The 57,671-nt window shown below is 41.1% G+C and carries 49 protein-coding genes and 6 tRNA genes (1 of these 55 running past the window's edge); 27 read left to right on the plus strand and 28 right to left on the minus strand.

The genetic code is table 11. The annotated features are described in order from the left end of the window. Together D0T50_RS11425 and D0T50_RS13810 are read left to right on the plus strand one after the other, a co-directional pair. The coding region (locus D0T50_RS11425; protein WP_203558235.1) for a hypothetical protein at positions 1–302 on the plus strand (302 nt) is incomplete at its 5' end. Between the two features lie 32 nt (positions 303–334). Beyond that, positions 335–940, plus strand: a complete 606-nt coding sequence (locus D0T50_RS13810) for an integrase core domain-containing protein (protein WP_239058259.1) — start codon at positions 335–337, stop codon at positions 938–940. A gap of 818 nt (positions 941–1,758) precedes the next feature. Here the strand turns inward: D0T50_RS13810 and D0T50_RS11435 are convergent. After that, positions 1,759–3,474, minus strand: a complete 1,716-nt coding sequence (locus D0T50_RS11435; RefSeq protein WP_163223667.1) for a T9SS type A sorting domain-containing protein — start codon at positions 3,472–3,474, stop codon at positions 1,759–1,761. Positions 3,475–3,980: 506 nt separating this feature from the next. Here D0T50_RS11435 and D0T50_RS11440 point away from each other — a divergent pair. Then, positions 3,981–4,856, plus strand: a complete 876-nt coding sequence (locus tag D0T50_RS11440) for an ATP-binding protein (protein WP_163223668.1) — start codon at positions 3,981–3,983, stop codon at positions 4,854–4,856. A gap of 60 nt (positions 4,857–4,916) precedes the next feature. On the opposite strand, the gene D0T50_RS11445 is transcribed toward D0T50_RS11440, so the two are convergent. Next, positions 4,917–5,687 (minus strand): EFR1 family ferrodoxin, encoded by a 771-nt coding sequence (locus tag D0T50_RS11445; RefSeq protein ID WP_163223669.1) that lies wholly within the window; start codon positions 5,685–5,687, stop codon positions 4,917–4,919. 173 nt (positions 5,688–5,860) lie between these two features. On the opposite strand from D0T50_RS11445, the gene D0T50_RS11450 reads away from it, so the two are divergent. Together D0T50_RS11450 and D0T50_RS11455 are read left to right on the plus strand one after the other, a co-directional pair. Next, positions 5,861–7,054 (plus strand): M48 family metallopeptidase, encoded by a 1,194-nt coding sequence (locus D0T50_RS11450; protein WP_163223670.1) that lies wholly within the window; start codon positions 5,861–5,863, stop codon positions 7,052–7,054. Between the two features lie 616 nt (positions 7,055–7,670). Further along, positions 7,671–8,567: a hypothetical protein gene (locus D0T50_RS11455; protein WP_163223671.1), complete on the plus strand. Its 897-nt coding sequence runs from the start codon at positions 7,671–7,673 to the stop codon at positions 8,565–8,567. A gap of 251 nt (positions 8,568–8,818) precedes the next feature. On the opposite strand, the gene D0T50_RS11460 is transcribed toward D0T50_RS11455, so the two are convergent. Beyond that, positions 8,819–9,109, minus strand: a complete 291-nt coding sequence (locus D0T50_RS11460; protein WP_163223672.1) for a helix-turn-helix domain-containing protein — start codon at positions 9,107–9,109, stop codon at positions 8,819–8,821. A gap of 145 nt (positions 9,110–9,254) precedes the next feature. Between D0T50_RS11460 and D0T50_RS11465 the strand changes: the two genes are divergently transcribed. From D0T50_RS11465 to D0T50_RS11470, 3 genes are all read left to right on the plus strand, one after another. After that, entirely contained in the window at positions 9,255–9,884 is a 630-nt protein-coding gene (locus D0T50_RS11465; protein WP_163223673.1) for a recombinase family protein, read from the plus strand. Positions 9,885–10,037: 153 nt separating this feature from the next. Next, the gene (locus D0T50_RS13635) at positions 10,038–10,196 is read left to right on the plus strand and encodes a hypothetical protein (RefSeq protein ID WP_203558234.1); all 159 of its coding nucleotides are present in this window, start codon (positions 10,038–10,040) and stop codon (positions 10,194–10,196) included. A 1-nt stretch (position 10,197) separates the two neighbouring features. Next, positions 10,198–11,745 carry a recombinase family protein gene (locus D0T50_RS11470; RefSeq protein ID WP_163223674.1) on the plus strand — a complete coding sequence of 516 codons (1,548 nt, stop codon included), beginning with the start codon at positions 10,198–10,200 and terminating at the stop codon, positions 11,743–11,745. Here D0T50_RS11470 and D0T50_RS11475 read toward each other — a convergent pair. Then, positions 11,711–11,794: transfer RNA gene (locus D0T50_RS11475), tRNA-Leu, on the minus strand. The genes D0T50_RS11470 and D0T50_RS11475 overlap by 35 nt on opposite strands. A 147-nt stretch (positions 11,795–11,941) precedes the next feature. Here D0T50_RS11475 and D0T50_RS11480 point away from each other — a divergent pair. After that, a complete protein-coding gene (locus tag D0T50_RS11480) occupies positions 11,942–13,024 on the plus strand; it encodes a mannose-1-phosphate guanylyltransferase (protein WP_163223675.1) in 1,083 nt (360 codons plus the stop codon). A gap of 72 nt (positions 13,025–13,096) precedes the next feature. Here D0T50_RS11480 and rpoC read toward each other — a convergent pair whose 3' ends face one another. The 17 genes from rpoC to rpsU all read right to left on the minus strand — a co-directional run bounded on the left by rpoC (position 13,097) and on the right by rpsU (position 27,583). Continuing rightward, complete coding sequence (gene rpoC / locus D0T50_RS11485) at positions 13,097–17,374, minus strand: DNA-directed RNA polymerase subunit beta' (RefSeq protein WP_163223676.1); 4,278 nt, start codon at positions 17,372–17,374, stop codon at positions 13,097–13,099. A 64-nt stretch (positions 17,375–17,438) separates the two neighbouring features. Then, positions 17,439–21,251: a DNA-directed RNA polymerase subunit beta gene (gene rpoB / locus D0T50_RS11490; RefSeq protein ID WP_163223677.1), complete on the minus strand. Its 3,813-nt coding sequence runs from the start codon at positions 21,249–21,251 to the stop codon at positions 17,439–17,441. Between the two features lie 104 nt (positions 21,252–21,355). Continuing rightward, positions 21,356–21,733, minus strand: a complete 378-nt coding sequence (gene rplL / locus D0T50_RS11495) for a 50S ribosomal protein L7/L12 (RefSeq protein WP_163223678.1) — start codon at positions 21,731–21,733, stop codon at positions 21,356–21,358. A gap of 40 nt (positions 21,734–21,773) precedes the next feature. Beyond that, positions 21,774–22,286 (minus strand): 50S ribosomal protein L10, encoded by a 513-nt coding sequence (gene rplJ / locus D0T50_RS11500; RefSeq protein ID WP_163223679.1) that lies wholly within the window; start codon positions 22,284–22,286, stop codon positions 21,774–21,776. Between the two features lie 14 nt (positions 22,287–22,300). Beyond that, positions 22,301–22,999 carry a 50S ribosomal protein L1 gene (gene rplA / locus D0T50_RS11505; RefSeq protein ID WP_163223680.1) on the minus strand — a complete coding sequence of 233 codons (699 nt, stop codon included), beginning with the start codon at positions 22,997–22,999 and terminating at the stop codon, positions 22,301–22,303. Positions 23,000–23,016: 17 nt separating this feature from the next. After that, positions 23,017–23,460, minus strand: a complete 444-nt coding sequence (gene rplK, locus D0T50_RS11510) for a 50S ribosomal protein L11 (protein WP_163223681.1) — start codon at positions 23,458–23,460, stop codon at positions 23,017–23,019. A gap of 56 nt (positions 23,461–23,516) precedes the next feature. Next, positions 23,517–24,059 (minus strand): transcription termination/antitermination protein NusG, encoded by a 543-nt coding sequence (gene nusG, locus D0T50_RS11515; protein ID WP_163223682.1) that lies wholly within the window; start codon positions 24,057–24,059, stop codon positions 23,517–23,519. 4 nt (positions 24,060–24,063) lie between these two features. Next, the gene (gene secE / locus D0T50_RS14000; RefSeq protein WP_163223683.1) at positions 24,064–24,255 is read right to left on the minus strand and encodes a preprotein translocase subunit SecE; all 192 of its coding nucleotides are present in this window, start codon (positions 24,253–24,255) and stop codon (positions 24,064–24,066) included. A gap of 14 nt (positions 24,256–24,269) precedes the next feature. Continuing rightward, positions 24,270–24,342 (minus strand) — tRNA-Trp (locus D0T50_RS11525). Positions 24,343–24,392: 50 nt separating this feature from the next. Beyond that, a complete protein-coding gene (gene tuf / locus D0T50_RS11530; protein WP_163223684.1) occupies positions 24,393–25,577 on the minus strand; it encodes an elongation factor Tu in 1,185 nt (394 codons plus the stop codon). Positions 25,578–25,630: 53 nt separating this feature from the next. Next, positions 25,631–25,702 (minus strand) — tRNA-Thr (locus tag D0T50_RS11535). A 7-nt stretch (positions 25,703–25,709) separates the two neighbouring features. Next, a tRNA-Gly gene (locus tag D0T50_RS11540) sits at positions 25,710–25,782 on the minus strand. A gap of 73 nt (positions 25,783–25,855) precedes the next feature. Then, positions 25,856–25,938 (minus strand) — tRNA-Tyr (locus D0T50_RS11545). 18 nt (positions 25,939–25,956) lie between these two features. Then, positions 25,957–26,030, minus strand: a tRNA-Thr gene (locus D0T50_RS11550). A gap of 96 nt (positions 26,031–26,126) precedes the next feature. Beyond that, positions 26,127–26,426, minus strand: coding sequence for a ribosome hibernation-promoting factor, HPF/YfiA family (gene hpf / locus D0T50_RS11555; RefSeq protein ID WP_163223685.1), 300 nt, complete (start codon positions 26,424–26,426; stop codon positions 26,127–26,129). A gap of 15 nt (positions 26,427–26,441) precedes the next feature. After that, positions 26,442–27,323 (minus strand): tyrosine recombinase XerC, encoded by an 882-nt coding sequence (gene xerC / locus D0T50_RS11560; RefSeq protein ID WP_163223686.1) that lies wholly within the window; start codon positions 27,321–27,323, stop codon positions 26,442–26,444. A 68-nt stretch (positions 27,324–27,391) separates the two neighbouring features. Beyond that, positions 27,392–27,583, minus strand: coding sequence for a 30S ribosomal protein S21 (rpsU, locus tag D0T50_RS11565; protein WP_163223687.1), 192 nt, complete (start codon positions 27,581–27,583; stop codon positions 27,392–27,394). Between the two features lie 801 nt (positions 27,584–28,384). Between rpsU and D0T50_RS11570 the strand changes: the two genes are divergently transcribed. The 5 genes from D0T50_RS11570 to D0T50_RS11590 all read left to right on the plus strand — a co-directional run bounded on the left by D0T50_RS11570 (position 28,385) and on the right by D0T50_RS11590 (position 35,287). Continuing rightward, complete coding sequence (locus D0T50_RS11570; protein ID WP_163223688.1) at positions 28,385–30,166, plus strand: aminopeptidase P family protein; 1,782 nt, start codon at positions 28,385–28,387, stop codon at positions 30,164–30,166. 4 nt (positions 30,167–30,170) lie between these two features. Then, positions 30,171–30,692: a gamma carbonic anhydrase family protein gene (locus D0T50_RS11575; protein ID WP_163223689.1), complete on the plus strand. Its 522-nt coding sequence runs from the start codon at positions 30,171–30,173 to the stop codon at positions 30,690–30,692. Positions 30,693–30,878: 186 nt separating this feature from the next. Continuing rightward, entirely contained in the window at positions 30,879–32,576 is a 1,698-nt protein-coding gene (locus D0T50_RS11580; RefSeq protein WP_163223690.1) for a tetratricopeptide repeat protein, read from the plus strand. A gap of 107 nt (positions 32,577–32,683) precedes the next feature. Further along, positions 32,684–33,718 carry a TlpA disulfide reductase family protein gene (locus tag D0T50_RS11585; RefSeq protein ID WP_163223691.1) on the plus strand — a complete coding sequence of 345 codons (1,035 nt, stop codon included), beginning with the start codon at positions 32,684–32,686 and terminating at the stop codon, positions 33,716–33,718. Between the two features lie 30 nt (positions 33,719–33,748). After that, complete coding sequence (locus tag D0T50_RS11590) at positions 33,749–35,287, plus strand: YifB family Mg chelatase-like AAA ATPase (protein ID WP_163223692.1); 1,539 nt, start codon at positions 33,749–33,751, stop codon at positions 35,285–35,287. Positions 35,288–35,339: 52 nt separating this feature from the next. Here the strand turns inward: D0T50_RS11590 and D0T50_RS11595 are convergent, their stop codons facing one another. From D0T50_RS11595 to D0T50_RS11610, 4 genes are read right to left on the minus strand one after another with little or no spacing between them, the layout of a single operon-like run. Next, the gene (locus D0T50_RS11595) at positions 35,340–37,400 is read right to left on the minus strand and encodes an acetate--CoA ligase family protein (protein ID WP_163223693.1); all 2,061 of its coding nucleotides are present in this window, start codon (positions 37,398–37,400) and stop codon (positions 35,340–35,342) included. A 29-nt stretch (positions 37,401–37,429) separates the two neighbouring features. Further along, entirely contained in the window at positions 37,430–38,518 is a 1,089-nt protein-coding gene (locus D0T50_RS11600; RefSeq protein WP_163223694.1) for an endonuclease/exonuclease/phosphatase family protein, read from the minus strand. Next, positions 38,515–39,423 (minus strand): rhomboid family intramembrane serine protease, encoded by a 909-nt coding sequence (locus tag D0T50_RS11605; protein ID WP_163223695.1) that lies wholly within the window; start codon positions 39,421–39,423, stop codon positions 38,515–38,517. The genes D0T50_RS11600 and D0T50_RS11605 overlap by 4 nt, the downstream gene beginning before the upstream one ends. Beyond that, the gene (locus D0T50_RS11610; protein ID WP_163223696.1) at positions 39,404–40,087 is read right to left on the minus strand and encodes a rhomboid family intramembrane serine protease; all 684 of its coding nucleotides are present in this window, start codon (positions 40,085–40,087) and stop codon (positions 39,404–39,406) included. The genes D0T50_RS11605 and D0T50_RS11610 overlap by 20 nt, the downstream gene beginning before the upstream one ends. Before the next feature lie 215 nt (positions 40,088–40,302). Between D0T50_RS11610 and D0T50_RS11615 the strand changes: the two genes are divergently transcribed. Further along, the gene (locus D0T50_RS11615) at positions 40,303–40,575 is read left to right on the plus strand and encodes an HU family DNA-binding protein (RefSeq protein WP_163223697.1); all 273 of its coding nucleotides are present in this window, start codon (positions 40,303–40,305) and stop codon (positions 40,573–40,575) included. Positions 40,576–40,685: 110 nt separating this feature from the next. Beyond that, positions 40,686–42,479 carry an arginine--tRNA ligase gene (argS, locus tag D0T50_RS11620; protein WP_163223698.1) on the plus strand — a complete coding sequence of 598 codons (1,794 nt, stop codon included), beginning with the start codon at positions 40,686–40,688 and terminating at the stop codon, positions 42,477–42,479. 86 nt (positions 42,480–42,565) lie between these two features. Here the strand turns inward: argS and nadB are convergent, their stop codons facing one another. Further along, positions 42,566–44,134 (minus strand): L-aspartate oxidase, encoded by a 1,569-nt coding sequence (gene nadB / locus D0T50_RS11625; protein ID WP_163223699.1) that lies wholly within the window; start codon positions 44,132–44,134, stop codon positions 42,566–42,568. Positions 44,135–44,241: 107 nt separating this feature from the next. Here nadB and D0T50_RS11630 point away from each other — a divergent pair, with 107 nt between their 5' ends. From D0T50_RS11630 to dacB, 3 genes are read left to right on the plus strand one after another with little or no spacing between them, the layout of a single operon-like run. Continuing rightward, entirely contained in the window at positions 44,242–44,643 is a 402-nt protein-coding gene (locus D0T50_RS11630) for a PH domain-containing protein (protein WP_163223700.1), read from the plus strand. Between the two features lie 11 nt (positions 44,644–44,654). Then, positions 44,655–45,998, plus strand: coding sequence for a dihydrolipoyl dehydrogenase (gene lpdA, locus D0T50_RS11635; RefSeq protein WP_163223701.1), 1,344 nt, complete (start codon positions 44,655–44,657; stop codon positions 45,996–45,998). Beyond that, positions 45,995–47,404: a D-alanyl-D-alanine carboxypeptidase/D-alanyl-D-alanine-endopeptidase gene (dacB, locus tag D0T50_RS11640; RefSeq protein ID WP_163223702.1), complete on the plus strand. Its 1,410-nt coding sequence runs from the start codon at positions 45,995–45,997 to the stop codon at positions 47,402–47,404. The genes lpdA and dacB overlap by 4 nt, the downstream gene beginning before the upstream one ends. A 5-nt stretch (positions 47,405–47,409) precedes the next feature. Here the strand turns inward: dacB and D0T50_RS11645 are convergent, their stop codons facing one another. Continuing rightward, on the minus strand, positions 47,410–48,906 hold the full coding sequence (locus D0T50_RS11645) for an acetyl-CoA hydrolase/transferase family protein (protein ID WP_163223703.1): 1,497 nt from the start codon (positions 48,904–48,906) through the stop codon (positions 47,410–47,412). A 32-nt stretch (positions 48,907–48,938) separates the two neighbouring features. Beyond that, positions 48,939–49,298 carry an MscL family protein gene (locus D0T50_RS11650; protein ID WP_163223704.1) on the minus strand — a complete coding sequence of 120 codons (360 nt, stop codon included), beginning with the start codon at positions 49,296–49,298 and terminating at the stop codon, positions 48,939–48,941. A gap of 342 nt (positions 49,299–49,640) precedes the next feature. Between D0T50_RS11650 and miaB the strand changes: the two genes are divergently transcribed. The 8 genes from miaB to D0T50_RS11690 form a co-directional block, all read left to right on the plus strand. Continuing rightward, positions 49,641–51,008 (plus strand): tRNA (N6-isopentenyl adenosine(37)-C2)-methylthiotransferase MiaB, encoded by a 1,368-nt coding sequence (gene miaB / locus D0T50_RS11655; RefSeq protein ID WP_163223705.1) that lies wholly within the window; start codon positions 49,641–49,643, stop codon positions 51,006–51,008. A 284-nt stretch (positions 51,009–51,292) separates the two neighbouring features. Next, complete coding sequence (locus tag D0T50_RS11660; RefSeq protein WP_163223706.1) at positions 51,293–53,530, plus strand: hypothetical protein; 2,238 nt, start codon at positions 51,293–51,295, stop codon at positions 53,528–53,530. Between the two features lie 38 nt (positions 53,531–53,568). Continuing rightward, positions 53,569–53,766: a hypothetical protein gene (locus D0T50_RS11665; RefSeq protein WP_163223707.1), complete on the plus strand. Its 198-nt coding sequence runs from the start codon at positions 53,569–53,571 to the stop codon at positions 53,764–53,766. A gap of 11 nt (positions 53,767–53,777) precedes the next feature. Beyond that, positions 53,778–53,978: a hypothetical protein gene (locus D0T50_RS11670; RefSeq protein WP_163223708.1), complete on the plus strand. Its 201-nt coding sequence runs from the start codon at positions 53,778–53,780 to the stop codon at positions 53,976–53,978. Next, positions 53,975–55,636, plus strand: a complete 1,662-nt coding sequence (locus tag D0T50_RS11675; RefSeq protein ID WP_163223709.1) for a hypothetical protein — start codon at positions 53,975–53,977, stop codon at positions 55,634–55,636. The genes D0T50_RS11670 and D0T50_RS11675 overlap by 4 nt, the downstream gene beginning before the upstream one ends. Before the next feature lie 257 nt (positions 55,637–55,893). Beyond that, positions 55,894–56,709: a DUF6261 family protein gene (locus D0T50_RS11680; RefSeq protein WP_163223710.1), complete on the plus strand. Its 816-nt coding sequence runs from the start codon at positions 55,894–55,896 to the stop codon at positions 56,707–56,709. Positions 56,710–56,795: 86 nt separating this feature from the next. After that, positions 56,796–56,999, plus strand: coding sequence for a hypothetical protein (locus D0T50_RS11685; protein ID WP_163223711.1), 204 nt, complete (start codon positions 56,796–56,798; stop codon positions 56,997–56,999). A 14-nt stretch (positions 57,000–57,013) separates the two neighbouring features. Continuing rightward, on the plus strand, positions 57,014–57,671 hold the 5' portion of the coding sequence (locus tag D0T50_RS11690; protein ID WP_163223712.1) for a fimbrillin family protein. It continues 1,253 nt past the right edge of the window; the window shows 658 of its 1,911 coding nt (coding positions 1–658); its start codon is at positions 57,014–57,016; its stop codon lies off the right edge, out of view.

Below are 57,671 nucleotides of genomic sequence, written 5' to 3' on the forward strand. Positions count from 1 at the left end.
GTATGTCTTTACGTTTTACCGTCCACAAATGGGGTTTGAGTTGTAGCAAGCTCTTACTTTCCTGGATGGATCGCTACCCCGTTGATTCTGAATCTCTATCTTTGGATATTGAAACCATATCTCGTTGCCAGATGAAGAATCGTAAGAAAACAAAAGAAGAAGTTCTTCGTGATCAGGTTCTTGGTTTGAAGAAAGCATTAGAAATGGAAAAACTCCGTTCTCGTGCCTTTGAGGAATTAATTAAGATCACTGAAAAAGAAGAAGGGATCTCCATCTTAAAAAAAGGTGGTGCCAAGCAGTAATCAGCCTCCGTGATGAGTATACGGATATAAATTTGGATACTCTTTGCGGTCTGTTTGGCAAGACTCGCCAGGCTTATTATAAAAAGAAAAAGAATTTAGTAACCAGATCTCAATTGAGAAACGTTTTATTGGAGGCTATATCTTATTACCGTTCTCAAGCCCCCGGAATGGGTGGTTTGAAGTTGTATGTTGAACTTTCAAGTCTTTACGGTCATCAAGTGATAGGTGGCAGGGATGCCTTTCTAAATTTTCTTCGTGCAGAAAAACTCATGTTAGCTGCACGCAAACCACGTCATACCACCAAATCCAATCATTTGTATATGAAATACCCTAATCTGATTAAAGGGGTGAGTGCCAATTATCCTAATCATATTTGGGTGAGTGATATCAGTATGACAGAAGATTACAAACCCACCGACAATGCAGTAGCAGAAAGAATGAATGGCATACTCAAAACAGAGTGGATATACGCAAAATCACTTTTCAAATCAGAAGAGCAAGCCAGAAAAGAAATCGGGCAAATGATACAATTCTATAATTATCAAAGGCCACACATGAGCATAGGAATGAAAAAGCCAATGGAAGTATACCAAGGTGAGGTACCAGGAGAAAACTTATGGAAAAAGGAGAAGAAATGAAGAAGAAAATAAACTATATTTGTAAAACCGAGAAACAAGGTGACGAAGGTTTATGCCATTGTTACCAAAAAGTTGACTGGCTATCGAACCCAGTCAACTTTTACCGAGAAAGCAAGGGTGACTCGGAATGTCCATTATTTTATAATAGTCAACCTTTTTAGAAAGAATAAAGTATGAATGACAACCTTTTTAGAATAGAAAGAGATATTTTGACAACGTTTCTAGTAACAAGCAGAAAAAACTGACAACCAATTTCAGTATAAGTCATAATACATACTAAACAAATTCTCACCTTGTTGAGAATAAACACTCACCTTGTTGAGAACAAATACTCGCCATGTTGAGAATTTATTCTCAACATAGTAATAACAAATGAGAAAAATAGTTTGTCTTGTGAAGACACACTTAAATTAGTCGTGTTTTTGGTTGGGAAACAAAACCATAGCGGAATTAATTCCGCCATAGCCTGACCGGTCACGAACCATAAGCTGACGACCCATCCGCCTATGGCTGACGGAGCATGAGGTATAGGCTGACGGGAGCTGAAACTATGGCTGACAAAACACACCTTTAAGCAATCTCTTTTTGCGACTATTTTTCACCTCACTTCTGACTGCTTTTCGACCTGTTTCTCAGTGTTTTCTTGGTACAAAAACAGTCAGAAAATTGCTTGTGAAGACCCTGTGAAGGATAAAAGAGGGGGTCTTCACACATAACTAACTCACCATCATAAACTTACAGCGTTTTGTGAAGGTGAAGACCTATTTTGTAAAAGTGCGTTTGGAGAGCGTATTTAATTCGCTCTACACAAATGTTTCTTACTTAAAGAATTTCAGATTCTTTGTTAGCTTATTGGCAAAGCGCAACTCTACAACATAGAAACCGGAACTCAGCCCTGAAACATCTACCGACGAAGCGCCGTTGACTTCTGTTGCTACCAACTGACCCGAAAGAGTGTAAACATAGGCTTGTACCGGTGGCTGAGGAGAGAGTACTTTAAGAGAATCATGCACTACCCTGACGGAAACTTCAACATCTTTTTCTACATGATTGATAGATGTTGGCGCGAACTCCAAATCTATCTTTTCGCCACACAGGCTATTCAGGTAAACCTCCAAAGCTGTATAGCCACTCACTGTTACCCGGTTTCTATCCTCGGCATCATTGGGATTTAATCCATTGAGTGTTTCCCACTCATCGGGCATACCATCTTTGTCGGTGTCGGTAAGAATGTTGTAAGTATTCAACTGCGGATACCCGCCTGAGTCTGCCGGTCGGTCAACAATACCTGTTACTTTATACCCACTGAAACTGGACGATGCAGTAGCTGTTCCTGTATTTGTTTCATGAAGCACACGGGTATCCACCGCATCGCGTGGAAAGGCACCTACCTTAGCCAAGACACTCACCAATGCTTCGGCTGCCGTTTCGGTCTTCACGGGGTAAGGGACTTCAAACATTTTATCACTCTTGATCTCGGTAAGTGTAAAGTCGAGATAGGTTTCTTGAAACTTCTCTAGCTTTAATCCTTCGTAGTTGTTGGCGTTTATCTTAGGATGCAGGCTGTGTGTGCCCTCTATGTAATTGCCCGACATGTGCCAAAAGGCTTGGTCTCTGCCCTGAACCGGTTCGCTGGTCCAGATACTGGCATCGGCAAGATAAGATTTGCTTGTGCCCGGATATGCCGGACCCGGTCTGTAGTAATTGTTGACTACATTAATGAGAAACAAGCCATCGGTTCCTTGTCGGTTATCACCTCCATAAATAGCATTAGACTTGCCCCAGTTGTAATGAACATTATTCACATAATCGAGTAACATGTGTTTGTCGTTTTTGGTCGTTGCACCATAACGTGGCGAACGGCTCACCGAGTGTGCTATCAGGTTGTGATGATAGGTTGCGGTTTTTCCACCTATAACGGCACCATAGCCACGATTGCCTTTACCATGTCCGGCATTGTAAAGCCCCTCGGCAATAAGGCACCATTGCAGGGTGGTATTATCGTTGTCGTAGAAGTTGATATTTTCTTCGGCAGACCAAGAGAAAGAGCAGTGGTCGATAATCCACTCGCCACCATTTTCGATATTGAGACTTGCGCCGGCTACGAATGAATCTTCGGGTCCCATACCTATTCTAAACCGCACGTGACGGATAATCACATTGCGACTTTTTCCTAAATTTACGCATCCGCCACGAATACAGATTCCATCGCCCGGAGCTGTTTGTCCGGCAATAGTCAGATTGTTTCGTTGCTTCTTTAGATTATTCCCCTTTAAGTCAATAGTACCCGACACATTGAATACAATTGTAAGTGGATGCCCCGAGTGCTGATTTAAAGCCCAACGCAGACTACCTTCCACGGGAGTTGTGGCATTATCTTCTAAGTTAGTAACGGCAACTACCTTACCGCCTCTACCGCCTGTTACCCATATACCATAACCCTCGGCTGTTGGGAAAGCAGGAATTTTTGTTTGAGCACTTAAGGCTCCCAGATGTAGCAGAAATGCTAACACAAACAGAAAACTCTTCTTCATAAATAATTGTTTTGGTAAATAGACTTTCGTCCGATTCATTAGAAACTGTTTAAGTTTTGCTCGTTCTTTTATTTGGTGCTATTTTTAGGCTGTTTGTTTTCTTTTTAAAGCGATAATAGCGGGCTATTTGAGCTGCAAAAAAGAGAAGAAACAGACAAAAAGAGTGCTAAAGAAAAAACGAAAGCATCCTATGTTAATCATTCTGTGGAAAACTTAAACAGTTTCTATTATTTGTAAAGAGTTAGCGACTTAAATAGATCAGATTACAAGAGCTTGCATAGCCATCGTACAGACAAACATAAAGGAAATAACCATCTGATGCAGGATAAAAAAAACCGCAAATAGAGGATTATTCATCAAAGAACAATTTTTCCTGATGTTATGGCAGGATTTTATGAAGAAAGCACCGTGCATGTTGCAGGTAAATAATCTATTGAGCAATAGACTATATGTTTAGACTTCGAAATGCTCAACACGGAAAAAGAAATTAGCACAAAACGAAATTATTGCAAGAATTGCTAATTTTGCTCTCGAGCGAATTAGCAACTCTGCTTAGTGGAAGATATATTGAAATTTCAATTTTGCCTTTTTCATTTTTCGAGTACTTGGAAATCAGAGGTATTGATACAAACAATAAGTATTTGAATTATGAAGCGTTGTTTTACGATTATGTAAATGAGACCTCATTACCCAAAGGTGTTGAGCTGCGAGAAGAAGGTTTTGATAAGATTTACGAATACCTTGAAGCATTATATGCCACAATCATTGAGAAAGACATAACACAACGCTATAAAATTTACGATAAACGAGCTTTTGAAAATGTCGCTAAATTTGTAGCAGCAAACATTGGCAGTCCAATTTCACCGAATGGTATTTCAAAAGCATTAAAAGCAGATAATCAAAGTGTTCATCGAGATACAGTAGAAAAATTTATCGATTATTTAGTTGAAAGTTTTGTTTTTTACAAAGTGCATCGTTTCGATATAAAAGGTAAAAAGCAATTAGCAACGCAGGAGAAATACTACCTCGTCGATGTTGGGTTGTTAAATGTTTTAGTGGGGCGAGACAGAACAGCAGACAGAGGACATATTCTTGAAAATGTAGTCTATCTCGAACTTTTGCGGAGAGGGTATAAAGTTTGGATTGGCGCACTACGCAACGGAGAAATAGATTTTGTAGTGAAAAATCGGAATGGAGAAGTAGAGTATTACCAAGTTTCGTGGAAAATATCAAATACAGAAACAGAAGAACGAGAATTCAAACCATTAGAAACAGTAAAAGACAATTATCCGAAATTTTTGCTTACAACAGAATCTTTCCCACAAAGTAGAGCAGGAATCTTACATAAAAATGTATTTGAATGGTTATTGGAATATAATTAAAAAGAGAAGCCAAAACACCCTATACATTCACTCTTGGAAATTCAAAACTGCTTCTTATGTTTAGTAAAACAGATGTGGCTCCCTACGTGCAGCGTTTGCCTGTACGAAAGAACGCCCAGCCAGTTTATATAATACCCCACCAAAGTGCCTTGCATGTTGTGGACAAATAGTGATGCATCGTCCGCAAGCTATACATTTATCGTTTAGAGTTTTGCGTGGAGTAGTTTCAGGGATTGCATTCATAGGACATTGTTTGGCACATGCACCACACGCGTTACATTTTTTGTTTGTTCGCGGATGTAGAGGAACTGCTTTAGGAGTTTTGTATGGTTTGTTACCTTCCACCTGTATATTTGTTTGTTGCATAGTTACAGGTAGATTAGCAATTATTTTTGCACTTTTGCTTCCAAACTCCTGAATGAGTTTTAGGTCAGCAGCATCTGGTCGGTTATGCCCCACCTCAGGGAAAATAGAGTGTTGCGCGATGAATGCGCCTGCAGAAACAACACGAAAACCATTAGTTTCAACAATATCTTTAAGTTCCAACAACGCATCGTCATAATCTCTATTGCCATACACACAAACTATAACGGCTGGAGTATTATGGCCTTTGAACTTAGCCAACCGCTCGGCTGCCAATGCGGGAACACGTCCGGCATAAACAGGTATCCCAACAATAAGAAGATCATCGGCAGCTAAAGAAACCTCGTTCACAAGAGGTGTAAGCGTTATATCGTGTATCACAGTTTCGCCCTGAAATTGTTCGGCAAGTAGAGTCACTATTCGCTTCGTAGTAAAAGTAGCACTAAAATAAGTGAGAGTTGGGTTCATGGGTATTGATTTATAAGTTGCACCAAAGGTAAAAAGAAAACCCTCTCACGCATCATACTTTTTCATTAAAATCCTCGAGTCCGGAGGCAACAACATGACAATTTGCTGAGAATGGTATAGACTGAATAAACATTATTTTCCTATCTTTACCCCAAAACATCAAACATCATCCCATGAAAAAAACTCTTCTACCATTGTTAGCCATCCTAGTATCTCTACCAGCGTTCTCACAAACTATTGAAGAACAGGAATTCGACCTTCGCATCATAAATCGCGGAGAAAAATGGGGCAGAAAAATGGATAAAGCATGGAAACTGCTAGAGGCTGACTCGCTCAACTTTGTAGCCGTTAGTTATATAGTAGAATATTACTCCAAAGAGTCTAAAGACTCGATACGAGTATTTTACAACTACCTAACACAAAAGCATCCAAAAAGCGCGGTTCCCTATCTTTACAGAGTAGAACTCGGCAGATATGAAAACCTCAGCCACTCTGCCCTGATAGCTTATGCCGAAAAAGGACATCGTATTGACCCCAAGAACAAAGAAATAACATATACACTAGGAAAGAATTACTACGATTCCTTCAACAAGGAGTACAACGGCGAACGCAAGAAAACAAACCTCGACCATTATGCTGAAAATGCTGTTACGTATATGGAAAAACTTTCCGAGAATAGCTGTAATAATCCTAATACATGGGCAATGTTGATTCAGCTTTACAATTACCAAGGCAAACCACACAAAGTTGCAACATTGCAAGAACAGAAATTCTGCGAGGAACTCTATTTCCCGCTACTTGCTTTCAGCACCGTTCACAACAAAGATGCTTTTAATTTTTCACCATTACCTTCTGGTTGGGAAACAAATTATTCCATAGATATATTATGGGCAACAGAGTGTTCTATATCTAGAATCGAATGGTATTCCAAACATCTCCAAGCGATGAAAGAACGCATGTTGTGTAACAACGTAGATGTAGACGTAATCCGCTTTACATGGCTTCGCACCTTTCATAACCCCATTGCAGTAAGGCTTGAAAACAACAAAGGTACAATTACAGTATATTGGAAAAAAGCAGATGGTGCAGGCGGATATGAGCCAGGAAAACTAGTCGTGAACAAAAAGAAAATAATAAGTGAAGCCGACTGGCAGAAAGTAATCCAAAAACTACAAACCAAAAAGTTCTGGCAGATGCCCGCAGTTGACAATGAGATGGGATTCGACGGCTCACAATGGATTCTGGAAGCAAATATTTCAGGGAAATATCATATTGTTGACCGATGGTGTGGGGGTGATATACAGGATTTATGTATGATGGTATTCAATCTGACAGGGCTGAAAATAAAGAAGGATGATTTGTATTGAGTTGGAAGTGCATAAATCCTAAAAAGATAGAGTTGTGTTGCTTTTGACTACCCAACAAAAGAAGAACGCCCCAAAATCAAGTGATTAAGAGGCGTTTTCTGTACCCTTAAACGTTCTATTCTCGAACCAATTTTTGCATGATTTGGATTTAATCTGGGAACTTCGCGAAGTTATTCCTGAGCCGAGCAAAACAAATTTTAATAGATAAACACATCTAACAGACAAGGAGACAGCACACCTTCTACGAGCAAACAGCCCGCACAATCACTCATAGGAGAGATATGTAGGTATCTTGTTCCGCTAATTATTTATTCTACTTAGCAGAGGTAGGATAAAACGGTTTTCCGTTTTTCCCTGAAATAAATTATTAGGAAAATATTTCCTACTATAGCTACTTTTCTTATCTAACCTAATATTTATATACAAAATAATATTACTATGAACAGACAATTTAGACAATTAGACGATGCCACTAAGTTACGCATTAGTCAAAGACTACGAGGCCGAAGTATGACAGATAGTCATAAGCAAGCTATCAGTGATAGTATGAGAGCTTATTGGGAAACCATACCTAACAAGCCTGAGAATAATAACAAGAGTATAAACCAAGACAACAATGAAACGGGTATGCAAAAGGAAAGTAATAATTGACGCACTAACAGTATGCTATGAGGTCGAAAAACCTCATCACTATGAACAACTAAGTAAGTTGAACTTCGGAGAATGCTACGACCTTAACGAGTTTAAGCTTTACCGAGTAGAAGGACGATACTATCAAAATATCTACAACATTGTAGCCTATAATGGTATCGAGGATATTGAGTTTGGCCAGTTGAAGTTTAACCTTAATCGTGGGCTTACAGAAAGTAACACTCATGACAATGGAAAGACTAAAGCCTGGATAAGTCTCAACAATCGGACGTTTTATTCGGATAACTTGCATTATCTTAGCTATATAGATGCAACGCTAGGATTAGTTGCGCACAATGTGACCAGCATCGACTTAGCCCTTGACACACCTTTCAATGTAAGTAACCAAGTAAAGAGACTCATACGAGACAAGCACGTGACAACCATGTTAAATGGAAAATTAGTAAAAGACCGAGACAAAGACAGACCTGAAATCTCTTACACGCTAAGTGGTAGTCTTAACCGCGACAAATACATGACGGTCAATATTAAGCAGAAAAAAGCAATTCGTGACAAGGCAAAAGGTACTACGATAATTAGCTATGACAAAGAGGCGGAGATACGCAATAGCTCAGGGAAAGATTATATTCTTGCCTACTATGGTAATCCAACTAAGTTATACCGCACTGAAGTACATCTCAACTACGAACAAATAAAAGAATACTTCCAATCACAGGAAAACGACTGGAAGCGTTTTTATGGATTCCTTAATGATGCCGTTCGGGAAGAACTCTTCTTCCATCACTTAAACAGTGTAATCCAATTTAGGAAGGGGAAAAAGCATATATTATGGGAGCAACTTTTAGGACGAGAATCAATTTAGCAAGGTTATAACAACCACCCCTTACAAACATAATATTCAAATCAGAATGTATTAAAAATCAAGATATTAGTGTTAATATTAAAACGTATCAATATAATCTATATTAAAGACGATATTGATACGCTTTTTTGTATTATTCTAATCTAAAAAATTATATTGATTATATCCCGCCAAAATATAGCCCACAATGTGAGCCATATTCCCATCTATTAAAAAGGGGCAGTCGAAGACCTCTCTAAGGATATTGATGGCTATCTTTTGTTTATTATGAATTCTAACTCCTCTTTGCTATTAAATTGGTATATTTTGCTACCTACTTTTATATACCCCTCCATGCTGTCTTCATTTATGGGTTCAAATAGACTTTTACACGAAACACCAAGCGCAAAAGCTGCTTTTTCAAGCGTACTTAGTTGAGGATTTCCATACATAGCCCTATTCAGAGATGGTGGGTCTATACCCATTTCAGCAGCAAGGTCTTTAAGCTGCTTCCCTTGTTCCTTGCATATTCGCTTTATGTTTTCGGCAATTATTTTTTCCATATTCTCAATTTGATTGGCAAAAATAGTCCATTTTGCTATATAAAACAAATATTTTGCATAATATTTGAATATAGGCCAATTTATACTTGATTCTTAATTATCTTTTATGTATATTTGCATCATAATAATTAGCATATAAAACAAAATGAAGAAAGTAATAATATTTGCGAGAGTATCTACGATTGCACAAGAGTATGAGAGACAAGTTAACGAACTTACAGAGTTAGCGTCAAAGAGTGGATGGAGCGTTGAGGCTATATTCACCGAGAAAGTCAGCGGAGCAAAAAGTAACAAGGAACGAATAGAACTTCTTCGGATGGTTGATTTTGCTAAAACTAATAGTATAAACAAAGTGCTTGTCACCGAGCTGTCCCGCTTAGGACGCGATACTTTGCAAGTACTAGAAGTAATAAAGTTATTAAACGACAAAGGTATTAGCCTCCACATTCAGAACTACAATATCGAAACCTTAACAGATGAAGGTAAGATAAACCCTATAAGCCAATTCCTTATTACCATTCTTGCCGAAGTCGCACGCATGGAGCGCAAAACCATTCGCGAACGAGTGGAAAGTGGTTACAAGAACTTTCGGTCCAATGGTGGAAAAGTCGGGCGTAAACAGGGTTATCAAAAGTCCGAAGAAGCTATGAAAAATCAATATGTCGAAGAATTAAAGCTTCTAAAGAAAGGTTACTCACTTAGAAACATAAGCAAAATAACAGGAACAAGTATAAACACACTTAGAAAATGTCAAAAACTAATACAGATAGAATAGTAATAATTGATTCATGATTATCCTATAAGACGGGCTTAAACACCCAAAGGCAACGGTTAGGCATCTATCACCGAAGTGATTTGCCGTTGTTGGATAACCATTAAATGCCAAGAATAAACCATTCCACATGGTAAGCGAAAAATATCTTCAAAGATGTTAACATTAGCACAATGTAAATCACTCTTAAATACAGACAAAAGAAAATATAATGATGAAGAAATAAAAAAACTAAGAGCATTCTTGTATCAAATCGCAGAGATAGAAATACAAGAAGAAGAAGAAAATAATAATAAAAAAAACAATCGAGAGTAATATGAATGTAATAATATATTGTAGAGTTAGTTCAGATGAACAAGCAGAGGGTACCAGCTTAGACTACCAAGAAAAGTCACTAAGAGCTTATTGCTATAATAATCACTACACTGTAGTAGCTTGCCGAAAAGAGGATTTTTCGGCAAAACATCACGATTTATGTCGTCCTGAAATGAAGTGGATATACGATTATTGCAAGAGAAATAAGAATAGTGTAAAGCAAATTCTTTTTCTGCGTTGGGATAGGTTTACCCGAAATGCAGAGTTTGCTTTTACGTACATTCGCAAGTTTAGTGAAATAGGCGTTTCAGTCAACTCCATAGAGAATCCTATCGATTTTAATAGTTCAGACTGGTCAACTTTAATTGGGGTTTACTGTGGTAGTGCACAAGCTGAAAACTCTAAAATAAGCAAACGAACACGGGACGGAATTCGCGAAACTCTACTCAAAGGCAAATGTGCCAACAAAGCACCGCGAGGTTACATAAATGTACGAACTGACAAGCATTCTACTCACGTTGAAATAGACGAAAGTAAAGCACTGCAGATAAGAAGTATATTCAAAGAAGTGGCTAAAGGACTTGAAACACCTTGCTGCATCCGCCGAAGAATAGCAAAAAATATCCCCGAGAGTTCATTCTTTGATATGCTGAGAAACCCGTTCTATATTGGTAAAATTAGAGTTCCAGCTTACAAAGACGAACCTATGCAAATCATAAGCGGGAAACACGAAGCATTGATTGACGAAGCTACATTTGGTAAAGTTCAAGAGATATTGGATGGCAGTAGGAAGAAACTCCCGAAACTAAGTAAAGCGATTAATCCTGATTTGTTCCTACGTAAGTTCTTAACTTGTCCCGTTTGTGGTCACAGTTTAACTGGCGCAACAAGTTCGGGTAATGGTGGCAAATATACCTACTACAACTGTAGCCACAATGCAAAACATCTACGCGTAAGGGCTGAAGAAGTAAATGAGGGGTTCGCAAAGTACGTGAGTTGCCTAAAGGCAAATAAAGCTATCATGCAGCTTTATACCGAGATATTGAAAGAGCTTCAAGATGATAGTAAAAAAGAGCTGAAAAACGAAGAGAAAAAGCTCAAAGAGGAGTTATCTAGAATTTCTCAACGAATGGATAACACTGAAGATAAGTATCTTGACGGAGAGCTTAACAAAGAACAATATAGCCGTATAATAGAGCGATACAAAAAAGAAGTCTTAACGTTAGAGCAACGCATTAAAACATTTCAGACCCCTAGCCGTTCTAGTATCGAACCAAAACTGGAGTATTCTATCTGTCTGATTAACAATATAGATAGATATCTTAGGGATGCTCCCGTTTCAGTCAAAATAAAGCTAATAGGTTCGATGTTTCCCGAAAAAGTAGAGTTTGACGGAAAAGAATATCGAACCAATTCCTACAACAAGGTACTTGACTTAATCTATCAGCAAACCAATGAGTTACGAGGGAAGAAAAAGGAAAGCGGAGAGAATTTTTCAACTCTCTCCGCTTCAGTACCCAGACCCGGGGTCGAACCGGGATGGAAGTGAATCCACTGGTGTTTGAGACCAGCGCGTCTACCGATTCCGCCATCTGGGCTTAATTGCGGTGCAAAGTTAAGTCTTTTTTGTTACTATGCAATAGTTTCTTCCATTTTTCACCTAAAAAAAGATAAAACAAGAAAGAGATAAGGAGGTATTTATAAATATTTACTACATTCGCAAATACTTTAATATAGTTAAGCTGATGATAAACAAAGACAATTATTGTGTAATTATGGGGGGAGGAATTGGCAGTCGCTTTTGGCCATTCAGCAGAAAGACTCTTCCCAAACAATTTTTGGATTTCTTCGGAACGGGTCGTTCGCTGTTGCAACAAACATTCGATCGATTCAGCAAAGTAATCCCTGCAGAAAACATTCTGATTGTGACCAACGATATGTATGCTGACCTCATAAAGGAACAGCTCCCTTTGTTGGACGAAAGCCAGATACTATTAGAGCCTACCAGACGCAATACGGCTCCTTGCATTGCTTGGGCTTCTTACCACATCAGAGCACTGAATCCCAAGGCAAACATTGTGGTAGCTCCTTCGGATCATCTTATTCTAAAAGAAGATGAATTCCTTGATGCCGTAAAAAAAGGGTTGGAATTTGTTTCCAAATCGAATAAATTACTAACCTTGGGGATAAAGCCCAATAGACCAGAAACTGGTTATGGCTACATTCAGGTTGCGGAACAAGAAGAAGAAAATTTCTATAAAGTAAAAACATTTACCGAGAAACCAGAACTTGAACTGGCTAAGGTTTTTTTGGAAAGTGGTGAGTTTTATTGGAACTCGGGTCTTTTCCTTTGGAATGTAAATAGCATTATTGAAGCCGGAGAAAAATTGCTGCCCGAGCTTAGCAACATACTTGCTTTAGGCAATGGCGTTTATGCTACTGCTAACGAAAAGGCATTTATTGATAAGAATTTCCCTGCTTGCCCAAACGTTTCAATAGACATAGGTATCATGGAGAAAGCCGACAATGTGTATGTTTCTCTAGGTGATTTTGGCTGGTCGGATTTAGGTACATGGAATTCCTTGTATGATCTCTCTCCGAAAGACACAGAGGGAAATGTAGTATTGAAAGGAGATTCGTTACTTTATAATAGCCGCAACAATATAGTTGCTTTACCCAAAGGCAAGTTGGCTGTTATAGATGGATTGGAAGGATATCTTATAGCAGAATCAGACAATGTGTTACTTATCTGCAAAAAAGAAGAAGAGCAGGTTATTAGAAAATATGTGAATGATACACAAATAAAATTGGGCGAAGATTTCGTCTAATACCACTAACTTAAATAAGGAAAGGGCGTCTCGTGAGAAACGCCCTTTTCGCTTTTATTGATATTTGAACAATTATGCTTCGTAATCAAGAACTGTTTTCTTGTTTGCTAGTATACGTTCATATTCTTCTTTAGAACCAACGATGATCTTGTCGAACTCGCGTTGTCCGGTTCCTGCAGGAATAAGGTGTCCGCAAATTACGTTTTCCTTCATACCTTCAAGTCTATCAACTTTTCCGTTAATTGCTGCTTCGTTCAGTACTTTTGTTGTTTCCTGGAATGAAGCTGCCGACATAAAGCTGGATGTTTGCAATGCAGCTCTTGTAATACCTTGCAAGATCTGAGTTGATGTAGCAGGTACTGCATCACGTACATCGACCAGCTTAAGGTCACGACGTTTCAACATACTATTTTCGTCTCTCAATTTACGAGCTGTAACAATTTGTCCTGCTTGCATAGTTTGAGAATCACCTGCATCAACAACAACTTTTTTGCCCCAGATACGATCGTTTTCTTCCATGAACTCAAGTTTGTCAACTATCTGTTGCTCCAAGAAACGAGTATCTCCCGGCTCATCAATTTCTACTTTACGCATCATCTGACGTACAATAATCTCAAAGTGCTTATCATTGATCTTCACACCTTGTAGACGATATACATCTTGTACTTCATTCACTATATATTCTTGTACCGCTGTAGGACCTTTAATTGCCAATATATCTGCAGGAGTAGTAGCACCGTCAGACAATGGAGTACCTGCACGAACATAGTCATTTTCTTGCACAAGAATTTGTTTAGATAATGCCACAAGATATTTCTTAACTTCGCCGGTCTTAGATGTAACTACAATTTCACGGTTACCACGCTTAATCTTACCCATTGTAACCTCACCATCAATTTCGGAAACGACTGCGGGGTTAGATGGATTACGCGCTTCGAACAACTCGGTTACACGTGGAAGACCTCCCGTGATATCACCCGCTTTACCTACGGCACGTGGTATTTTCACGATAACTTCTCCAGCCTTAACTTTTTGTCCATTCTCTACTGTAACGTGTCCGCCTACAGGAAGGTTGTATGTACGAATCAGTTCACCACTTTCATCAAAAATATGAGCAGAAGGTACTTTTGTCTTGTCCTTAGATTCAATAATGATAATTTCGCGTAAACCTGTAGTTTCGTCAGATTCTATCTTATAGGTAATATTTTCAATTACACCTTCGAACTCAACGCGACCCGTAGCTTCAGTTATGATTACGGCATTAAATGGATCCCATTTTGCAATCTGATCGCCTTTCTTTACCAAATCTCTATCACCAACATACAAGGTTGAGCCATATGGGATATTGTGAGTTGATAATACAATTCCGGTGTTTACATCAATGAAACGTACTTCGGCCAAACGACCAACTACTATTTTTGATGCTACACCAAGTTCATCAACTGTATCAACAGTACGCAATTCTTCAAACTCAACGCGTGAGTCATTCTTCGCTATGATCGTTGCATTAGCTGCAATATTAGAAGCAGTACCCCCAGCATGGAACGTACGAAGTGTCAGCTGTGTTCCCGGCTCACCGATTGATTGAGCTGCAATAACTCCTACGGCTTCACCTCTTTGAACCATTCTGTTTGTAGCCAGATTACGGCCATAACATTTTGCGCATACACCTTTCTTTGACTCGCAAGTAAGTACTGAACGTATTTCAACACTTTCAATTGGCGACTGAGCAATTATTTTCGCAATATCTTCTGTGATTTCCTCACCACCGGTAATAATAATTTCACCTGTTGTAGGATGAATAATATCATGAACAGAAACGCGACCTAAGATACGTTCGTACAACGTAGCAACAACTTCATCGTTGTTTTTAAGGTCTGTACAAACAAGTCCACGTAACGTACCGCAGTCTTCTTCGTTTACAATCACATCGTGCGAAACGTCTACAAGACGACGAGTCAAATAACCAGCATCCGCTGTTTTAAGTGCAGTATCCGCCAAACCTTTACGAGCACCGTGCGTAGAGATAAAGTACTCAAGCACTGAAAGCCCTTCTTTAAAGTTAGACAAAATAGGATTCTCAATAATTTGACCGCCTTCGGCACCTGCTTTTTGAGGCTTGGCCATCAAACCACGCATACCAGAAAGCTGACGAATCTGTTCTCTAGAACCACGAGCTCCTGAATCAAGCATCATAAATACAGAATTAAAACCTTGATCGTCATTAGTAATAGTCTTCATCAAGATTTCAGTCAATTCAGAGTTTATATGCGTCCAGATATCAATTACTTGATTATAGCGTTCATTATTGGTAATGAATCCCATATTATAGTTATTGATAACTTGTTCTACTTCGTCATAACCACGCTGAACAAGTGTCTCTTTCGCTTCAGGAATAATAATATCCCCCAAGTTGAATGATAGACCGCCTTGGAATGCCATACGATATCCCAAATCCTTAATTCCATCAAGGAAATCTGCTGTACGAGCAACTCCGCAAGCTTTAATTACATCACTAATAATATCACGAAGAGATTTCTTAGAGATAATTGTATTGATATAGCCTACTTCAGGTGGAACAATCTCATTAACAATAACACGACCAACAGATGTTTCGCGCATTACATCAACAATATTGCCATTATCATCCAAGTCCTTTACAATTACTTTTACCGGAGCGTGAATATCAACCTTACCTTCATTGTAAGCAATCAAAGCTTCTTCTGGTCCGTAGAAAGTTAAACCTTCACCTTTCGCTCCTTTGCGCAATTTTGTAATATAATACAGCCCAAGCACCATATCCTGAGAAGGAACGGTAATAGGAGCACCATTGGCAGGGTTAAGAATATTATGAGAAGCCAACATCAACATTTGCGCCTCCAAAACCGCTTCATTGCTCAAAGGCAAGTGAACAGCCATTTGGTCACCATCAAAGTCGGCGTTAAACGCTGTACAAGAAAGTGGGTGCAACTGAATTGCTTTACCCTCAATCATTTTAGGCTGAAACGCCTGAATACCTAGACGGTGCAAAGTTGGAGCACGGTTCAAAAGAACAGGATGCCCTTTCATTACATGTTCTAAGATATCCCAAATAACCGCTTCTTTGCGATCTACTATTTTCTTTGCAGACTTAACTGTCTTTACGATACCTCTTTCAATAAGCTTACGAATAATAAATGGCTTATATAATTCCGCTGCCATCAATTTAGGTATACCACACTCATGCATCTTAAGTTCCGGACCAACAACAATTACCGAACGAGCCGAGTAGTCAACACGCTTACCCAATAAGTTTTGGCGGAAACGTCCTTGCTTACCTTTCAAGCTATCAGAAAGAGATTTTAAAGGACGATTTGCATCGGTCTTAACTGCACTTGATTTACGAGAATTGTCAAACAATGAATCAACAGATTCTTGCAACATACGCTTCTCGTTACGCAGAATAACTTCCGGAGCTTTGATTTCAATAAGTCTCTTCAGACGATTGTTACGTATAATAACTCTTCTGTACAAGTCATTCAAGTCGGAGGTTGCAAAACGACCACCATCCAAAGGAACCAATGGGCGAAGTTCTGGTGGAATAACCGGAACAACACGTACGATCATCCACTCCGGCTTATTACGTCCACGAGAGGCACGGAATGATTCAACAACCTGCAAGCGTTTCAAGGCTTCATTCTTACGTTGTTGAGATGTATCATTGCTAGCACGGTGTCTCAAATCATACGATAATGCATCCAAGTCAAGACGAGATAGCAAATCATAGATAGCTTCAGCACCCATTTTAGCAATAAACTTATTGGGATCTGAGTCTTCGAGATATTGGTTTTCTTTTGGAAGTGTGTCCAGAATATCTAAATATTCTTCTTCAGACAACAAATCTAAAGCTACAACACCGTCCTCTTCTTTAATACCTGGTTGTATTACAACATATCGCTCGTAATAAATGATAGAATCAAGTTTTTTCGTTGGAAGTCCCAATAGATATCCAATCTTATTGGGAAGTGAACGGAAATACCAGATATGTGCAACAGGCACAACCAATTGGATATGACCTGTACGCTCACGACGAACTTTCTTTTCTGTAACCTCAACCCCACAACGGTCGCAAACAATTCCTTTATAGCGAATTCTTTTATACTTACCGCAGTGGCATTCGTAGTCTTTGATAGGACCAAAGATACGTTCACAGAACAAACCGTCGCGCTCGGGTTTATAAGTACGATAATTTATAGTTTCAGGCTTCAATACTTCACCGCTTGAATTCTCCAGAATTTCTTCAGGGGAAGACAAACCGATTGAGATCTTCGAGAAATTACTCTTTACTTTATTTTCTTTTCTAAAAGCCATATTATTATTTAATCTACAGTTTTATAATGTCTCTATTGATAACGTGTTCTCTAAAAAGTGCTTATCATTCTAGATTTACGCTTAAGCCAAGACCTCTAAGCTCGTGCAATAACACGTTTAAAGATTCAGGTATACCGGGTTGCGGCATTGATTCGCCTTTCACGATTGCTTCATAAGCTTTGGAGCGCCCAATCACATCGTCCGATTTGATAGTCAGAATCTCTTGCAAGATATGTGATGCACCAAATGCTTCAAGTGCCCAAACTTCCATTTCTCCGAAACGTTGTCCACCGAATTGTGCCTTACCACCTAATGGTTGTTGAGTAATAAGCGAATAAGGACCGATAGAACGGGCATGCATCTTGTCTTCAACCATGTGTCCAAGTTTCAGCATGTATGTAACACCAACTGTTGCAGGCTGGTCAAATTGTTCTCCAGTACCACCATCGCACAAGTATGTTTTACCATAACGAGGCAATCCAGCTTTGTCTGTCCACGATGAAAGGTCTTCAAGAGTAGCACCATCAAAAATAGGAGTTGCAAACTTGATACCAAGTTTCTTTCCGGCAGAACCCAAAACAGCTTCAAATATCTGTCCAATATTCATACGGGAAGGTACACCTAGTGGGTTTAACACAATATCAACTGGTGTTCCGTCAGCTAAGAATGGCATATCCTCTTGACGAACAACACGCGAAACAATACCTTTATTACCGTGGCGTCCTGCCATTTTATCGCCAACACCAATTTTACGTTTTTTAGCGATGTAAACCTTTGCCATTTGAATAATTCCGGCAGGAAGCTCATCACCAATAGTAATGCTAAACTTCTTGCGTTTAAGCTCTGCATCCAGTTCTTTGTATTTCTTCAAATAGTTAAGAATAAGATCGCGAATAAGCTTATTCGTATAAGCATCATCTGTCCAATCACTCAATTGGATAGAGTTAAAATCAAGTGAAGTAAAGTCAGATGCGCTAAATTTTGCATTCTTTGCAATCACATCAGCTCCTAAGTAATCTTTAACCCCTTGAGAAACCTTACCTTCGGTTAGCTTCATCAATTTTTTAACCAGTATGCCACGCAACTCTGCTACTTTAGACTCAAACTCATCATCTATCTTAGGCAATAAAGCTTTATCTGCCAATTTAGAGCTGCGGCTCTTCATTACGCGAGAGAACAATTTCTTGTCGATTACTACCCCATTTAGTGAAGGTGAGGCTTTTAAAGAAGCATCTTTTACATCACCTGCTTTGTCTCCAAAAATTGCACGAAGTAATTTTTCTTCAGGAGAAGGATCTGATTCACCTTTTGGAGTAATTTTACCAATAAGAATATCTCCCGGTTGGATACGAGCACCAATTCTAACGATTCCGTTCTCATCCAAATCCTTTGTTGCTTCTTCGCTTACATTAGGAATATCAGATGTTAACTCTTCCATTCCACGTTTTGTTTCACGCACCTCAAGCGTATATTCTTCAACATGAACAGAAGTCAAAATATCTTCACGAACTACACGTTCGTTCAATACGATCGCATCTTCATAGTTATACCCTTTCCAAGGCATATAAGCAACCAGTAAGTTCTTTCCTAACGCCAACTCACCATCTTCGGTTGAGTAACCTTCTGTTAGGATTTGACCTTTTGTAACACGATCACCCTTTTCGCAAATAGGACGAAGGTCAATAGTCATGTTTTGGTTGGTTTTTCTAAACTTCGGCAGTTTATATTCCTTTAGTGCAGGTTCAAAACTTACAAACTCTTCGTCGCTCGTACGGTCATACAATACCTTTATTGTAGCAGCATCAACATAGTCAACGACTCCTTCACCTTCAGCTACAATCTGAGTACGAGAATCCTTTACCAATTGATTTTCAATACCTGTTCCAACAATAGGCGCTTCTGTTCTTAACAAAGGCACAGCTTGGCGCATCATGTTAGAACCCATCAAAGCACGGTTGGCATCATCATGTTCAAGGAAAGGAATTAACGAAGCAGCAATAGAAGCTATTTGTTGCGGAGCAACGTCCATCAAGTCAACCTGTTCTGGTTCAACAAGTGGATAGTCCGCATCTTGACGCGCTTTTACACGGTTGCGAATAAATTTGCCTTCATTATCCAAAGGTGCGTTACCTTGGGCGATAATCTTATCTTCCTCTTCTTCGGCTGTCAAATAAATGATTCCGTTCTCTGAAATATCAACTTTCCCATTAGCTACCTTACGGTATGGAGTCTCGATAAAACCAAGATCATTAATCTTAGCATATACGCATAAAGAAGAGATCAAACCAATGTTTGGTCCTTCAGGCGTTTCAATCGGACAAAGGCGACCATAGTGTGTATAGTGAACGTCACGTACCTCAAAACCTGCTCTTTCGCGAGAAAGTCCACCAGGTCCAAGTGCAGACATACGTCTTTTATGGGTAACCTCAGCCAGTGGATTTGTTTGATCCATAAACTGAGATAATGCATTTGTACCAAAGAATGTATTGATTACAGAAGAAATCGTTTTTGCATTAATCAAATCAATTGGAGTAAAGACTTCATTATCCCTAACATTCATACGTTCGCGAATGGTACGAGACATACGAGCCAATCCAACTGCAAATTGATTGGATAGTTGTTCGCCCACAGTACGAACACGTCTATTGCTTAAGTGGTCAATGTCATCAACATCTGCTTTGGAATTAATCAATTCAATCAGATACTTAATGATCTCAATAATATCTTCTTTTGTTAGTACTTTTACATCAACATCTGTTGACAAGCCTAACTTCTTGTTTACTCTATATCGACCAACATCGCCAAGGTCATATCTCTTTTCTGAAAAGAACAAATTATTAATAACCTCGCGCGCACTTGCATCATCGGCAGGGTCAGCATTACGCAACTGACGATATATATATAAAACAGCTTCTTTCTCCGAGTTACTTGGATCCTTTTGAAGTGTATTATATATAATGGAATAATCAGACTGATTGGGTTCGTCTTTATGAAGAAGAATCGTTTGTACACCCGAATCCAGGATTTCGTCAATATGCTCTGCGGCAAGAACTGTTTCACGGTCGATAATCACTTCGTTACGCTCAATTGAAACAACTTCGCCAGTATCTTCGTCTACAAAATCTTCAATCCAAGTCTTCAAAACGCGAGCCGCAAGTTTACGACCAACAACCTTTTTAAGATTTGTCTTGTTTACTTTAATATCTTCAGCTAAATTAAATATTTCAAGAATATCTTTGTCGTTTTCAAAGCCAATAGCCCTCAACAGCGTAGTAACCGGCAATTTCTTCTTACGATCAATATATGCATACATCACATTGTTTATGTCTGTAGCAAATTCGATCCAAGAGCCTTTGAATGGTATTATACGAGCTGAATACAATTTTGTGCCATTAGCATGAATACTCTGTCCGAAGAACACTCCCGGTGAGCGATGAAGTTGTGATACAACAACACGCTCTGCTCCATTTATAACAAATGTAGCTCTTTCAGTCATATAAGGGATTGTTCCCAAAAATACATCCTGAATTACCGTATCAAAATCTTCGTGTTCTGGATCGGTACAATATAATTTCAATTTTGCTTTTAGAGGGACACTATAGGTAAGCCCACGCTCTATACAATCTTCAATAGTATAGCGCGGCGGATCAATATAGTAATCCAGAAACTCTAGAACAAAATTGTTTCTTGTATCTGCTATTGGAAAATTTTCAGCAAATACTTTGTACAGTCCTTCATTCTTACGCTTTTCTGGTGGTGTGTCCAGTTGTAAAAAGTCTTGAAATGACTTCAACTGCACATCCAGAAAATCCAAATATTCAAGTGGATTCTTTGTTGTTGCAAAATTAATTCTTTGATTTACTTTATTTGAAGACATCTGGTAATGAATTTGTAGAACTTATTTTAAATATATATACAAAAAGGCTAAGAACCCTCTTTTAAAGAGGATTCCTAACCGAATGACCTGAGAACCAGGTAGTCTTATTTAAGCTCAACTTCAGCTCCAGCTTCTTCCAATGCTTTCTTCAAGGCTTCAGCTTCATCTTTAGCTGCACCTTCTTTCACTACACTTGGAGCACCGTCTACCATGTCTTTAGCTTCTTTCAAACCAAGACCGCAAGCTTCTTTAACGGCTTTAACCACTTGCAATTTAGCTGCACCAGCACTTTTCAATACTACATCGAATGAAGTTTTTTCTTCTGCGGCAGCAGCACCACCACCAGCAGCAGGAGCAGCAACAGCAACAGCTGCAGCAGCAGGTTCAATACCATATTCTTCTTTAAGGATAGTTGCAAGTTCATTAACTTCTTTTACTGTCAAGTTAACTAATTGTTCTGCAAAAGCTTTCAAATCTGCCATTTTATTTTAAATTTTAATGTTTATACAAAAGTGTTTATAATTATCTTTCACCAAGAGTTTTCAGAACCCCGTGAATGGTGTCACCACCTGATTGAAGAGCAGAAATAACATTCTTCGCTGGAGATTGCAGTAAAGCAATAACATCAGCAATAACTTCATTTTTACTCTTGATTGAGATTAGAGCGTCTAATTGATCAGCACCAACATAGAAGCTTTCTTCAGCATAAGCTGCTTTCAGCCCAGGAATACCATCTTTAGCTACTTCCTTAATCAACTTTGCAGGCACGTTAGCTACATTGCTAAACATGATTGAAGTTGATCCTTTAAGAGTATCAAAAAGTGGAGAAAAGTCTTCTTCCAATGTTTCAAGCGCTTTTCTAAGAAGTGTATTCTTCACAACCAACAATTTGATTTCTGATTTATTACAAGCTCTTCTCAATGCACTTGTCGACGCAGCATTCATTGCTGTCATGTCAACTAAATAGAAGTGACCATATTCCTTTATTGTCGCAGCGATCTGCTCAATTATTACATTTTTATCTTCCTTCTTCATGATCTTTTAATTTATTAAATTTCTTCAACTGATTTAGGATCAATCTTAATACCTGCACTCATAGTGCTAGAAAGATAAATGCTCTTAATATATGTACCCTTGGCTGCAGTAGGTTTAAGTTTCAAAAGAGTTGCAATAAACTCTTTTGCATTTTCACGAATTTTTTCTTCGTCAAATGATACTTTACCAACAGAAGCATGAACAATACCGGCTTTGTCAACTTTAAAGTCAATTTTACCTTGTTTTACTTCTTTCACAGCTTTCGCAACATCCATTGTAACCGTACCACTTTTAGGATTTGGCATCAGTCCACGAGGACCAAGCACACGCCCTAAAGCTCCAATTTTAGCCATGATAGATGGCATAGTGATGATAACATCAATATCAGTCCATCCACCTTTGATCTTTTCAATATACTCGTCAAGACCAACATAATCAGCACCAGCTTCTTTTGCAGCAGCTTCAGCATCAGGTGTACAAAGCACCAATACACGTACATCCTTACCAGTTCCATGAGGAAGAGAAACAACCCCTCTCACCATTTGGTTAGCTTTACGTGGATCAACACCTAAACGTACATCAATATCTAAGGAAGCATCAAATTTAGTAAATGTAATTTCTTTTACTAACGATGCAGCTTCTTTCAACGAGTATGCTTTCCCTGCTTCAATTTTTCCGGCAGCCAACTTTTGATTTTTCGTAAGTTTACCCATTATAAATCGAAGTTTTATTAATTATTTGTAGGGAATTCCCCTTTTACTGCAATACCCATACTTCTAGCTGTACCAGCAACCATTCTCATCGCAGCTTCAATAGTGAAACAGTTTAAGTCCACCATTTTATCTTGAGCAATCGTACGAACTTGTTCCCAAGTCAACTCGGCAACTTTCTTACGATTTGGCTCAGCAGAACCACTCTTTACCTTAGCTACTTCAAGTAATTGAATAGCAACAGGAGGAGTCTTTATGACAAAGTCAAAAGACTTATCTGCATAATAAGTAATGATTACAGGTAATATTTTTCCTGCTCTGTCTTGGGTTCTGGCGTTGAATTGCTTGCAAAACTCCATAATATTAATCCCTTTCGAACCTAATGCAGGTCCTACTGGGGGTGATGGATTTGCCGCGCCACCTTTAATCTGTAATTTGATTAGTCCAGCAACTTCTTTAGCCATTTTGATTTGAATTATATATAAATATTAATGAGAGAACAAACAGCGTAACACCTGTATTATTCTTTCTCTACTTGCATAAAGCCCAACTCGAGCGGAGTCTTCCGGCCGAATATTTTCACCATAACCTTTAGTTTCTTCTTTTCCGTATTCACTTCTTCAATGACACCATTGAATCCGCTAAATGGCCCAAAAGTAACCTTTACTGTTTCGCCTACAACATATGGGATATTAATATCTTCACCCACATCTTGAAGCTCGTCTACTGTTCCTAGTATGCGATTAACTTCTGATTGTCTTAATGGAACCGGTTTTTCTGAACCGCCAAGAAAACCTATCACATTAGGCGTACTTCTTAATCGATGAGAAACCTCACCAACAAGAGCAGCCTCAACCAAAACGTATCCAGGCAAATAACTTTTCTCTTTCACAACTTTTTTACCATTGCGAACCTGATATACTTTTTCGGTTGGAATTAGTACCTGAGATACATATTCGCCAAGATCGCTGTTCTTAATGTCAGCCTCAAGGTATTCTCTTACCTTGGATTCTTTTCCGCTTATGGCACGTAAAACATACCATTTTTTTTCAACCTCAGACATTCTATTAATGTGGATAGATGATTTTTCCCATTAAAGCTTGAAAACCAGAGTCCATCGCAAACACCAACAATGCAATAAGTAGGGAAGCATATAAAACAACTACTGCACTATTAGTTAGTTCAGAAAACGTAGGCCACGAAACTTTATGCACAAGTTCGTTATAAGATTCTTTGATATAATTAATTATCTTTTTCATCTCAATAAAATTAGCACGGGAGGAGAGGCTCGAACTCCCGACACCTGGTTTTGGAGACCAGTGCTCTACCAACTGAGCTACTCCCGTTTATAGACAATTCAGTTCCTGCATAACACAGGAACTGAATTATATTATTATTATGCTATCTCAGTAATCTGACCAGCACCTACTGTACGACCACCTTCGCGGATAGCGAAACGAAGACCTACATTCAATGCAACCGGATAGATCAACTCTACGTTAATTGTTACGTTATCACCAGGCATTACCATTTCAGTTCCTTCAGGAAGAGTAATTTCACCTGTGATGTCCAATGTACGCAAATAGAATTGAGGACGATACTTGTTGTGGAATGGAGTGTGACGTCCACCTTCTTCTTTCTTCAAGATATACACCTCAGCTTTGAATGCACTATGAGGAGTAATTTTTCCTGGGTGACAGATAACCATACCACGTTTGATTTCGTTCTTGTCGATACCACGAAGCAACAAACCTACGTTATCACCAGCTTCACCTGAGTCAAGAATCTTACGGAACATTTCTACTCCTGTAACAACTGATTTCTTAGCTTCTGAACCAAGACCGATGATTTGAACTTCTTCACCAGATTTGATGATACCAGCTTCGATACGACCTGTAGCAACAGTACCACGACCTGTGATCGAGAATACGTCTTCAACAGGCATCAAGAATGGTTTGTCAACATCACGTGGAGGCAATGGAATCCAAGTATCAACAGCATTCATCAATTCCATAACTTGTTCTTCCCATTTAGCAACACCGTTCAATGCACCAAGAGCAGAACCACGGATAACTGGAGTATTGTCACCGTCAAAGTCATAGAATGAAAGGAGTTCTCTCATTTCCATTTCTACCAGTTCCAACATTTCTTCGTCATCAACCATATCACATTTGTTCATGAATACAACCAACTTAGGAACGTTTACCTGACGAGCCAAAAGGATGTGTTCGCGAGTTTGAGGCATAGGACCATCAGTTGCAGCAACTACAATGATAGCACCATCCATCTGAGCAGCACCAGTTACCATGTTCTTTACGTAGTCAGCGTGACCCGGACAGTCTACGTGAGCGTAGTGACGGTTAGCTGTTTCGTATTCAACGTGCGAAGTATTAATAGTAATACCTCTTTCTTTTTCTTCAGGTGCATTATCGATTGAGTCGAAAGAACGCAATTCTGAAAGACCATTTTTAGCCAATACTGTAGTAATGGCAGCTGTCAAAGTGGTTTTACCATGGTCAACGTGACCAATAGTACCGATGTTAACATGCGGTTTGGAACGATTAAATTTCTCTTTAGCCATAGCTTTACTTGTTTATTTATTATAATTAATAATCAGCATTTCATTATTTAATGAGCTGTTACCGGGATTTGAACCCGGGACCTCTTCCTTACCAAGGAAGTGCTCTACCACTGAGCTATAACAGCAAAAAAGAGCGGAAGACGGGGCTCAAACCCGCGACCCTCAGCTTGGAAGGCTAATGCTCTATCAACTGAGCTACTTCCGCAAAAGTTTTTGAGAAACGCACAATACTTATTATATAATAAGGTGTAACGTTTTCAATCAGAGCTGTAAGCTCGTGGGCAGTGATGGATTCGAACCACCGTAAGCGTAAGCTATCTGAGTTACAGTCAGACCCATTTGGCCACTCTGGTAACTGCCCTTTCAATACTTTTCCTTGAGCCTCTTGTCGGATTCGAACCAACGACCCCGAGATTACAAATCACGTGCTCTGGCCAACTGAGCTAAAGAGGCGTTTCGTAAAAAAATGCAACCGTTACACTCAAACACGAGCGAAACGGCTGCAAATTTAGTTATTTATTTCTTTCCCGCAAAGAAAACGCATTTTTTTTATTTTTTTCTTGTCTTTTCTTTATGCTTAGCAAGCTGTTTTTCCAAAGCCTCAAGGCCCTCATCAACAGCTTCCTCGAAAGTATTACACACCTTGCTGGCATAAAACTCTGCATTTGGAGCATAGATTTTAATTCCAGCTTCTTTGTTTGTAGCACTCTCGGGCTTAACTACCTTCAACGAAACCTCCACGGTTTTTATATCATCATAAAACTTTTCCAGTTTTGCGGCTTTTTTTTGAATGAATGCTTGTAATTGTTCTGAAGCATCAAAGTGAATTGATTGAATTCTTATTTCCATAACAACCTCCTTTTTTTAAGCTCTGGGATGAGCTTGTTTATAATTCTTTTTTAGTTCCTCGAACGTAGTATGCGTATAAACCTCCGTAGCCGCCAAGCTACTATGCCCCAACAAATCTTTTACTGCGCCAAGCTCGGCACCACCATTTAGCATTGCTGTTGCAAAAGTATGCCTCAATGCATGAGGAGCTCTTTTCTTCTGCGTAACTACTCCCGATAGATTCTTTTTCACTAAAACATAGACCGACTTCTTAGACAAACGCTCCCCTTTTTTATTCAGAAAGAAAGCTGCTGTTTCTCCAAAAAACTCTTCATTTCTTTTGTCGATATACCGCAGTATTAACTCTTTTAATACATCACCAAATGGAATTAACCGTTGCTTATTCCGCTTACCGGTAACTTTCAGTTGCAAAGAGAAGATATCAACATCAGCATTATTCAAATTCACCAACTCTGAAAGCCGAATCCCTGTGGAATAAAACATTTCGAGAATCAACCTATCGCGGCAGCCCCAAAAATCATCATCGTAATTCGTCACATCCAGTACTTTTTCCATGTCGGATTCTTTATAAAATACCGGAAGCGCTTTTTTCTTTTTGGGAGCCACTATTTTCAACAATGGATTTTTCGTTACTTCCCCTCTTCTCAACAAAAACCGATAAAAAGAACGCAGCGAACTCAGCTTTCTATTCACCGAACTCGCAGCATAACCAGCATTCATCAAGTAGATTACCCATTCACGAATCTGAGCCGGTTCAACTTCGGCTGGATCAAAAGAAACATTCTCTTCTTGAATATATTCCCGAAGTTGAGCAATATCCTCACCATATCCTACTATGGTATTTTCGGAGTAATTGCGCTCGTACCGAAGATAATCAAGAAAAGAATCTATCAACATACGTTACATCATTTATACTGCAACGAATGTAAGAAAAAGAATTTAATAATTCAAATAATTATGAATAATTAATCCTCTATTTGTTGAAGTTGCTGAACGTAAACTGCGCGCTCTTTCTTTAATCTATTCACAACAGAAGGTTTATCAAACTGTTGTCTACGTCTCAATTCTTTAACAACACCTGTTTTTTCGAATTTTCTCTTAAATTTTTTCAGCGCTTTTTCTATGTTCTCGCCTTCTTTAACTGGAACTACAATCATTTTTAACTATATTTTTTTAATTATTATATTTCTATGCACTTTAGCGGGGCAAAAGTACACATACTTTCTTTACCGACCAAACATAATTTTGTTTTTTTGCGTTTGCACAGTCTTATCAAACTACTAACATAGACAGATCAATACCTGTTGGTGGAATTAATTTTTAAATAGAACATTAGATTATAAGTTGTGCATACCTACATTTCACACTGACTATATTTTTGCATAGTGATATTGAAAAAGTATAAATATCACACAAACCCCTCTGCGGATAGGTTGTAGAACGTTAATTCGGATTTGGAAATGTCCCACAAAAAGGTTATCTTTAGTATAGCAAAGATATACAGATAGTATATACATAGAGAGGCGGGAAACCACGGGGTTTTTCGCCTCTATTTTTGTGCAAAATCGACTAAAAACGGTTACCATTTTTACCCGAAGTGGTAACCACCGACACCCAATATGGTAACCACTACCACTCTTAGTGGTTAACACAAAGTTTAAAATGCTGCATCGGAAAATAAAATCTTTCGTACTGCCATTTCTACGATATAACCAAAGTAAATGCCACCTATTTTACAGAAACTTAAAAGTTAATAGTCCATAAATAAATCAGACTTCAACAGGTTGCTGAATGGTTATATTATTATACATATATACTGGCTAAAGCTTAGAATATTTACTTATAACATTTGTAGCTTGGAGTGCATATCGCATTTTAGCACACCTTTTCAGCAAATTCATTTCACATTACAGCCTCTTTTTGTAGATTTGTATCTTATACATTAATTTATAGAGGCCATGAAAGAAAATATTGCCACTCGAATCTTTCTATTGAGGAAATGGATTAAAAAAAACGGCATAGATGCATTCGTTATACCAAGTTCAGACGCACACTTAAGCGAATATGTTGCCCCATACTGGAAATGCCGCGAATGGATTTCGGGGTTTACCGGATCGGCAGGGACTATCGTTATAACAGCAAAAGAAGTTGGATTGTGGACAGACTCACGTTATTTCATTCAAGCAACCGAACAATTGAATGGGACAGGAATTACACTATACAAAGAAATGCTGCCCGAAACCCCAACTATCAACCAATTTCTATGCAACACATTATCGCAAGGAAGTGTGGTAGGAATAAATGGCAGTGTTTTTTCAATCAATAGCGTAAGAAGACTTGAGGCAGAATTACTGAACAACAAACTCACATTGCGTACAAACTGTAATCCGTTTGATGAAATCTGGAATGAAAGACTACCCATTCCTCAGAATCCCGCATATATTTATGACACAAAATATTGCGGCAAATCATGCAAAGAAAAGATTGCAGATATTCGTAATGAAGTGAACCGATTAAACTGTCAAGGTATACTTTTATCTGCTCTTGACGAAATAGCCTGGACGCTAAATCTGCGTGGTAGCGATATCAATTTCAATCCAGTTGTTATCAGCTACCTATTAATAACAGAGAAAGAAAGTATATTTTTTGTGTTACCTGATAAAATCACACCCGAAGTAAGTGAATATTTAAAGGAACAAGGGGTTTCGGTAGCAGGTTACATGAATATAACCACCTCGCTCAACAATTTGGATATAAACACAATACTTATTGATGCAGAACGAACGAACTTTGCCGTCTACTCGTCCATTAACCATCAGTGCAAAATAACAGAAGCAACCTCTCCCGTGCAAATACTAAAATCCATACGAAATGAAAAAGAGATAGCCGGTGTGCACTCATGCATGAAGAAAGACGGTGTAGCTCTTGTTAAATTCCTCAAATGGCTGGAAGAAGCTGTGCAAACCGAGAAAGAAACAGAAATAAGCGTTGCAGAAAAGTTACGTGGTTTTCGCGCCCAACAAGATCTGTTTATGGGCGAAAGCTTCGAAACCATTGCCGGCTATAGCGAACATGCAGCTATTGTGCACTACACCGCCACCCCCGAAACTTGTTCAGTTCTAAAGCCCGAGGGCTTCCTTCTACTCGATTCGGGAGCGCAATATCTGGATGGTACTACAGACATAACCCGTACCATCGCGCTCGGTAGTCTTACCGAAGAAGAAAAGATTGATTACACCCTTGTTTTAAAAGGACACATTGCACTTGCCTCCGCCAAGTTCCCAGCGGGTACACGTGGCGCTCAGCTAGATGTACTGGCTCGCATGCCACTTTGGAAGAGAGGGATGAATTTTCTGCATGGCACAGGACATGGCATTGGACATTTCCTCAACGTACACGAAGGTCCTCAGAGCATCCGCATGAACGAAAACCCGATAACGCTTCAACCCGGCATGCTCACATCCAACGAACCGGGAGTATACAAAGCCGGTAGTCACGGGATACGCATTGAGAACCTTATTCTTGTAAAAAAAGAGTCAGTAGGGATGTACGGCGATTATTATCATTTTGAAACCGTAACACTCTGCCCTATTTGCAAAGAAGGAATTATCAAAAAGCTTTTAAGCAGCGAAGAGATAGAATGGCTAAACAACTATCATCTAAAAGTATATAATAATTTATCACCCAGCCTAAGCGAAGAAGAAAGAGCTTGGTTAAGAGAAAAAACAACCGAATTATAACATTATGGCATTAATCAGAAAAGTAAGAGGATTTACCCCACAAATCGGCAAAAACTGCTTCTTGGCAGAAAACGCAACTATAATAGGAGATGTAGTAATAGGTGATGATTGTAGTATTTGGTACTGTACCGTATTGCGAGGAGATGTTAATTCTATCCACATTGGCAATGGAGTAAACATACAAGATGGCAGCGTGCTGCATACACTTTACCAGAAATCAACAATAGAAATTGGAAATCATGTCTCTGTAGGGCACAATGTTACCATACATGGTGCACATATCAAAGACTATGCACTCATAGGGATGGGGTCTACATTGCTGGACGATGCTATTGTGGGAGAAGGAGCCATCGTAGCTGCCGGATCGTTGGTATTAAGTAAAACAATCATTGAACCGGGAAGCATTTGGGGTGGAGTTCCAGCTAAATTCATCAAGAAGGTAGACCCAGAGCAAGCAAAGGAGTTAAATCAGAAAATAGCCCACAACTACCTGATGTATTCAGATTGGTATAAAGAAGAAAAGTAGAAATTTACGCCCGTTCCTTGAACAGTTTTAGCCTTTCCTACGTTAAATGGATATCTAATTCCTTAAATTTATACTAATTTGCCTTAGCAATTTAACAAAATATCAAATAAATAAATATCTTTGCATAGCATGGAAAACTATCGAAATTAATAATTATAAAATTACAAACCTTTAATGAGCATTACGATGATTAAAAAAATGTATTTGCCACTATTAGCAATAGTGGTTGTTGCGCTTTCTTCATGTAGCAACAAAATGGGCGAACTGTCTGCTGACTATTTCACTTGTACCCCACAAGTATTAGAAGCAGTAGGTGGAAAAGTTCCAGTAACTATCAATGGCAAGTTCCCAGAAGCCTATTTCAACAAAAAAGCTGTTGTTGAAGTAACTCCTGTATTAAAATGGAATGGCGGAGAAGCTAAAGGACAAACTTCTGTTTTCCAAGGCGAAAAAGTTGAAGGTAACGACCAAACTATTTCTTATAAAATGGGTGGTAACTACACTATGAGAGCTAATTTTGACTATGTTCCTGAAATGGCTAAGTCTGAATTATATCTTGAGTTTAAAGCTTCAAAAGGCAATAAAGTAATCACTATTCCTGCTGTTAAAGTTGCAGATGGTGTTATCTCTACTTCCGAATTGATTGGCAATACAGTTGGTAGCGCAAACACAGCTCTTGGAGCTGACGCATTCCAACGAATCATCAAAGAAGCTCAACAAGCTAATATCATGTTCCTTATCCAACAAGCAGAACTTCGTTCTAAAGAATTAAAATCAGAAGGAATAAAATCTTTGAAAGAACAAATCTCTGCTGTTGACGCCGCTGAGAACATGAACATCAACAACATTGAAATTTCTGCATACGCTTCTCCTGACGGTGGTGTAAGCTTGAATGAAAAATTAGCTGGCAAACGTGAAGAAAACACAGAAAAATACCTTCAAAAAGAATTGAAGAAAGCTAAAGTTGACGCAACTGTTGATGCTAAATACACAGCACAAGACTGGGAAGGTTTCCAAGAATTGGTATCTAAATCAAATATCCAAGACAAAGAACTTATCTTGCGCGTTCTTTCAATGTACAAAGATCCAGAACAAAGAGAAAGAGAAATCAAAAACATCTCTTCTGTTTACAAAAACCTTGCTGACGATATCCTTCCTCAGTTGAGACGTTCTCGTTTGACTTTGAATTACGAAATCATTGGTAAATCTGACGAAGAAATTGCTAACCTAGCTGCAACAAATGCCAAAGAACTTACAGTAGAAGAACTTCTTTATGCTGCAACTTTGACTAACAGCGCTGCAACAAAAGAAAGCATTTACACAAAAGCAACTCAGTTGTTCCCTAACGACTACCGTGCTTATAACAACCTTGGTATTCTTGCTTACCAAGCTGGTGACAAAGCTAAAGCTGAATCTTTCTATAAGAAAGCTGCTTCTGTAAAAGCATCTCCTGAAGTAAACTTGAATCAAGGTCTTCTAGCTCTTGCTAAAGGCGACAAAGCTGCTGCAGAAACTGCACTTGGCAAAGCTTCGGGTACACAAGAGTTGAACGAAGCATTGGGTAACCTTTATGTAGCTCAAGGACAATACGAAAGAGCAGTAAACGCATTTGGTGACACTAAAACAAACAGTGCCGCTTTGGCTCAAATCCTTGCTAAAAATTACAATAAAGCAAACACCACATTGGCTGGTATTAAAGCTCCTGATGCATATACAGACTACTTGAAAGCTGTATTAGGTGCAAGAACAGACAACTCTTCAATGGCTATCAATAGCTTGAAGAGCGCTATCGCTAAAGATTCTTCATTGGCTTCTAAAGCAGCTAGCGATCTTGAGTTTGCAAAATACGTAACTAACTCAGACTTCTTGAAACTGATCAAATAAGTCATAGAAGTAAATATATAGAAAAGGTTGTTTGCCATCGGGCAAACAACCTTTTTTTGTACATAACAATAAAATTCCTACATTCGCATAAAATTTAAGAATTAAACATGAAGAATATCTGTTTCATATTGACAATCGCGCTTTGCCTACTTGGATGCGGTGAGAAAGACACCCTTCAGACAGTAAAGATACAAGGCGAGATAGCAGGATTGAAAAATGACACCATTTATCTATATGGTCAGTATGAAAATACGTTTGCAATACTGGATACTATTTATGTTCATGACAACAAATTTGTACATACCGTTGCGGTAGACACCACCACCCTCTCTTCATTGCTTTTTGCCGGTAATGAATATCCTCTCTTCTTAGAAAAAGGAAGCAATATCCGCATCAAAGGAGATTTAACCTCTCCCGACAGTATAAATATAAGCGGAAGTAAATACAATCAGGAACTCACTGTCTTTAATAATACAGTTGCTTCATTAGCAGAACCGACCGACAGCATCATTGAAAGCTGCATCGAAAGTTTTATCCGTCAAAACCAGAAATCGCCAGTTTGCCTGTACCTGTTGGATAGATATCTTGTGCAGAAAGCTACCCCTAAGATGGACAAAATCAAAGATTTCATCTCTTACATGGACGGAGAACTTCAAGACATGATATTCACAAAAAAGCTTCTTGAAAAGATTAATGAGAACGAGAAAATGGAGATAGGTAAAATGGCTCCATCCTTTAGCGTACCCGATAGCACCGGAAAGAAAATAAGCCGATACGATTTGCGCAATAAGGTATTATTAGTAAATTTCTGGGCTTCATGGAGTGATTCCTGTCAAGCGTCAAATGCTGAGTTGCGCGCTATCTATAAGCAATACAAGAAAAATGAAGGTTTTGCAATATTGAGTATTTCTCTGGACACCGACAGAGAATCGTGGATAACTGCTATAAAAAACGACACTTTGTCGTGGCAGCAGTTGTGCGATTTCTCCAGTTGGAATTCAACTGTTGTAAAGCAATACACTATTCTAGAGGTACCCGAAAATGTACTTATCAATAACACAGGCAGGATTGTAGCTCGTGGAATAAAAGGAGAAGAATTAAAAACTAAATTGGATGAACTTCTAAAAAAAGATAAGAACTAGCAAGTTCCCTCCAATTTCTAAAATTATTTTATGCTGGTAAAAGTGTATGGAGCGGCTGTACAGGGTATAGACGCGACAATAATTACTATTGAAGTCAATAGTTCAAGAGGATGTATGTTCTACTTGGTAGGACTACCCGACTCTGCCGTTAAAGAGAGTCATCGCCGTATTATCTCGGCATTACAGGTAAATGGCTATAAAATGCCAACAAGTAACTTAACCATCAATATGGCTCCGGCAGATATCCGCAAAGAAGGTTCGGCGTACGACCTGCCTTTAGCCGTTGGTATACTTGCTGCTTCTGAAACTATTTCATCCGAGAAGCTTTCACAATTTCTCATCATGGGCGAGTTGAGTTTAGACGGTACTATTCAACCCATTAAAGGAGCTTTGCCCATTGCTATTTCGGCAAGAAAAGAAGGTTTCAAAGGGATGATTGTACCACAACAAAATGCACGGGAAGCAGCGGTAGTAAATGACCTTGACGTATATGGAGTAACAAACATCAAAGAGGTCATCGAGTTTTTCAATAATGAGCGCGAGCTACAACCTATAGTTGTAAATACGCGTGAGGAGTTCTTTGCTCAACAAAACATGTACGACTTTGACTTTTCGGAAGTTAAAGGACAAGAAAATGTAAAGCGTGCATTAGAAGTTGCAGCAAGTGGTGGTCACAATTTAATTATGGTAGGTGCTCCCGGAAGTGGAAAATCAATGATGGCTAAACGCCTCCCTTCCATCCTTCCACCTCTTTCGTTAGGAGAGAGCCTGGAAACAACCAAAATACACTCCGTTGCCGGCAAACTTAGCCGCAACACTTCGTTAATAACCAAGCGACCATTTCGCGATCCGCACCACACTATTTCATCAACAGCATTAGTAGGTGGCGGTGCTTATCCACAACCCGGAGAGATTAGTCTAGCCCATAATGGAGTTTTGTTCCTTGATGAGCTTGCCGAATTTAACAGAACTGTATTGGAAGTGCTAAGACAGCCACTCGAAGATAGAAACATTACTATTTCGCGTGTTAAGTGGAGCATTGAGTATCCGGCAAGCTTTATGCTCATTGCTTCTATGAACCCTTGCCCTTGCGGCTACTACAACCACCCTACAAAACTCTGCGTGTGCAGTCCCGGACAGGTACAAAAATACTTAAACCGTATCTCGGGTCCACTACTCGACCGCATTGATATACAGGTTGAGATTGTCCCTGTTCCTTTCGAAAAGATATCAGACAACAGGCAAGGAGAGCCTAGTGAAGCAATTAGGGAACGAGTAGTACACGCTCGAAAAATACAAGAGGAACGATTCAAAGACACACCGGGCATTTATTGCAATGCACAAATGACCAGCAGGTTGTTATCCATTCATGCACAGCCTGATGAGAACGGACTCATTCTGCTAAAGAATGCCATGAACCGTCTGAACCTTTCAGCACGGGCATACGATCGTATCCTAAAGGTAGCACGCACCATTGCCGATTTAGAAGGAAGTGAACAAATACTTTCTTCGCACTTAGGAGAAGCTATTGGGTATCGAAATCTGGATAGAGAGAACTGGGCCGGATAATAAGCATAAAGAGAAAGCCCTGAAACAATTCTGCTTCAGGGCTTTCTTTCTTTTATTTCTCAATTCGTATTCGAGCATCCACCGCTATTATATCTTTTTCTGTTCCTAACAACGGGTTAATATCCATTTCCTTTATCTCTGTAGCAAAGCGGAGCAACGTAGACAAACGAACTATAATTTCGGCAAACTTATCCTCATTTACTCCTTTCTGACCACGTGCCCCTTTGATTATTTTGTAAGCACGCAATGAACGAATCATGGAGTAAGCCTCTTCGTAACTCAATGGTGCCAAACCCGAAGAAACATCTTTTAGTATCTCTACAAATATACCACCCAGTCCGCAAAGCACCACATGCCCGAATTTCTCTTCATACTTTGCTCCGATAAACAACTCCGTTCCTTTCAACATAGGTTGTATCATTATAGCGTGTGCATCGGGAATTGCCATCATTCGTTCAAACTCAAGAGCTAAATGCTTACTGCTCTGGATATTGAGCACTACACCGCCCACATCTGATTTATGTACAGGTCCCACCACTTTGGCTACAATAGGGAAACCTATTCTTTCGGCAGCGGCAATAAGTTCTTCACGGTTATCTGTCACAATCTCCTCAACGATAGGAATACCTGCTGCCTTTAGAAGTGCTTGTACATAATGCGGCTGGATATAACCATTTTCCGGGATTTCGTCGATAATGCGTCTGATGAGCGGAACATCCACCCCATAAAGTTCTATTTCGTTGGTTGCCGGACAAGAGGTATTCATGATGCGCGAAAGTGCCGTCCCTAAAGTTACCTCGTCGGCAAAGTTCACATGTCCTTTCTTCAAGAACTCCTCAACCTCTTTGCCTGCAGTATGAATAGAAGGGAGTACCGGGAATATGGGTTTTTTACAACTATTCATCTTCTGATGCAACACCTCATATGTCTCGAACATGGTAACCAATCCGGGTGTACCAAAGATTGCCAAAATAGCGTCTATGTTCTTAAATTTCTTCTCGCAATAGTCAATAACAATACTCAAATGCTCTGGCGTTCCTGTAGCAAGTATATCAATTGGATTACCAACAGAAGCACCTGGGAATAATTTACCTTTTAGTTCTTCGGCAACAGGTCCCTCCAATTTAGGAACAACAAGTCCACCTTTAGAAAGGGCATCGGCAAGCATTACACCAGGACCTCCGGCATGTGTTACGATAGCAAAATTGCGTCCTTTCAGCTCGGGCAAAGTAAAGATACAGCCCACTGTTGTCAACTCTTCACGCGAGTGACATCGAACGATTCCCGCTTTGCGGAACAATGCTTCCACTGCCGAATCCGAGCTGGCAATAGCACCCGTATGTGAAGAAGCTGCCCGCATACCACTTTCCGAACTTCCTGCCTTAATTGCTGCAATCTTACATCCTTTCCGGATGAGTGAAGAAGCATGGAACAATAAACGATCCGGATCTTTAATGCTTTCTATATAAATCAGCTTAATATCCGAGTCTTTCGCCGGGTCAAAGTGCTCGTCCATATATTGAAGTACATCTTCCACGCCTATTTGCTTGGCATTGCCAACCGACCAAACGGAATTGAATTGTAACCCCTTTATCACAGCCGACTCTAAAATAAAGACTGCTGTAGCTCCCGAGCTGGAAATCAAATCCACCCCTTGCGGATTGAGGTTTGGGATAGGTTGCGTAAAAACACTGTGATGACAGGTGTTAAGAACACCAATACAGTTAGGCCCGATAAGTGCCGCGCCATAACGATTTACCGTATTGAGTATTTGTTCTTCGAGCAAAGCGCCTTCGTGCGTTTCTTCGCCAAAGCCAGCAGATAGTATTATGAACGCACGCGTTTGCTTTGTTGCAGCAAGTACCTCAACTGTATCAGGACAAAGCTTAGCTGGTATTGCCAAGATTGCCAAGTCGGTATCCGGTAGTTCACTTACATTTGCGTAAGACACCACATTTTGCACTTTTTCTTCTTTCGGGTTTACAGCCCTCAGTTCTCCTTTATAACCCCCAGTTATCAAATTTCTTAGGATAGCTCCGCCCGGTTTATGCAGGTTGTTAGAAGCACCTACTACTACAATACTTTCCGGATGAAGTAATTGACGATTAATCATAGCAATATTATTTAGAACCTTTCGGTTGGTTAGTTTTTAGAGATATAGCACCACATAGGGTAATGATCGGATGTCTTAATAGAGCGATCGACCGTACAACTATATGATTTCAAGTTTTTACTAATTAAAATATTATCAATTCTAAAATAGAATCCACCTCGGTTGTAAGAGATACCAAGCCCTGTACCCGATTGTACAAAAGCATCAGTCAGGTTCTCTGAAATCACCCGATGCGAATATGATATAGGAGATTCATTGAAGTCTCCACAGCAAATCACCGTTTTATGAGGTGAATTTGCAATTTCCTTCGCAATAGCATCGGCTTGCTTGCTACGAATAACAGCAGCCTCGCCCAATTTTTTCAGCAAACGCATAGCGCCCTGTTTCATTTGTGCCGTTTCTGGGCTTGTAATCAATTCTTTATAGATTCCTTTATCTTCATTACTCAATTTGTTTGATTCTAAATGATTGTTGATAACAACAATTGTATCATTTCCAACCTTTATTTCGTACACAATCGAACCGTTATGTTCACTTTCATAATTTATTCGCCGACTGGAGAGAATAGGGAACTTTGAGTAGAAAGCCAATCCGTTAGTATTTGCCTCTCCGAGTTTCACTTCGTCACGGTATGGATAGTTCTTTAGTTCTTTATTAATATTTTCACGCGTAAGATACTTGCGGTTTGATGCTACGATAAATTCCTGCAAACATATAACATCCGCATTGCTATTCTTAATATAAGTCAAGATGTCATTCTGTCCGGCTGTTTTCTTCAAATCGCCAAAAGCCATTACATTATACGAAAGCAGCTTTATAGTACCTTCGGGAGTCTTGTTTGAAGAGAAATTAATTGGTATATATGTTTTGATTTGCACACAACAAATCAACATAGCCAGCACCGAAAGCATGGCATATTTCCAACGCAATATGAACCAAAAAAGAACAAAACAACAATTAATCGTAAGAAATATCGGAAACGTCAAGCCGGCACAGGAGAGTATGGGAAATGATACAGGATTTATATAAGGACTGAATGCAGCGAAGAGCAGTCCGCCTACAAATAGTATATTTACTACAAATATAATCCCAAGCGCTAAATTCCCTATCTTTTTCATTTCTTACTTGCGTCAAACAAACTTTTTTTCTCTTCAGTGGTCAGGTTCTCGTAACCCGATTTCTTTATTTTATCCAGAATACGATCTATTTCTTCCGACTGTTTTTTCTTTTGCGCATTGTAATCAAAATCCTTAGGATTACGATTGTAATGCACATTCATCGTTGGCTTACTTTTTTTAGACTTCATTTTCCAGTTCTTTTTATTCAGAAGAGGCGACAATCCATCAAGTGCCTTGTTTATCCAAAGCGTCAAGTCCGTTCCCTTCTGAAGCATAGCAGCAAAAAACAAACCAGCCAAAGCACCCCCCAAGTGAGCAATATGTCCACCTGCGTTACTCGAAGTTAAAAACAACAAATCGGTTAATACAACAAACAAAGCAAGATACTTCAGTTTCATTGTGCCAAAGAGTAACAACCTTACGGGATAATTAGGTTCACGATAAGCCACTGCCGTAACAATTGCAAGAATAGAAGCCGAGGCTCCTACCATCAATGAGTGGTCGACCATTGGAGCAAAATAAGGGAATAGGTTGTAGGAAATCATATACAGAAGTCCGCCACAAATACCCCCTAATAGATATACCCCCCGCAAATGTTTAGCCGAAAAGAAATAAAGGAATAGCGAACCAAACCAGTACAGCCACAACATATTGAAGAGTATGTGCAACAAGTCGGCATGCATAAACATATAAGTAAAGATAGACCACGGTTGGTAAATAAAGCGCCCAAACGATGCCGGAAGTTGAAAAAGTTCCCAAAATCCCGACGCGCTCCTGTTGAAGAGCATTAATGCCACCCCTACCAGTGCCGTAACAAAAAAAACTCCTACATTGATAAATATCAGCTGAATAAAAGCGTTGCCCCGCTTGTAGGCGTTTTTAATATCAGTTATAATATCCGCCATAGTTCGTATACTTTTTGCGCCAGTACATTATTAGAATAAAGCCAAATATCATTCCTCCAAGATGAGCGAAGTGTGCCACATTGTCGCCTACTCTGTTTGATAAGCCAAGATAAAGTTCAATTGCCGCATAACCCATCACAAAATATTTCGCCTTAATAGGAATGGGAATAAACATGATGAATATTTTCTCATTAGGAAAAAGCATCCCAAACGCTAACAAAATGGCATAAACAGAACCCGATGCACCTATGGTAACCATTTTATCTAGATATTCAGCCATAGTTATAATCTCAGTACCAAGACTAACACTAGTGTAAGGTGCCAATACTGTGGCATAGTGAATATATTGTACAACTTCTTGTATCAGCCCTGCCCCTACTCCGCAAAGCAAGTAATAAAACAGGAAGCGCTTAGCTCCCCACACATGCTCCAGTATACGTCCAAACATCCACACTGCAAACATATTGAAGAAGAGATGCTCAAAACCACCATGCATAAACATATAAGTTACTAGCTGAATAGGGTTAAACGCATCGGACATAAAGAAGTGTAGTCCAAGAATATTGTTCAAATCAATGCCGTATTTCTCGGCTACGAAGGTTGCGAAGAAGAGCAACGCATTGATGATTAGTAAATTTTTAGTTACTGCTGGTATATTATTCATCTTAAAAACAATTGAAAGTAATTAAACACATAAAAGACAAATGTAGTAATAAAATTTTGTTAGAATGCTGTTTTATTGTTCTCTATTCATTCTTTTTTAGGATTTAGGCGCTGTTTTTTGTTTTATCAAGAAAACACCAAACCTATTACTATGAGATATAGTAGCAGGGTTGGAGAGTTCCTTTTATTAAAAACAACCTAACAGTTAACTTAGTTATGAACAAAGCAGAATTAATCAGTGCAATATCCACTGAATCTGGTCTAAACAAGACCGAATCAAAGAAAGCCTTAAATGCTTTTATCTCTTCCGTTATCAAAGCATTAGTAGATGGTGACAAGGTTTCATTAGCTGGTTTTGGTACTTTTAGTGTCATCATCCGGCAAGAAAGACCAGGTATCAATCCTACCACGAAAGCGTCAATTATCATCCCGGAGACAAAAGTCGCAAAGTTTAAAGCGGGGCTCGAACTCTCCAATTTGCTAAAGTAGTTTCCCTATTATTCGCTCTGTGTTGAGAATATTGAAGTTTTTAACCTTCTTAACAGATATATTCCTTTATTGTTTTTTGTATCTTTGCGCCCAGTAAATACAAACGGGCTATGAATATAGAGAAGAAACTTACCGACTCCATCGCAAAAGGATTGAAGGAGTTGTACGGACAAGAGATTGCGGAAGCACAGATACAGTTGCAAAAAACAAAAAAGGAATTTGAAGGGCATCTTACGTTGGTTGTCTTTCCTTTCTTACGTATGTCAAAGAAAGGACCGGAACAGACAGCACAAGAAATTGGCGAGTACCTACAAGCCAACGACCCCGCTGTTGACAAGTTCAATGTGATCAAAGGATTTCTTAATCTAACCATAGCCTCTACTCTTTGGATTGAATTACTGAACAGTATTCATCAAGAAGCGAACTACGGTATTTGCACAGCTACAGATGCTTCGCCACTGGTAATGATTGAATACTCTTCGCCAAACACAAACAAGCCACTTCATCTGGGACATGTTCGTAACAACCTTTTAGGAAAAGCACTTGCCAATGTAATGGCTGCCAACGGTAACAAGGTGATAATGACCAATATTGTAAACGACCGCGGTATTCATATCTGTAAGTCTATGTTGGCATGGCAAAAATATGGAAATGGCGAAACACCCGAGTCGTCCGGCAAAAAAGGAGACCACTTGGTAGGCGATTATTATGTATCATTCGACAAACATTATAAAGCCGAAGTAGCCGATTTAATGGCAAAAGGTATGTCAAAAGAAGAAGCAGAAGCAGCTTCGCCTTTGATGAACGAAGCGCGCGAGATGCTCGTGAAGTGGGAAGCAGGCGATACCGAAGTACGCGCATTGTGGTCAATGATGAACGAATGGGTATATGCCGGTTTCGACGAAACTTATAAGAAGCTGGGGGTAAACTTCGATAAAATTTACTATGAGTCAGAGACTTACCTCGAAGGAAAAGACAAAGTCTTAGAAGGACTTAAGAGTGGTGCGTTCTATCAAAAAGAAGACTCTTCTGTATGGGCAGACCTCACCCCCGAAGGACTCGACCATAAGTTGCTGCTCCGTGCCGACGGGACATCTGTTTATATGACACAAGACATTGGTACAGCTAAGCTTCGCTTCGACGACTATCCTATCGACAAAATGATTTATGTGGTAGGTAACGAGCAAAACTACCACTTCCAGGTGCTTTCTATCTTACTCGATAAACTTGGCTTCAAATGGGGCAAAGGACTGGTACATTTCTCTTACGGTATGGTAGAGCTACCCGAAGGAAAGATGAAATCTCGCGAAGGAACCGTAGTAGATGCCGATGACTTGGTAGAAGAGATGGTGGCAACTGCCAAAGAAACCTCACAAGAGTTAGGCAAACTAGACAGTTGCACTCCCGAAGAAGCCGACAACATTGCACGCATTGTAGGTATGGGTGCTTTGAAGTACTTTATATTAAAAGTGGATGCCCGCAAGAATATGACTTTCAATCCGAAAGAATCAATCGACTTCAACGGCAATACAGGTCCGTTCATTCAATACACCTACGCACGTATCCAGTCGGTATTACGTAAAGCAACCGAAGCAGGTATTGCCATACCTACTACCCTGGCTACCAATATGGAACTCAGCGAAAAGGAAGAAGGATTGATTCAACTCATAGCCGACTTTGCCGCTATCGTAAAACAGGCAGGCGAAGACTACAGCCCGTCAATCATTGCCAACTACACCTATGATTTGGTAAAAGAGTACAACCAATTCTACCATGACTTCAGTATTCTACGCGAAGAGAATGAAGCAGTAAAACTTTTCCGCATAACACTTTCGAGCAACGTAGCAAAGGTTATTCGTTTAGCAATGGGATTATTGGGTATTGAAGTTCCCGAAAGAATGTAATAGTTGTCAGCTATAGGTTTTTGCCAACGCGTTGGCAAACTTTTGCCAGCGCAGTTGCACTGCGGTGCCAACGCGTTGGCACAACTTTACTTCACCTGCGGATAATCAATGGTATAGTGCAAGCCGCGACTCTCTTTGCGCTCTATAGCTTGTCGCATGATAAGATAACCTACATTAATGAGATTACGAAGCTCACAAATATCACGCTGCACAAAGCTACGCTTGAACAAACTCTCTGTTTCTTCGTAGATTAAGTCGAGCCTATCCCATGCACGTTTCAAACGAAGGTCGGAACGAACAATACCCACATAGGCACTCATTATTTGATTTACTTCCTTGAGGCTTTGACTGATAAGAATCATCTCTTCGGGCGAGCGTGTTCCTTCATCGTTCCACTCGGGAATCTGTTCGTTGTAATTATATTGCGTTAATTTTGCAAGGCTGTGTTTGGCGGCAGCATCGGCATAGACTACCGCTTCTATCAGAGAGTTGGATGCCAAACGGTTTCCTCCATGCAGACCGGTACAAGAGCACTCGCCCACTGCATAAAGCCGCTCGATAGACGACTGTGCATTCAGGTCTACCTTAATCCCTCCACAAAGATAGTGCGCCGCAGGAGCTACAGGGATATAATCTTTGGTTATATCAATGCCCAGCGAAAGGCACTTTTCGTAGATGGTAGGAAAATGACGTTTGGTCTCTTCGGCATCTTTGTGGGTTACATCTAAGTAAACAAAATCATCGCCACGATTTTTCATCTCATTATCGATAGCACGTGCTACAATATCACGTGGAGCAAGCGAAAGACGTGAGTCGTACTTTTGCATAAACTCTTTGCCATCCATAGTGCGTAATACAGCTCCATATCCGCGCATAGCCTCTGTAATAAGGAAAGAGGGGCGATCACCCGGATGATACAAAGCAGTGGGGTGGAATTGCACAAACTCCATATCCTTTACCGTTCCTTTGGCGCGATATACCATAGCAATGCCATCGCCTGTTGCAACAAGCGGATTGGTGGTAGTTTGATACACAGCACCAATGCCTCCGGTTGCCATAAGGGTGATTTTAGAAAGGAAAGTATCTACTTTACCACTCTTCAAATCAAGAATATAAGCGCCATAGCACTTAATGTCGGGCGTTTGGCGGGTAATAGTTTCGCCAAGATGATGTTGCGTAAGTATCTCAATGGCAAAATGGTTTTCAAATATTTCGATGCCGGGATGACTTTTTACAGCCTCGATAAGGCTATCCTGAATCTCGGCACCTGTGCGGTCTTTATGGTGCAGAATGCGAAACTCCGAGTGTCCTCCTTCCCGGTGCAAATCGAATTCGCCTTGCTCGTTCTTATCGAAGTCCACTCCCCAGTTGATCAATTCGTGGATTTGCGAGGGAGCCTCCATAACTACTTTCTCTACCGCCTCTCTACTACTCAGCCAATCACCAGCAATCATGGTGTCTTCAATATGTTTCTCGAAATTATCGACTAATGTATTTGTTACAGAAGCAATACCACCTTGTGCAAAATAGGTATTTGCCTCTTCCAACTCCGTCTTGCAAACAAGTGCAACACGTCCTTTGTTGGCTACTTTCAATGCAAAACTCATACCGGCAATGCCTGAACCGATTACTAGGAAATCGAATTTCTTAATCATAGACGCATTATATTTTGCGCAAAGGTAGAAAATAACTCTTGTGTGTAAACCTAAATAGGATTAATTAAAATAAATGTATTAACTTGCAGGCAAAACCGCGAACGATTATGAATCGAGTCTTTCAGGCAAAGATTAGCTGGTATCAATACCTCTATTTATTGATACTGGGTGCACTAACCTTCTTCCTGCTTTGGGAGAAAATCATTATTATAGCCATTCTATGCATGCTGTTGGTAGTATTTGCCATCGAACGGGTAATTCACACCACCTACACACTCACATCCGAAAACGAACTGATTATCTCCACTGGCAGATATGGAAAACCAAAAGTTATTCACCTGAAAGAGATTCACGAGGTGGAATTAAGACACTCGGCCCGGTTCGGTAAATTCTCCATAACCGAGTATATTCTGATTACATACGGAACGAATAGACACGTAGCGGTTACACCTCTAAAAAAGAAAGAATTTATAAATTTACTGCTTAGCAAGCAAGAACATTATAATTAAATAAATACTTTATGAAATTTGACGTAGCCATTATTGGCGGTGGACCAGCCGGATACACCGCTGCCGAAGCTGCCGGGAAAGCCGGACTTACAGTTGTTATTTTTGAAAAAAACAGTCTTGGAGGTGTATGCCTCAATGAAGGATGCATTCCTACCAAAACCCTTCTTTACTCTGCCAAAACATTTGACTCGGCATGCCACGCCAGCAAATATGGAATAAGCGCCACCGATGTTTCTTTCGATTTATCGAAGATTATTGCACGCAAAACAAAGGTTGTTCGCAAACTGGTGTTGGGAGTGAAAGCTAAACTCACCGCCCACCATGTACAAATTGTAACAGGAGAAGCCTCTGTGGTAGACAAGCATACTGTGAAATGTGGTGAGGAAATCTACCAGTGCGAGAATCTGATTATTTGTACCGGATCGGTAACTGCCATCCCTCCCATTCCCGGTATTCAGGAAGTAAACTACTGGACACATCGCGATGCGCTCGATAATAAAGAGCTTCCTGCTTCTCTTATAATAATAGGTGGAGGAGTTATCGGTATGGAGTTTGCTTCATTCTTCAATAGTTTGGGAACAGAAGTAACTGTAGTAGAAATGCTCGACGAGATTCTCTTCGGCATGGATAAAGAACTTGCTACCGCACTACGTGCAGAGTATGCCAAGAAAGGTATTAAGTTCTTGTTGAGTAGCAAGGTGAAAGCACTTTCTAACGAAGACGGCAAAATAGGTGTAGCATATGAAAACGAGAACGGTGCAGAAACAATTATTGCCGAGAGAGTAATTGTTAGTACAGGACGTCGTCCGGCAGGGAACAACATCGGATTAGAAAATCTTGCATTAAAGAGAACTGAAAGAGGTAACATCCTTGTAGACGAACAAATGCAAACCTCCGTACCCGGTGTATATGTATGTGGCGACTTAACCGGATTCTCGCTCTTGGCACATACCGCCGTACGCGAAGCAGAGGTTGCCGTACATGCCATCTTAGGGAAACAAGACAGTATGAGCTATCGCGCCATTCCGGGTGTGGTATACACCAATCCCGAAATTGCAGGTGTGGGCGAAACGGAAGAGTCCCTGCAAGCTAAAGGTATTTCTTACAAATCGCTCAAACTCCCGATGGCTTATTCAGGACGTTTTGTTGCCGAGAATGAAGGAGTAAACGGTATTTGCAAAGTGTTGGTTGCCGAAGACGAAACCATTCTTGGTGCACATGTATTGGGCAATCCAGCCTCAGAAATCATTACCCTTGCCGGTATGGCAGTAGAACAACGCCTCACTGCCGAAGCCTGGAAGAAGATTGTATTCCCTCACCCCACAGTATGCGAAATTTTTAGAGAAGCCTTATGAACACACGTATTTTACTAACACTCCTTGTCTTCTCCTTTGGGCTATTACCTGCTTGGGGACAAGCATCCTTACACGAACGAATAGATAAACTGCTTGCCGAGAAACTTCCCGAAGAGTCGCAAGTAGGCATTTGTATCTATAATTTGCACACCAAAGAATATTTGTATCAGTATCAAGAGAAGAAACTCTGTCGCCCAGCATCCAACATGAAAATACTCACTGTGCTTACCGCGCTTACACAGCCCGATGGTGAGGAACCTTTTCGCACCAATGTGTGGTACAAAGGAGACGTTAAAAACAACACACTGTACGGAGATTTGTATGTTGTGGGAGGTTACGACCCGCAGTTCAACGACTCCTCTATGAATATATTGGTAGAGGAAATTGCCGCTCTTCCTTTCTCATCTATCAAGGGGAAAATTTACGGTGATGTATCTATGAAAGATTCACTTTACTGGGGCAGTGGCTGGTCGTGGGATGATACACCTTATTATTATCAGCCCTACCTAACTCCACTCATGTTCAACAAAGGAATTGTAGAGGTAACCGCAAAACCGAATGCGACAGGCCAACCAGCTACACTCAGCCTTGTGCCACAATCGGGTTTCTACACATTAATCAACGAAACTAAATCCGGCACACCGGATGCGGATAAATTCCGCGTTTCGCGCAACTGGCTTGAAAACGGAAACGAAATCATTGTAACCGGAAACGTAGATCGTCAACGAACAGGAACAGTGAATATGTACACCACGCAGAATTTCTTTATGCACACCCTTGTAGAGCGCTTACAGCAGAAAGGAATTGAACTGGACAGCAACTATGAGTATGCCGAATTTACCTCCGATTCTACCGCTGTACTGGTAACTTGCCTGGAACAAACAGTAGATGATGTGTTGCGTGATATCATGAAGGATAGCGACAACATGGCAACCGAAGCATTGCTCTGTAAGATTGCATCGACCCGTACCGGTAAGAAAAAAACATCAACGGAGGAAGGATTGGAAATGATAAAGGAACTGATAGAGAAAGTTGGACACGACCCTAAAAAATATGAGTTGGGAGATGCTTGTGGACTATCAGATTACAATCTTCTTTCTCCTGCTCTCTTTGTGGATTTGCTGAAGTACGCTTATGCTGATACAGACCTGTTCCGCAAATTCTATAAAACGTTACCGATTGGTGGAGCAGACGGCACTTTAAAGAGCCGCATGGGAAGAGGCACAAACGCTTATCTGAACATAGCGGCAAAGACAGGAAGTATTTCGGGTATCTCTACATTGGCGGGCTATGCGAAAACAAAGAACGGGCACGTGTTAGCCTTTTCTATTATGAATCAGAATACGCTGACAAGTGCCCGTGCAAGATCTTTTCAAGATGCTATATGCGAACTACTTTGCGAATAAACCGCTTACTTCACGTAGTCTGCCCAGTTGATATTCTTCATATCACCGGTTTCGAGCAACGTAGCATGCATGGCCAACGCGCCTCTCATGCTGTGACTGGTTTGTCCTTTAGTCGCAATTTTCAAATAATCCCATAAAATATTCTTATAGTCGGGGTGCGCACAGTTTTCGATAATTGTGCGCGCTCTTTCTGCCGGGCTCTTTCCACGCAAGTCGGCAATACCTTGTTCGGTAATCAGGATGTTTACAGAGTGCTCGCTATGGTCGGCATGTGATACCATCGGAACAATAGAGCTGATAGCACCATTCTTCGCAGTAGATGGACACGAGTAGATAGAGATATAGGCATTGCGGGTAAAATCGCCCGAGCCACCAAGACCATTCATCATTTTCGTACCTGCTATATGAGTAGAGTTGATGTTTCCATAAATATCCGCTTCGATGGCAGTATTCATAGAGATAACACCCAAACGACGAACTACTTCCGGATTGTTAGAAATTTCCGACGGACGAAGCACCAACTTATCGCGATAGAAATCCATATTGGCATAGATTTCATCCAGACACTCGTTAGTTACCGACAATGAACAGGTACTACCAAATTTAATACGTCCTTCTTTCATCAAATCGATCACCGAATCTTGAATTACTTCAGTGTACATCTCAAAATTAGGAATGGTTTTGTCGCGACCAAGCGCACCCAGTACCGCATTGGCGATATTACCCACACCCGACTGCAATGGCAAGAAAGTAGAAGGAATGATACCTCTCTTCATATCCGACGCCAGGAAGTTAGCTACGTTTACGCCAATTTGTTCTGTAATAGGATCGGGAGCCGTAAAACCGCGTGCTTCATCGGGCATATTTACCTCTACAACACCAACAATCTTCTTCGGATCGACTTGCACATAAGTAGTACCAACACGATCGCTTGCTTTATAAATAGGTATCTCGCGACGGTAAGGAGGATCAAGAGGTTGGTACACGTCGTGCATACCAATCATATTCTTACTATGCGCGCTATTGAGTTCAACGATAATCTTATCAGCTTTGGCACAAATTGTCGGTGTAATACCACCTGCTGCCGTAAGATAAATTTTACCATCGGCTGTTACATCACAAGCCTCAACAATAGCCACATCTACGTTACCAAAGAACCCGAAACGAATTTCTTGTGCCATTTGAGACAAGTGGATATCATTATAAGCAATCTCTCCATTGTTTACCGCTTTGCGGAAGTCGCTGTTGGTAGTATAAGGAGCGCGATATTTCAACGCCTTGGCACGGGTAAGTACACCGTCGCACGAGTCGCCGGTAGAAGCACCGCTTAGTATACTGATTTGATAAGGATTCCCTTTAGCGTGCTCTTCTTCGGCTATTTTCGCTATCTCTGCTGTAGTGGCTTTAGGAGAACCTGCAGGTGTAAAACCGCTGATACCCACAATATAGCCATTCTTTACGATACTTGCTGCTTCGGCAGCAGTTAAAAACTTAAATGACATAATTTTGTTGTTTTTTTCTTATGTAAGATTGATTAATACTTTCTTTTTAGAATTTCGGACCAGATAATGCCACGACGCACTTCATCAATGGAAGTTATGTCAAATTCTTCGCGCGGATGGGGTTCTTGTTCGCGTGGAGTGGGAACTGAATGTTTTTTTGTTTTTTGTTGTCGCACAGAGTGGGAAGAAACGAGAGTTTCGATAGGCAAAGTTTGTTCAGGAACTTTTACTTCCGGTTCTGCTTCGAATGTCTCATATTCCATCTCTATATCATCGGGACTTGCTGCTTTTTGTTGCGCTTCAAGCTCATCAGCCTTTTTATTAAGAGTTCTTACAACCATAATAATAATGAAGCCGATAAATAAAACTGTAGATAAAATACTTTCTCCCATAATTTATTTCAAAAAAGTATGCCAAAGATAGGGATTAAATCTAATAGCAGCCAAGTATTTAAATGAAAAAAGGGCAGCTTCACAGCTCCCCTTAATTTTTTTAACCTAAACCTTAACTATGAAAAAATCTAATGTTTCTTTCATTGGACAAAATTGAACATTTTAATCAACTAAGCAAAATTCTCGAATGCAAAAGTTCAACTAATTAACATTTATTATCACAAGGCTGCGTTCTAAAAGGCTTATTGCAGCTATTTTAAGATTAAATATACCTATTCATTACCATCGAAAGACCTATCTTTGCAAGCATATTATTAGTAAAACATCAAAGACTTTAGAAAAATGAAAGAATCAACGGGAGCAGACTTTAAATCTGCAACTGTAGCAAACGACAGTAAAAAATTGTTTATTGAGACGTATGGTTGCCAAATGAATGTGGCTGATAGCGAAGTTATCGCATCGGTCATGCAAATGGCAGGGTATATAACTATTGAGTCGCTCGACGATGCCGATGCGGTGTTCCTCAACACTTGCTCTATTCGCGACAATGCCGAACAAAAAATCCTCAACAGACTGGAGTATTTCCACTCGCTTAAGAAAAAGAAAAAAGGCTTCATTGTAGGGGTACTGGGTTGTATGGCAGAGCGTGTAAAAGACGACCTGATAGAGAATCATCATGTGGATTTGGTAGTAGGACCCGACGCATACCTCTCGCTACCCGACCTGATTGCTGCTGTAGAAGCAGGCGAAAAGGCAATTAATGTAGAGCTATCTACAACAGAAACCTACCGCGATGTAATTCCTTCGCGCGTTTGTGGAAATCACATATCGGGTTTTGTATCTATTATGAGGGGGTGCAATAATTTCTGCACCTATTGTATTGTACCCTACACACGCGGACGAGAGCGAAGTCGCGATGTAGAAAGCATTCTCAACGAAGTGCGCGACCTTGCCGCTAAAGGTTATAAAGAAGTAACGCTACTGGGACAGAATGTAAACTCGTATCGTTTTGAGAAAGGAGAAGAAACAATCACTTTCCCTATGTTGCTACGCTTGGTAGCCGAAACCGCTCCAACCATGCGTGTACGCTTTACCACCTCACACCCCAAAGATATGAGTGACGAAACACTGGAGGTTATTGCACAGGTTCCTAATGTGTGCAAACATATTCACTTGCCGGTGCAGAGCGGAAGCTCGCGCATTCTTAAACTAATGAATCGCAAATACGACCGCGAATGGTACCTGGAACGAGTAGCCGCTATTCGCCGCATCATTCCCGACTGCGGACTAAGTACCGACATTTTCTCGGGGTTCCATTCCGAAACCGAAGAAGACCACCAAGCCTCACTCTCGCTGATGGAGGCGTGTGGTTACGACTCTGCCTTTATGTTTAAGTACTCCGAGCGACCGGGCACGTATGCTTCTAAGCATCTCGCCGACGATGTTCCCGAAGAGGTAAAGATAGCTCGCCTCAACGAAATCATCGCATTCCAAACCAAGCTATCGGCGGCAAGCAATGCCCGCAACATTGGCAAAACATACGAAGTTCTTGTCGAAGGGATTTCAAAACGTTCGCGCGAACAACTTTTCGGTCGCACCGAGCAAAACAAAGTAGTCGTATTTGACCGCGGTGGGTACAAAATAGGCGATTACGTAACCGTAACCATAACGGATGCCACACCGGCAACACTGAAGGGTCGGACAGTGTAAACAAGCCTGAATATTTATTACAGTCAACCACAGGTTAACGAATAAATCTGTTAACCTGTGGTTAATACCTATTCTTTCGAAACAACTTCACTTTTCTCTCCATTTCACCGATTTCATCGCCAAAAAGAACAGCAATTCCTACAAAAATCCGTCTTTTTAACACTAAGTCCTAATCTTTCGGAACGTGTGTCACAAGCTCGGAATGTGTGTCACATTTAGTATCTTTCTTTTGTTTTTCTTTGTCAAAGAATCAATTTTAGTTCCATATAACAAAGAAAACAAAAATGAAGGCAAACAAAATCCTATCGTACGCAGCAGCAGTTATTTTGCTCGCTAATCTGGGTGCATGCTCCCGGGAAGAAATCGAAGTGAACCAACCGCCACACGCGGAAACAGGAAAAACAGTCACCGTAAAGGCAAGACTGAACCAAACCAACGACACTCGTCTGTCGCACCAGTACATCGACAAAGTAATTAAAGCAGCATGGACCAAAGACCACGCCACCCAACGCGACGACGCACTGATGGTCTTTGGAATGTTCGACGAGGGTGCTACTATCTCTACCGGGCAGATATTCGACATAACGGATATACAAGCAGGTGTAGCCACCTTCACCGGGAACATGCCTGCAGGAGAAATGTATATGTTCGTATATCCCGCCCACCGCATACTGACAGACCCTCAACAAGGCATGTTCAACTTGCTGGGACAGACGCAGACAGGAAACGACAACCTCGATCACATAGCCGAATATACCTATATGTTAGCCAGGGCTACTGATCTTACCCAGGAACTCCAATTTGAACATGCTACCGCCGTACTGCGCATCAACGTGAAGCACCCCACCGAAGCACTGGGATACAAACCCGTATCCATTACCCTGAACAACGCCGACGGGGAAAATTTTGCAATCGGGATGGGCTCTGCAAACGATGACTACGACGAGGTCTTCGTCAAAGGCGTCACCATCGCCCTGAAAGACATGGAAGCAGTGACCGCCGGCGCCACATCCACCATCTACGCCGTGATATTCCCCAACAGCATTGACGAAAGCCTGAACGTGAACGTGCAATACGCCCACGAAACCAACCCCCGCATAACCGCAACAGGAACAATCGCCGTAGCCACCGGTGGGCAGGCTATCGAAGAAGGCTACGTATATAATATACCCCAGGCAACACTGACAGCGATAGCCGCCAACAACATCTTCTCCGACGCCACCGTGAGCGACGGAGTAGCCCCCAACTTCTCGGGAGGCGACGGACTTACGGAAGACACCCCCTTCCTCATCTCCAATGCGGCCGACCTGAAAAAGCTGGTGGAAGTATTCAGCGCATACAACGCCGATTACAATTACTACCTGCTCACCACAGACATACACGTAACCGCCACCCACTGGGAACCGATAAGCAGAAAAGGATTTTTCCACGGCACATTCGATGGCGGAGGACACACCATCAGCGGAGTGCTGAACGATGCCGGAAACCCGGACTACCCCTACTTCGGATTCTTCGGCTTCTTATATAATGAATGTACGATTAAAAACCTGCATGTGGCAGCAAATATAGTTTCGGAAGGCGGAGCTATAGGCGGAATAATAGGCGGAATATCTATCGGCAGCACAGCCTTGATATCCATAGAAAACTGCACCATGACAGGCTCCATCGCAGTTGAAGGCAAGGGAGGATCAATAGGAGGAATCATCGGAAATGCATACGGATCGGATGGAAAGATAGCCACCATAGCCCACTGCACCATGACAGGAAATATAACAGCTACAACAACAGGAGAGAATTCCCAAGTTAAAACAGGTGGCATAGCAGGCAATACTTCGGGAGCTGCAACCACCCATTGCACCGCTTCGGGCGAAATCACCGTTTCGAGCGAATCGCAGACATACGTGGGAGGTATAACAGGCAACGCGTTCAACAGCACCGTATCCCACTGCCGCAACTACAGCAACATAACCGTAACCAAAGCAGACGGCATAGCATATATTGGCGGGATAACAGGAGACGGAACTCCTACCTACTGTTTCAACGCCGGAAACATCACCGCAGCCAACCTGAATAACACAAGCGGTCATAGCAACGTGATAGGAGGCATAACAGGAACCAGCCCCAATGTAGTAACCGACTGCATTAACGAAGGAAACCTGAAAGTATCCGCATCGACCAATGAAACCCATATAGGAGGAGTGGCAGGAGTATTAGACGGTTATACAAAAACCGGCATGGCCAACTGCCGCAACCGCGGCGCAGTGGAAGCAAAAAATATGAAAACGGTAATGATTGGCGGATTGGTAGGAACTCACTATCATGAAAAAATACACAACAGCCACAACGAAAGCACCCGGCTCGTAGAAACCAATAATACCTCTGTGCAGAAAGGAACATTAATAGGATACCGGTTTGTAGGAGCAGGAGCATATATCTACGACTGCTGCACCAGCGTAGAAGTAACAGGATGGGGCCTCGTTGACGACGATTTCTTCTTACCCACTTGCACCGACTCCCACTAACCCCATCATCAATAACAACCAATAAAAAACAAAAAGAGATGAAAAAGCAAATATACACCCCACCACGCACGGAAACAATACGCGTAGAGAACGAAGGAATTATGGCAGCCAGCAACGTAGGCGGCAGCGGAATACCCGATATAGGCGAAGGAAGCTGGAATACTTCGACAGGAGGAAATCAGCAGGATACAGCGAGCGAACTCGAAGAGTTAATTAACAACATATTAACGTACTAATGAAAAAGAATATGAAAACAAAAAACTATCAAGCACCACGCATCGAAATCATCAGCGTGCAAAGCGAAGGAATTATGGCAGCCAGCGCAGGCGCAGGAGTGAACGACTTCGATAACGGAGGAGCCATGTTCAGCAGCGGAAGTAACCAAAGTGAAAACAGCACGATGAGCGAAATCGAAATCCTCATCGAAGAAATACTTACCACCAGATGAAAACCAAAGCAACAACCATCATCGCCGTGACAATAGCCATAGCCATGAACTTCGCAGCATGCAGCAACGAAGAACAACAGCAAGAACCACAAAAAAAAGGAGAGCAAATAACCATCACAGCAACACTGCCCGCAGCAGATACCCGACTGGCAATGGAAGACCAACTGAACGGAACCGTAGACGGCACAGTAAAGGTAACATGGGAAGAGGGAGACCAATTCGAGATCGCAAATACAGGATACACCGACACGCAAACCTTCACCCTCGTCTCCGGAGCAGGCACCAACACCGCCACCTTTACAGGGACGAAACCCGAGTCTGATGGAGTTTATTTCATACAATATCCCAGTTTCGAAGTAGATTACACTACTCAGACACAAACCGGGAACGCATCGACGGCACACCTCGGCAACTACAATTGCATGTTCACGGGCTTATATAGCGAAGACCTCTCCGATATAGAATTCGAGCCTTTGGCATCCCTGATGAAATTCGACATCACCCTGCCCGCCCCTTTCCCATCCACAGGCTTTGAATCTCTGCAATCGCTTACATTGAGCACTACGCAGGTGGGGGCTTTCGTCCTCGCGAATACCCCATCGAGACGTACGCCCGACGAAGCCCTGACCCTGACATTGAACGGCATAAGCCTCCTCTCCAACGGCAACAGGAAAGTAACCGCCTACATGATGCTCGAACTGATGCCGTCGGATAGAACCATCGAAGCCGGCCAATCGATAACCATCGAGCTAAGAACCAGTATAGGAGTCTACACCTTTACCAAAGAACTGGGAAGCAGCCAGGTGTACGAAGCCGGGAAAGCCTACACGGCCGTTATCGGTGCCAATGATTGGACAGCGCCCACTCTAAGCTATTACGACGAAACGGTAGCCGCCCAAAATTCACTTTCTCTCACAGAAAATTACGCCGGCGGCAACGGCACAAAGGACGACCCCTACCAGATAGCCTCCGCCAGCCAACTGCGCAGGCTCGCGTTGCAAGTCGGTTTTAACAATCAGAATCAGGCCGGAAAATACTTCAAACTAACCACCAACATCTATGTATGGTCCGTCGCAGAATGGAAACCAATAGGCTCCGAAGGCGGTGTATTCAGCGGAAACTTCGACGGAGGCGGGCATACTATATCCGGAAATTTGACAGGAATTCTCAGAGACAACTTCGGCGTATTCGGTTTACTGGATACCGACACCGACGACATGACCATCGAAAACCTCTACGTATCGTTCGCCACACCCGATAACAACTATCGTAACATCGGAGGCATAATAGGGCAGGTTAAACAAACCGGCACCGGCATCCTTACCATCTCCAACTGCCACAACAGTGGAAAAATAGACGGAGCGGGCGAAATAGGCGGCATTGTAGGTCTCATGTATGGACAGCACATCATAACAGGCTGCTCCAACAGGGGAGTGCTGGGTCACTATCAATGCAGCGGTGTGGGTGGCATTGTAGGAAACGACATGACAAGCGACCACAATCCTGCCAACTTTACCAATAACCGCAATACGGCGACAGAGATGCTTGGCAAAAGCAATGTAGGCGGGCTCTACGGAACTCGCACCAGTGCAACTCCGCTGGATGCCAGCAACACCAGTGTGTTTACGCCTAAGGTGGGGAATCGGCCGGGGTTGTGATGAAAGAAATCCTGGGATTTGCTAACTCGAAAGTTCTTCGCGGAAGAAATCCCAGAATTTTCCAATGCAAAAGTTCTTCGCGGAAGAAATCCCAGAATTTTCTAACGCAAAAGTTCTTCGCGGAAGAAATCCCAGGATTTTCTAACGCAAAAGTTCTTCGCGGAAGGAATCCCAGGATTTTCTAACACAAAAGTTCTTCGCGGAAGAAATCCCGGAATTTTCCAGTTCTAAAAATAACGAATTAACAAAAAGTAAAAATGAAGAAGATTAACATGGACTTTCGTCCCGGATATGCCCGCAACGCCGAGCATTTCCAGTTTCAGCTCGACGTACTGTCAGCAGTAACCACCACCTTTGCAACCCAGCAAAAAATCAGCGCCCTGCGATCTCAGTACGCCGAGCTGGTGCAAACAGAAAATGCTGCCTATCTGCGCAACCGCGACTACATGGAAACACCCGAAATTGAAGCTGCCGACAAACAGCGCGACGAAATTTTCAGGTACATCGCCCAAATCATCGAAAGCAATCTGAAATGTCCGCTCGAAGATAAAAAAGCAGCAGCCAAAAGATTGAATTACTATCTGAAGCCCTATCGCAACGCGCCAGAGTTGACTCTTGCCCAGGAGACAGCCGCCGTAACCGATTTCGTTGACAAAATGAAAACCGAAGCCGCGCCCGCCGACCTTAGTAAGATAGGCATCGCCGGCGACCTGGACACGCTGAAAGCAGCCAACGATGCCTTCAACGCCCTCTACACCCAACGCTCGGAAAAAGTATTGACACGCGCCACCAGCGAAACCATGAAAACGATACGCCCCAAAGTAGACGAAGCCTACAAACAACTGGCCGAAGCAATTAACGCACTATACATGGTAAACCATCTGGTGACACGCAGCAATAGCACCGAAGCAACCATCGGAACGGTAATAGATGACGTAAACTCGTACATCGCACAGTTGCAAACCACCTTGTATAAAGCAGGCATAGCACCAAAACCCACGTTCGGCACGGGCGAAGAACTAAGCCCGGGAACAGATCAGGGCGACGACGACTTTATAGACCCAACAACATAAAGACCCCGTCCGCCCCACGATGTCCCCCCTCTGAGGGGGGCAGGGGAGGACAAAACAATTCATTAATCAATTAACAAATTAAGGAGATGAAAAAAAATTATCAAACCCCGCACATTGAAATAATCAACGTGCAAAACGAAGGCGTAATGGCCATGAGCGACGTAACCGGAGGAGGAGAAATATTCAACTCACCATCACCCACCAGCACAAGTGCAGGAGTACCAGGTACAAACAGCACCGATGCTCTCAACGAGTTGGAAGACCTGCTCAACAATTTATTAACCCAATAATACAAACCAAACGTATGAAAACAATACAAATCATCCGAAACGTGGCAGTTGCACTGGCAGCCACCATCGCCGTCGCAGCATGCTCCGACGACCTCGGCAAAGAAAACCCCGCCGCACAACAACCGGGAACAATCACCCTCACCAAAACCGACGTAGCCGATACACGTCTGGCAGTGACCGACGAAATGACCGGAGACGGAGAAAAACTCAGTGTGAAGTGGAAGACGGGGGATAAGATAGTGATAGGGAATGTATCGAAATCAAACCCAGGCAATACCGGCGGATCCGGTCCCTACAGTATAATAAAGACTACCGACGAAGGTAAAACAGCTACTTTCGATATTTCGAGCGCTTGGTTAGACCATAATCAAGAGACCTACACCGTCTTTACCGGAGGGGTATATGATGTTGGTTACACCATCAACAACCTCACTCAAATCGGCAACAACAATACCAACCACCTCACCGCTTTGGTCATGGCTGGCGATTATACGGAACCGGAAACAGATGTATGGCAAGCCGTTGCCATGAAACACACCATGAGCGTGCTCAAATTTGTGATTGTATTGCCCGCAGATGCTACGGATGTGCCGAATAAGGTGGTGGTAACAGGTAGTTCTACAAACGGCTCATTTGCTGCTAAGTTTAAATTGAGCGATTATCTCACGGGAG

It is taken from the genome of Bacteroides sp. 214 (assembly GCF_010501015.1).
Classification (GTDB): domain Bacteria; phylum Bacteroidota; class Bacteroidia; order Bacteroidales; family Bacteroidaceae; genus Bacteroides.

Bases quoted from the DNA above. Each gene is read 5' to 3' on its own strand.
- D0T50_RS11435 (WP_163223667.1), bottom strand. From the start codon at position 3,474: ATGAAGAAGAGTTTTCTGTTTGTGTTAGCATTTCTGCTACATCTGGGA.
- D0T50_RS11445 (WP_163223669.1), bottom strand. From the start codon at position 5,687: ATGAACCCAACTCTCACTTATTTTAGTGCTACTTTTACTACGAAGCGA.
- D0T50_RS11450 (WP_163223670.1), top strand. From the start codon at position 5,861: ATGAAAAAAACTCTTCTACCATTGTTAGCCATCCTAGTATCTCTACCA.
- D0T50_RS11455 (WP_163223671.1), top strand. From the start codon at position 7,671: ATGAAACGGGTATGCAAAAGGAAAGTAATAATTGACGCACTAACAGTA.
- D0T50_RS11460 (WP_163223672.1), bottom strand. From the start codon at position 9,109: ATGGAAAAAATAATTGCCGAAAACATAAAGCGAATATGCAAGGAACAA.
- D0T50_RS11465 (WP_163223673.1), top strand. From the start codon at position 9,255: ATGAAGAAAGTAATAATATTTGCGAGAGTATCTACGATTGCACAAGAG.
- D0T50_RS13635 (WP_203558234.1), top strand. From the start codon at position 10,038: ATGTTAACATTAGCACAATGTAAATCACTCTTAAATACAGACAAAAGA.
- D0T50_RS11470 (WP_163223674.1), top strand. From the start codon at position 10,198: ATGAATGTAATAATATATTGTAGAGTTAGTTCAGATGAACAAGCAGAG.
- D0T50_RS11480 (WP_163223675.1), top strand. From the start codon at position 11,942: ATGATAAACAAAGACAATTATTGTGTAATTATGGGGGGAGGAATTGGC.
- rpoC (WP_163223676.1), bottom strand. From the start codon at position 17,374: ATGGCTTTTAGAAAAGAAAATAAAGTAAAGAGTAATTTCTCGAAGATC.
- rpoB (WP_163223677.1), bottom strand. From the start codon at position 21,251: ATGTCTTCAAATAAAGTAAATCAAAGAATTAATTTTGCAACAACAAAG.
- rplL (WP_163223678.1), bottom strand. From the start codon at position 21,733: ATGGCAGATTTGAAAGCTTTTGCAGAACAATTAGTTAACTTGACAGTA.
- rplJ (WP_163223679.1), bottom strand. From the start codon at position 22,286: ATGAAGAAGGAAGATAAAAATGTAATAATTGAGCAGATCGCTGCGACA.
- rplA (WP_163223680.1), bottom strand. From the start codon at position 22,999: ATGGGTAAACTTACGAAAAATCAAAAGTTGGCTGCCGGAAAAATTGAA.
- rplK (WP_163223681.1), bottom strand. From the start codon at position 23,460: ATGGCTAAAGAAGTTGCTGGACTAATCAAATTACAGATTAAAGGTGGC.
- nusG (WP_163223682.1), bottom strand. From the start codon at position 24,059: ATGTCTGAGGTTGAAAAAAAATGGTATGTTTTACGTGCCATAAGCGGA.
- secE (WP_163223683.1), bottom strand. From the start codon at position 24,255: ATGAAAAAGATAATTAATTATATCAAAGAATCTTATAACGAACTTGTG.
- tuf (WP_163223684.1), bottom strand. From the start codon at position 25,577: ATGGCTAAAGAGAAATTTAATCGTTCCAAACCGCATGTTAACATCGGT.
- hpf (WP_163223685.1), bottom strand. From the start codon at position 26,426: ATGGAAATAAGAATTCAATCAATTCACTTTGATGCTTCAGAACAATTA.
- xerC (WP_163223686.1), bottom strand. From the start codon at position 27,323: ATGTTGATAGATTCTTTTCTTGATTATCTTCGGTACGAGCGCAATTAC.
- rpsU (WP_163223687.1), bottom strand. From the start codon at position 27,583: ATGATTGTAGTTCCAGTTAAAGAAGGCGAGAACATAGAAAAAGCGCTG.
- D0T50_RS11570 (WP_163223688.1), top strand. From the start codon at position 28,385: ATGAAAGAAAATATTGCCACTCGAATCTTTCTATTGAGGAAATGGATT.
- D0T50_RS11575 (WP_163223689.1), top strand. From the start codon at position 30,171: ATGGCATTAATCAGAAAAGTAAGAGGATTTACCCCACAAATCGGCAAA.
- D0T50_RS11580 (WP_163223690.1), top strand. From the start codon at position 30,879: ATGATTAAAAAAATGTATTTGCCACTATTAGCAATAGTGGTTGTTGCG.
- D0T50_RS11585 (WP_163223691.1), top strand. From the start codon at position 32,684: ATGAAGAATATCTGTTTCATATTGACAATCGCGCTTTGCCTACTTGGA.
- D0T50_RS11590 (WP_163223692.1), top strand. From the start codon at position 33,749: ATGCTGGTAAAAGTGTATGGAGCGGCTGTACAGGGTATAGACGCGACA.
- D0T50_RS11595 (WP_163223693.1), bottom strand. From the start codon at position 37,400: ATGATTAATCGTCAATTACTTCATCCGGAAAGTATTGTAGTAGTAGGT.
- D0T50_RS11600 (WP_163223694.1), bottom strand. From the start codon at position 38,518: ATGAAAAAGATAGGGAATTTAGCGCTTGGGATTATATTTGTAGTAAAT.
- D0T50_RS11605 (WP_163223695.1), bottom strand. From the start codon at position 39,423: ATGGCGGATATTATAACTGATATTAAAAACGCCTACAAGCGGGGCAAC.
- D0T50_RS11610 (WP_163223696.1), bottom strand. From the start codon at position 40,087: ATGAATAATATACCAGCAGTAACTAAAAATTTACTAATCATCAATGCG.
- D0T50_RS11615 (WP_163223697.1), top strand. From the start codon at position 40,303: ATGAACAAAGCAGAATTAATCAGTGCAATATCCACTGAATCTGGTCTA.
- argS (WP_163223698.1), top strand. From the start codon at position 40,686: ATGAATATAGAGAAGAAACTTACCGACTCCATCGCAAAAGGATTGAAG.
- nadB (WP_163223699.1), bottom strand. From the start codon at position 44,134: ATGATTAAGAAATTCGATTTCCTAGTAATCGGTTCAGGCATTGCCGGT.
- D0T50_RS11630 (WP_163223700.1), top strand. From the start codon at position 44,242: ATGAATCGAGTCTTTCAGGCAAAGATTAGCTGGTATCAATACCTCTAT.
- lpdA (WP_163223701.1), top strand. From the start codon at position 44,655: ATGAAATTTGACGTAGCCATTATTGGCGGTGGACCAGCCGGATACACC.
- dacB (WP_163223702.1), top strand. From the start codon at position 45,995: ATGAACACACGTATTTTACTAACACTCCTTGTCTTCTCCTTTGGGCTA.
- D0T50_RS11645 (WP_163223703.1), bottom strand. From the start codon at position 48,906: ATGTCATTTAAGTTTTTAACTGCTGCCGAAGCAGCAAGTATCGTAAAG.
- D0T50_RS11650 (WP_163223704.1), bottom strand. From the start codon at position 49,298: ATGGGAGAAAGTATTTTATCTACAGTTTTATTTATCGGCTTCATTATT.
- miaB (WP_163223705.1), top strand. From the start codon at position 49,641: ATGAAAGAATCAACGGGAGCAGACTTTAAATCTGCAACTGTAGCAAAC.
- D0T50_RS11660 (WP_163223706.1), top strand. From the start codon at position 51,293: ATGAAGGCAAACAAAATCCTATCGTACGCAGCAGCAGTTATTTTGCTC.
- D0T50_RS11665 (WP_163223707.1), top strand. From the start codon at position 53,569: ATGAAAAAGCAAATATACACCCCACCACGCACGGAAACAATACGCGTA.
- D0T50_RS11670 (WP_163223708.1), top strand. From the start codon at position 53,778: ATGAAAACAAAAAACTATCAAGCACCACGCATCGAAATCATCAGCGTG.
- D0T50_RS11675 (WP_163223709.1), top strand. From the start codon at position 53,975: ATGAAAACCAAAGCAACAACCATCATCGCCGTGACAATAGCCATAGCC.
- D0T50_RS11680 (WP_163223710.1), top strand. From the start codon at position 55,894: ATGAAGAAGATTAACATGGACTTTCGTCCCGGATATGCCCGCAACGCC.
- D0T50_RS11685 (WP_163223711.1), top strand. From the start codon at position 56,796: ATGAAAAAAAATTATCAAACCCCGCACATTGAAATAATCAACGTGCAA.